Origin of the sequence: Pseudoduganella namucuonensis (genome assembly GCF_900116645.1) — a bacterium.
Classification (GTDB): domain Bacteria; phylum Pseudomonadota; class Gammaproteobacteria; order Burkholderiales; family Burkholderiaceae_D; genus Rugamonas; species Rugamonas namucuonensis.
In genome coordinates this window covers 56965-113541 of record NZ_FPBO01000021.1, presented here as the reverse complement: position 1 = coordinate 113541, position 56577 = coordinate 56965, and the positions used below count along the sequence as shown (strand labels likewise).

Here is a 56577-nt window from a genome sequence, read left to right as displayed (position 1 = left end):
GCTTCAGGTCGTCGGCGTCGATGGCGTTGATCTGCGCCGACGTCAACGCGTTCAGCACCTTGATCGACAGCGCGTTGACCTGCGCCGAATCGAACGCGGTCAACTGGTCGGCGGTGAGGCCGGGGGCCTGGGCGGCGGACAGCGCGGCCACCTGCTGCGTGCGCAGCCCGGCCATCAGCTCGGCCGACAGCCCGTTGACCTGGGCCGAGCTGAACGAGGCGAGCTGCGTCACCGTGTACGGCCGCAGCGAGTTGGCGGCGGCCAGCTGTTCGCTGGTGAGGCCGTCGAGCTGGGTGACGGTCAGGGTCGCCAGCGTGCGGGTCGACAAGGCGCTCAGCTGGCTGGCCGTGAGGCTGGCGACCTGCTGCGATTTCAGCGCCGCCACCTGCGTGGTGGACAGCGCGGTGATGTCTTCCAGGTCCAGCGCGCCCAGCTGCGCCGTGCTCAGCGACGCCAGGGTGGCGGCGTTGATGGCGCGGATCTGCGCGGTGTTCAGCGCGGTGATCTGCTCCGGCGCCAGCGCGCCGATCTGGCGCGACGACAGCGTGGCCACCTGGGCGGTTTTCAGCGTCTCCAGATGGCTGCTGTCCAGGCTGGCGAGCTGCTGCGTGGACAGGAAGGCGATTTGGCGCGTGCCCAGGGTGGCCAGCGTGTCCAGGCTGGCCAGCTGCGCCGTGCTGAGCGCGCCGATCTGGGCCGACGACAGGCCGCTGAGCTGCTGCGAGCCGAATGAGTTGATCTGGCCGCCGCTCAGGCCGGCGATCTGGGTGGTGCCGATCGCGGCCATCTGGGCGGTGGTGAGGGCTTGCAAGTCCTCCACCTCCAGCGCGGCGAACTGGTTGCTGCTCAGTGCGCGCAGCGCGGCCGGGCTCAGCGCGCGTACCTGGGCCGTGGTCAGCGCGGTCACCTGGCTGTCGGTCAGCCACGAGATCTGGCGGCTGCTCAGCGCGGCGATCTGCGAGCTGCGGATGCTGTTCAGGTGCGCCTCGTCCAGCGAGGACAACTGGGCGCTGGTCAGCGCGCCCAGCTGGGCGGCGCCGAAGCCTTGCAGGCTGGACAGGGCGGCCAGCTGGGCCGTGCCAAGCACGCTCATCTGCGCCGTGGTCAGCGCGCTCAGCTCGGCCGAGGTCAGCGCGCCGATCTGGGTGTCGCTCAGCGCGCGCACCTGCTCGGTGGTCAGTTTGGCGAACTGGGCGGTGGTGAGCGCGGCCAGGTCGTCGACATCGATCGCCGCCACCTGGTCCGTGCTCAGCCCGGCCAGGGCCGTCGGGTTCAGCGCGCGGATCTGGGTGGTGGACAGCGCCGCGATCTGCGTCGTGGTCAACCAGGAAAGCTGGCGGCTGCCCAGCGCGGCCAGATGGCTGGTGCGCAGCGTGCCCAGCTGTTCGTCGCCGAGCGAGGCCAGCTGTTCACTGCCCAGCGCGGCGAACTGGGCGCTGCCCAGGCCTTGCAGGCTGGTGAGGGCGGCCAGTTGCGCCGTGCCGAGGGCGCGCAGCTGGCTGCTGCGCAGCGCGCCCAGTTGGGCCGAGCTCAAGGCGCCCAGCTGCTCGGCGGTCAACACCGCGATGTTGCGGGTGGCCAGCACGGCCAGCTGCGCGGTGAGCAGCGCAGCGAAGTCTTCCTGCGTGATGCCGGCCACCTGCGCGGTGCCCAGGCCGGGGATGGCGTCGGCGTCCAGCGCGCGCCACTGGCTGGTGCTCAGGATCGCCAGCTGGGTGGTGCTCAGCGCGCCGACCTGCTTGCTGGTCAGCGCGGCGATCTGCTCGGACTTCAGCAGGGTCAATTGGGCCTCGTCCAGGGCCGCGATGCGCGCGGTCGGCAGCGCGGCGAACTGGGCGGCGGAGAGGAAGGTCAGCGCGCCCAGCAGGTTGAATTGCTGCGAGGTCAGCGCGCCCAGCTGCGCGCTCGTCAGCGCGCCCACGGCGGCCGGCGTCAGCGCCACCATCTGGGCGTCGGTCAGCGCGGCCAGCTGGGCGGAATTGAGCACGCGCACCTGGTCGGTGCGCAGCACGGCGATGTCCTCCACTTCGATGGCGGCGATCTGCGCGGTGGTCAGGCCGGTCAGCGCGCGGGTCGACAACGCCCGCACCTGGCGGGTGCCGAGTGCGGCGATCTGGTCCGTCCGGAGGCCGCGCGCCTGGGCGCTGCCCAGCGCGGCCAGGCCGGCGGTGGCCAGCACGGCCACCTGGTCCACCGTCAGCGCGCGCAACTGGTCGCTGCTCAGCGCGGCCACCTGGCCCGAGCGCAGCGCGGCCACGTCGTCGGCCTCCATGGCGGCGATCTGCGCGGTGCTGAATGCGGCCAGCTGGCGCGTCGCCAGCGTGGAGAACTGGCGCGTGTCCATGCCGACGATCTGGTCGTTGGACAGCGCGCGGATCTGGTTCGAGCCCAGCGCGGCCAGTTGGCTGGAGCTCAGGCCCGTGAGCCTCTCCACCGACATGGCCGCCAGCTGCGCGGTCGACAGCGCGGCGATCTGGGCCGTGCCCAGGCCGCGCAGGCTGGTCAGCGCCTGGAACTGGGCGCTGCTCAGCACGCCGATCTGGGCCGTGCGCAGCGCGCCGATCTCCAGCGTGGTCAGGGCGCCCACCTGGTCCAGCGTCAGCGCCTGCAGCTGGTCGCTGCGCAGCGCCGCCACTTGCGCCGTCTTCAGCGCGGCGATGTCCTCGGGCTCGATGCGGGCGATCTGCGCCGAGCTGAACGCGGCGATGGCCTGCGTCGACAGCGAGCTGATCTGCGCGGTGCTCAGCGCGACGATCTGGGCGCTGCCCAGCACGGCCACCTGGGCCGGCTTGAAGGCGCCGACCTGCGCGGCGCTCAGCTGGGCCAGGTCGTCCGGCGTCAGCGCGGCGATGCGGTCGGTCGACATGGCGGCGATCAGCTGGGTGCTGTATTCGAAGATGTTGCCCATGGCGGCCACCTGCGCCGGGCTCAGCGCGTCGAGCTGGGTGCCGCTCAGCGCGGCGATCTCGGCGCTGGTCATGGCGCGCAACTGGTGCGTGCCGAGCGAAGCCATCTGCGCGGTGGTCAGCGCGCGCACCTGGGTGGTGGTGAGGGCCGCGAAGTCGGTGGTTTCGATGGCGGCCAGCTGGCCCACGCTCAGGGCCGCGATGGCGCGCGCGCTCAGGGCACGGATCTGCTGCGTGTTCAGGGCGACGATCTGGGCGTCGGTCAGGCCCGGCACCTGGGCGCTGGTCAGGGCGGCCAGTTGATTGGTGCGCAGCGCCAGCAGGTCGGCCTCGTCGAGGCCGGCGATCTGTTCGCTGCCCAGGCCGGCGATCTGGGCCGAGGTCAGGCTGCGCAGGCTGGACAGCGCGGCGATCTGGGCCACGCTGAAGGCGCCGATCTGGCTGGTGGCGATGGCGGCGATCTGGCTGGTGGTCAGGGCTTCCAGCTGGCTGTCGGTCAGCGCCGTCAGCTGCGTGCTGCGCAGTCCGGCCACTTGCGTCGTGCTCATGCGCACCAGGTCGTCGATCTCGATCGCGGCCACCTGTTCGTTGCTCAGCGCGCCCAGCTGGCGGGTGGACAGCGCGCGCACTTGCGCGCTGCTCAGGCCGGCGATCTGGTCGGCGCTGAAATAGCCCATCTGGTCGGTGCTGAAGGCGGCGATCTGCGCGGTGCGCAGCGCGGCCAGCTGGTCCACCGTGAACGCCGCGATCTGGTCGGCGCTGAGGCTGGCGATCTGGCGCGTGCTCAGGCCGGCCAGGCTGACCAGCGCGGCCTGCTGCTCGGCGCTCAGCGCCGCCAGCTGCGACGAGCTCAGCGCGGCGAGCTGCTGGGAACCGAAGGCGCCCAGTTGTTCGACGGTCAGCGCCGCCATCTGGTCCGGCGTCAGCGAGGCGATCTGGCGCGTGGCCAGCACGGCCATGTCGGCCACTTCGATGGCGGCCACCTGCTCGGCGCTCAGCGCGGCGATGGTGGCCGTGCCCAGGCTGCGCAGTTGGGCGCTGTCGAGCGCCACGATGTGCTCGGCGGTCAGCGCGCCGATCTGCGCGCTGGTCAGGCCGGCCAGCTGGCTGGTTTTGAGCGTGGTGATCTTTTCCGACGCCAGGCTGCTGATCTGTTCGGTCGTCAGCGCGGCGATCTGGCGGCTGTTGAGCGGCGCCAGCGAGGCGAAGCTGGCCACCTGGTCGGTGCTCAGCGAGGCGATCTGCGCCGTGCCCAGCGCGGCGATCTGCTGCGTGGTCAGGGCCGAGAACTGGTCCGACGTCAGGGCGGCGAGGTGCTCGGTGTCCAGCCCGGCCAGCTGCGCGGTGCGCAGCGCCTGCAGGTCGCCGATCTCGATCGCGGCCACCTGGTCGGCGGTCAGCGCGTTCAGGCCGCGGGTGCTGAGCGCGCGGATCTGGTCGCTGGTCAGGCCGGCGATCTGCGCGTCGCTCAGCGACGACAGCTGGGCGGTGGTCAGCGCGGCGACCTGGTTGCTGCGCAGCGTGGCCAGCGCGGCCACCGACAGCGAGGCGATCTGGTCGGTGGTGAGGCCGGCGATGGACGAGGTCGAGAACGAGGCCAGCGACGACAGCGCGGCCAGCTGGTCGCTGCTGAGCGCGGCCTTCTGCGACGGCGACAGCGCGCCGATCTGGGCGGTGGTGAGCCCGGCGACCTGCGCCGTGCTGAGCGAGGCGATCTGGTCGGTGTTGAGCACGGCCAGCTGCGCGCTGCGCATGTTCTGCAGGTCTTCCACCTCGATGGCGGGCAGCTGGTCGGTGCTGAGGGCTGCGATGACGGAGGTCGACAGCGCGCGCACCTGGTCGGCCGACAGCGCACCCAGCTGGTCGGTGCTCAGCGCCACGGCTTGCTCGCCGTTCAGCGCGGCGATCTGGGTGGTGCTCAGGTCGTCCAGCTTGGACACCGCCAGCGCGGCGATCTGGTCGGTGGTGAGGTTGGCGATCTGGCGCGTGCTGAGCACGGAGAGCGTGCTCAGCGCTGCCATCTGCTCGGTGTTCAGCGCGGCCACCTGGGCCGGGGTGAGGGCGGCGGCGGCCGCGCCGCTCAGCGCGGCGACCTGGGCGGTGGTGAACGCGGCGACCTGGTCGGCGGTCAGCTTGTTGATCTGGTTGGTCAGCAGAGCGCCGATGTCGCGCGCCTCGATCATGCCGATCTGGTCGGTGGACAGCGCGGCCAGGGTGGCGCTGGTCAGCACCCGGAACTGGGCGGTGGACAGGCCGACGATCTGGTCCGAGTTCAGCGCGCGGATCTGGTCGCCCGTCATCGCGGCCAGCTGCTTGCCGGCCAGCGAGGCCAGGCTGGCGGTGCTCAGCGAGGCGATCTGGTCGGTGCTGAAGGCGGCGATCTGGCGGCTGCTCATGCCGGCCAGCGTGCTCAGCCAGCCGAGCTGGTCGGTGGTGAGGGCGGCGATCTGCTCGTTGGTGAGGGCGCCGATGGAGGCGCTGCTGAGCGCGGCCAGCTGGGCGCTGTTGAGCGAGGACAACTGGTCGGCGGCCAGCTTGGCGACCTGGTTGCTGCGCAGCACGGCGATGTCGCGCGTCTCGATGGCGCCGATCTGGTCCGAGTTCAGTTTGTTCAGGAAGGCGGTCGACATGGCGCTGAACTGGCCGGTCGTCATCGCCACGATGTGGTCGGTGTTCAGGGCGGTGGCCTGGTCGCCGGTCAGCGCGCCCAGCTGGGACGAGGTCAGCGTCACCAGGTCCTGGGTTTCCAGCGCGCCGATCTGGTCGGTGGTCAGGGCCCGCACTTGCAGCGTGGTCAGCGGCGCGAGCGAGGTCAGGCCGGCGATCTGGTCGCTGGTCAGGCCGGCGATGGCGCCCGGCTTCAGCGCGCGCAGGCCGTTCGAGCTCAGCACGGAGAACTGGGTGGTGGTCAGCGCGGCCAGCTGGTCCGAGTTCAGCGCCGTCAGCTGGCGCGAGCTCAGCGCGGCGAAGTCGCGCGTCTCGATCGCGGCGATCTGGTCCGTCGTCAACAGCGCGATGGCGGCGGTGGCCATGCTGTTCAGCTGGTCGCTGGTGAGCGCGATGATGTGGTCGGTGCTCAGCGAGGCGACCTGGACGGCGGTGAGGGCGGAGAAATGGCGGCTGGTCAGGGCCGACACGGCGGCCGTCGACAGGGCCGAGAACTGGCTGGTGTCCAGGCTGCCGAGCACGGCCGGCGCCAGCGCGCGCAGCTGGGCGGCGGTGAGCGCGGCCAGCTGGTCGCTGGTCAGGCCGGGCGACTGGCTGGTCTTGAGCACGCTCCACTGGGCGGTGCCGAGCACGCCGATGGCGTCGGTGCTCAGCACGGCCAGCTGGTGCGAACCCAGCGCGGCGAACTGGTTGGTGCGCAGCGCGGCCAGGTCGGCCGTCTCCATCACGGCGAACTGGTCGGAACCGAGGGCGCGGATGGCGCCGGTGCCCAGGGAGGCGAACTGCTGGGTGGTCAGGAAGGGGAGCTGGTCGGTGGTGAGCGCGGCGATCTCGTCCGTGCCCAGCAGGCGCAGTTGCGCGGTGCTCAGCGCCTGCAGGTGATCCGAGGTCATCGCCTGGATCTGCTCCGTGTTCAAGTCCCGGATTTCCTCGGTCGTCAACGCCGCAACCTGCGCCGTCGTCAGCGTTACGATCTGGTCGGTGGTGAGGAATGGAACGATGGAACTCATAGTGTATTCTCCTGGGCAGCTCTCCCATGATACACCAGTAATTTCCCTAGGGAAATCAAATGATTAGGGGAACCACTTAAAACCGTGGCGTCGTCGCAGGGGGCGGCCGCGGCACCGGGGGCGGCAAGCGTGGCTCCCGCGCAACCCAGGTGCGCGGCAGGCTCCGCGCCGTTTCTATGCCTTGCAGGAACAGGTTTTGCAGTGGCGTGCCCAGATACGGCAGGATGGTGGCCACCACGATAAAACCGATTCCCAATGTAATGGGAAAACCGATGCCAAACAGGTTCAGCTGGGGCGCCGCCCGCGTCAAAATGCCCAGCGCGACGTTGGTGATCAACAACGCCGCCACGATGGGCAGCGACAGTTGCAGTCCCGCGCTGAAGATCTTCGCGCCCCAGTCCGCCACCTGCTTGAAGCCGCCCGCGTTCATGGGCTGGGCGGACACCGGCAGCGTGTTGAAACTCTCCGCCAGGGCCGACAGCAACACCAGGTGGCCGTTGACAGATAGAAATGCCATTGTAGCAATTAACGCGAGGAATTGGCTGATCGCCGACGAGCGGCCCTGCGTGGTGGGGTCGAAGAAGGTGGCGAAGCCCAGGCCCATGGTCAGGCTGCTGATCTCGCCGGCCATTTCGATGGCCGCGAACACGATGCGCATGGAAAAGCCCATGGCCACGCCGATCAGCATTTCCTGCGCCAGGATCAGCAGCCCCGCGTAGGACATCGGGTCGGCCGCCGGCATCGCCGGCGCGTTCGGGGCGATGATCATGGCCAGCATCACGCCCAGCCCGATTTTGACCGGGTTCGGCACGCTGCGGTGGCCGAGCACGGGGGCGGCGGTGATCAGGCCGAGTATCCGCGTAAGCGGCCACAGCAAAGAGGCGATCCATGTGTTGATATCGACACTGGACAGCGTAATCATGAGGCCGTCAGGCAACTATTTTTTGGGAAAGACATGCGGAATTCGCTAGCGGATTGCTAGTCGGCGCCTCAGCCGACCAGCCCCGGGATGCTGGTGAACACCTGGCGCATGTAGTCCAGCATGACCGACAGCATCCACGGCCCGGCCACCACCAGCGCCACGAAAATGCCGACCAGCTTGGGGATGAAGGACAGCGTGGCCTCGTTGATCTGGGTGGCGGCCTGGAAGATGGAAACGATCAGGCCGATCACCAGGGCCACCAGCAGCATGGGCGCGGCCACCATCAGGGTGACTTCCATGGCGTTGCGGCCCATGGTCAGGACGCTTTCCGGGGTCATGGCGGTCTCCTCCCTAGTAGAAACTCTGGGCCAGCGAGCCGATCAGCAATTGCCAACCGTCGACCAGCACGAACAGCATCAGCTTGAACGGCAGCGCGATCACGGCCGGCGACATCATCATCATACCCATCGACATCAGCACCGAGGCCACCACCATGTCGATGATGAGGAAGGGGATGAAGATGGCGAAGCCGATCTGGAACGCCGTCTTCAGCTCGCTGGTGACGAAGGCCGGGATCAGCACCCGCATCGGCACGTCCTCCGGGCCCTGCAGCGCCGGCGTGCGCGACAGCCGCACGAACAGCGCCAGGTCGGCCTGGCGGGTCTGTTTCAGCATGAAAGTCTTGAGCGGCGCGGCGCCCTTGTCCAGCGCCTGTTGCATGGTGATCTTGTTTTCCTGCAAAGGCAGGTAGGCCTCGCCGTAGATGCGGTCCAGCACCGGTCCCATGACGAAGAAGGTGAGGAACAGCGCCAGGCCCACCATCACCTGGTTGGGCGGCGCCGACTGCGTGCCCATCGCCTGGCGCAGCAGCGACAGCACGATGATGATGCGGGTGAAGCTGGTCATCATCAGCAGCGCGGCCGGGATGAAGGTCAGTGCCGTCATCAGGATCAGCGTCTGCAGCGACAGGCCGTAGTTGACGGCGCCGCCGCCGGCCGGCGTGCTGGTGAAGGCGGGGATGGTGGGCTCGGCGCCCGCCAGCATCGGCAGCGCCAGCAACGCCATCAATGCCATTCGCGCCGGAAAGGCACGGCCTAGCTTATTTGCCATTGCGTTTTTCTATCGTCTGTTTGAACCACTCGGCGAAGTTGGCGCTGGGCAGCGCGTGGCCGGGCGCCTGCAGCTCCGGCTCGCCTTCCTGGCGCGGCATGGTGGCCAACGCGTTCATGCGGCCGGGCGAGGCGCCCACGACGATCCATTGCTCGCCGACCTCTACCACCAGGATGCGCTCGCGCGTGCCGACGTTGAGCGCGCCCACCAGGCGCACGTTGGCGCCGCCGGTGACGGATTTCGGTCCATAGCGTTTCAATAGCCATGCCAGGCCGGCCAGCAGGGCCAGCACCACCAGCAGGGCCAGCACCGTTTGCAGCAGGCTGCCGGTGGCGGTGGGCGGCGGCACGGTGGCGTCGGCGGCCGGGCGGGCGCCGGCCAGCGCGGCTTGCTGTTCGGGCGTGGCGGCGGTGGAGGGGGCCAGGGCGGGGGCGGCCGGGGCGGCCGTTTCCGCGGTCGCCTCGGCCGGCGCGCCGGTGGCGGCCGCCGGGCTGGCGGGGGCGGGCGCGGCGGCGCTGGCGGTGACGGTGTCCGTGGCGGCCGGTGCGGCCGGTGCGGCGGCCGGGGCCTGGGCCGCCGGCGCCGCCTTGGCCGCGCCGGAAATCGCGCCGGACGCGGTCTGCGCCGCCAGCGCGGGCGCGCCGGCCAGGCAGCACGAGGCCGCCAGCGCGGCGAACAAATACGCGGGCTTCATGGACTTCATTTATTCAGTTTTCGGATGCGCTCGGACGGCGTGATGATGTCGGTCAGGCGGATACCGAACTTGTCGTTCACCACCACCACCTCGCCCTGCGCGATCAGGCAGCCGTTGACCAGCACGTCCATCGGCTCGCCGGCCAGGCCGTCCAGTTCCACCACCGAGCCCTGCGCCAGCTGCAGCAGGTTCTTGATGGCGATCTTGGTGCGCCCCAGTTCCACCGTCAGCTGCACCGGGATATCGAGGATGAAGTCGATATCGTTGTGGGTTTCGGTTTTCGACGGCTGCTTCGAGAAGTCCTTGAACACGGCCGCCTGCGCGGCCTGCTGGTTCTGCAGCGCCTCGGCTTCCGCCTTGGCCTGCTCGGCGATCGCGGCACCCCAATCGTCATCCAGGCTTTGATCGTCTTGATTATCCGACATGTCTTTCTCCGTTTACTTCCGTTACTTCGTATTATCGGCGTTCGCCAGCAGTTTCTCTACCTTTAGCGCGTATTGTCCGTTCAATACCCCGTAAGTGCAATCGAGCACCGGCACGCCGTCCACCGTGGCCTCGATGGTTTCCGGGATGTTGAGCGGAATGATGTCGCCCACCCGCATGTTCAGGATCTCGTCGAACGACACCTTGGCCGTGCCCAGGCTGGCCACCAGCTCCACCTCGGCGATCTGGATCTGCTGCGTCATCAGGCGGATCCAGCGCTTGTCGACCTCCAGCGCCTCGCCTTGCAGCGACGAGGTCAGCGCGTCGCGGATCGGCTCGATCATCGAATACGGCATGCAGAAGTGGATCTGGCCGGACACCGATCCCAGCTCCACCGTGAAGGTCGACGCCACCACCACCTCGTTCGGGGTGGCGATGTTGGCGAACTGCGTGTTCATTTCCGAGCGGATGTATTCGAACTCGACCGGATAAACCGGTTCCCACGACTTGGTGTAGGCCTCGAACACGATGTCCAGGATGCGCAGGATGATGCGCTGCTCCGTCTGCGTGAAGTCGCGGCCCTCGACCCGGGTGTGGAAGCGGCCGTCGCCGCCGAACAGATTGTCCACCAGCAGGAACACCAGGCCCGGGTCGAACACCATCAGCGCGGTGCCGCGCAGCGGCTTCATGTGCACCAGGTTCAGGTTGGTCGGCACCACCAGGTTGCGGATGAACTCGCTGTACTTCGACACCCGCACCGAGCCGACCGACACCTCCGCGCTGCGGCGCAGGAAGTTGAACAGGCCGACCCGCAGCAGGCGGGCGAAACGCTCGTTGATAATTTCCAGCGTCGGCATCCGGCCACGGACGATACGCTCCTGGGTCGCCAGGTTGTAGGTTCTGACTCCCGCGACTTCTTCCGGCGCGGCCGCGTCGTCCTGATCGCCGTTGACACCCTTTAAAAGGGCATCGACTTCTTCCTGGGAGAGAAAATTATCAGCCATGATTCATTACTGGATAATAAAGGACGTGAACAGCACTTCCGTCACTTCCTGTTCCGAGCCCTTGTTTTCGAATGGCTCGTTGATTTGCGCCATGATTTCCTTGGCCAGTTGCTGCTTGCCTTCCGGCGTGTTGATTTCCGACGCGCGCTTGCCCGACAGCAGCAGCAGCACGCGGCTGCGCACCTTGGCCATGTTGTTCTTGATGGACTCGCTGTCCTCCAGCCCCTCCACCTGCAGCGTGAACGCCAGCTGCAGGTACTGGTCCTGCTCGGTTTCCGGCTGCAGGTTGACGGTGAACGGATCGACAGTCACGTAGGTGGGCGGGCCGGATTTCTGGTTTTTCTTGCTCTTGGTCTTGGCGGGCGCTTCCTCGTGGTCGCCGCCGCCCTTCAGCATGAACCACGCGCCGCCGCCGCCGGCCGCCGCCAGCACCGCCACGGCCGCGACGATCACGATCAGCTTCTTCTTCGAATTCGCTGGTGCGGCCGCTTCAGCCTTCGGCTCCGCCTTCAATTTTGGATTGGCTTTCAAAATGATCCCTGCCGTTGTAATGGTTGGCGCTGTGATGCTTGTGTTTCGCTATTATGGCACGCGCCTGTCAGGCGAAGGTGTCCACCGCGCCCAGCGCCGCCCGCTGGCGCGGGGCCGGCGCGGCCGTGCCGCTTTCGCCGTCGCCGGCATCGCCGCCGCGGCCCATGCCGTTGCCGCGCCCGCCCTGGCCCTGCTGAGCGGCGCGCGCCTGGTCGAAGGCCTCCCCCTGGCCCGGATTGCCGGCCGAGACGGACGCGTTGCCCAGTTCGATGCCGGCCTCGCTCATCATTTCACGCAATCGGGGCATGGCAGCCTCCAGCGCCGCCCGGACTTCCGGCTGGGCGGAGGTGAAGCTGGCGCTGGCCTGGTCGTTGGACACGCTCAGCACCACTTGCAGCGGACCCAGGTCCGGCGGGTTCAAGTCCAGCGTGGCGCTCTGCTCGCCGCCGGCCGCCATGAAGATGACTTTCTGGCCCAGCTGCTGGTCCCAGGCGTTGCTGCCCACCCGGGCCTGCAACTGGTTGCCGGCCACCGCGTTGGCGGCCTGCGCGGTCGCCAACTGGGCCTGCGCGGCGGGCGCCAGCACCACCGGCGCGGCCGGCGCCGCCTCGCTGGCGGCTGCCGCCAGGGCCGGCGCTTTGTCGCGCGTGGACAACGTTTGGCTGAACTCGGCCTGGAACTTGCCCGGCGCGGCGGGCATCGCCGCGTTGCCATCCTGGGCGGCTGCGCCGGGCGAGGGGCGCAGGGCGTCCGCGGCGGCGAGGGAGGCCCCGCCCGCGCCGGATTGCGTGGCGGACTGCAACGCCGAGGTGTCGAGCGCGCCCGGCTCCGATGGCGCGGCCGCCTGCGCGTTGCCGCGCGCGGCGGCCTGCATGGCGGCCAGGCTGGCGGCCTGGGCGGCATTGGCGGAGACGGCCGTGCCTGCTGCGGCCAAGGCCGCTTGCTGGGCGGCCTGCTGGGCCGCGGCGCCGGCCGGTGTGGCCGTGGCGGCTGGCGTCGCGGCCACACCGGTATCGCTGCCGGCGGCCAGCGCCGGATCGGAGCTGGCGGCGTCCTGCGCGGCGGCGGCCATGGCGGCGCTGAAGCCGGCCTGGTCCTCCGTGGAGGTCGCTTGCAGCGCGGAAGCGTCGGCGGCGGAGGCCTGGGCCGCGAGCGCGGCGGCGTCGGCCGCCGGTGCGTCGGCGGGGAGGCCGCTGGCGGACGCGGCGAAGTTGTTGGCGGCGGTGGCGGCGGCCAGCGCGGCGGCCGCGGCGGCCGGCGACGTCGCGGACAGGGCGGAGCTCGCCGCCTCCGCCGCGGTTGCCGCCGGCGGTGGCTGGACGGGCTGGTTGAAGCTGGCCATCAGGGCCAGCATGTCGGCCATCGGGTTCGCGGCGGCGGCCGCGGCGGCCTCCGCGCTGGCGTTGGCGTCGGCGGCGGCTTGGGCGGCCGCGTTCGCGCCGGTTGTTTCGCCGCCCGCGCCGTTCTGGGCGCCGGCCGAGTCGCCGCCGGCATGCGCGGCACTGGCGCTGGCGTCCGCGCCGGCATTGGCGGCGGCGTTCGCGGCGTTGTCGTTCGCGGCCTGGTTCGCGCCGTTCGCGCCATTGGCGTTATTGGCGTTGTTCACACCATTGGACCCGTTGGACCCGTTGGTTCCGCCGGCCCCGTTGGCCCCATTGTTCCCATTGGCTGGTTTGGCGCCCGCCTGCTGGTTCTGGGCGGCGGGCCTGGCCTGCGCGTTCTGGTTGGCGGGCGCGGCTTGGCGCGCCGGCTGGCTGGCCGGCTGCGCGGGCTTGCTTTGCTGCTGGCGCGCGGCCGGGGCGGGCGCGGCGGCCGGCACGTTGTCGCGGTAGGTGTTGCGCTGGTCCATCTGGCGCGACAGCGCTTGCTGGAACTGGTTGTCCGGCGCGGCGGACGCCGCCTTGGACGCGGGCGCGCCCTGGCCGGTACTGGTGGTCGTCGTGATGAGCGGTGTCTGCATGATGTGCGCCGGTTGTAATCGTTAGCGTTTGTAATAAGCCTGCCGTGCCGCGTGTTCGTCCATGGCCTTCTGGTCGCGCTTGTTTTCCGCCTTGAGCGCCTGCGCCTGCGCGCGGTCGGCCAAGGTGGAGTAGGACATGCGCTTGCGCTCGGCGGCCTGCCACATGCCGCGCTCCTGGTCGCCCCGGTTGCGCGAATGGCGCACCACTTCCTCCTGGCCCTTGATGGCCTGGTCCAGCTTTTCCATGAAAGCCTGGAAGTTGCGGTAGGCCATGGGCGTGATGCCGGCCTGCTGCGTGGCCTCGAAGCGCTTGCCGTACTCGTCCCGGTAGCCGATCAGCATGTTCAGTTTCTCCTCCGCATCCGCCACCGCCTTCAGGGCCAGGCCCAGGCGCGTGGCGGCGTCGTCGGTTTCCCGCCGCGCCAGTTCGATCAGTGTTTCAAGTTGGGATTGAGAGGCCATGATGGTTCATTATAGGTTGAGGCCCGGTCCGCCAATCAGTCGAACAGAATGGATAATTGCCCTAAACTCTCGCTCATGCTGACCCGCTCGGTGATCTGCTGTTGCAGGAAATGCTCGATGCGGTCGTGCAGCTTGATGGCCTGGTCCAGCACCGGGTCGCTGCCGGGGCTGTAGGCGCCCACCGCGATCAGGTCGCGGCTGCGCTCGTAGCGGGAATACAGCTGTTTCAGGTGGCGCGCGCGCTGCTGGTGGTCGGGCGAGGTGATCGAGTGCATCGCGCGGCTGATCGACTGTTCGATGTCGATGGCCGGATAGTGGCCGGCCTCGGCCAGGCGCCGGTTCAGCACGATGTGGCCGTCCAGGATGGCGCGCGCCGAGTCGGCGATCGGGTCCTGCTGGTCGTCGCCCTCGGTCAGCACGGTGTAGAAGGCGGTGATCGAGCCGCCGCCCGCCTCGCCATTGCCGGCCCGCTCCACCAGGATGGGCAGCTTGGCGAACACGGAGGGCGGATAACCCTTGGTGGCCGGCGGCTCGCCGATGGCCAGCGCGATCTCGCGCTGCGCCATCGCGTAGCGGGTCAGCGAATCCATGATCAACAGCACGTTCTTGCCCTGGTCGCGGAAATACTCGGCGATGGCGGTGGAATAGGCCGCGCCCTGCATGCGCATCAGCGGCGGCGTGTCGGCCGGGGCGGCCACCACCACCGAGCGCGCCAGGCCTTCCTCGCCCAGGATCTGCTCGATGAACTCCTTCACCTCGCGGCCCCGTTCGCCGATCAGGCCGACCACGATGATGTCGGCCTCGGTGTAGCGCGCCATCATGCCCAGCAGCACCGATTTGCCGACGCCGGAGCCGGCGAACAGGCCCATGCGCTGGCCGCGGCCCACGGTCAGCATGGCGTTGATCGAGCGCACGCCCACGTCCAGCGTGTCGACGATGGGCGCGCGGCCCAGCGGGTTGGCGGGGCGCACGTTGATGGGCGCGCTGTCCACCGTGTGCAGCGGGCCCAGGTTGTCCAGCGGGCGGCCGGCGCCGTCCAGCACGCGGCCCAGCAGTTCGTAGCCCACCGGCAAGTGGCGCGCGCGGTCGCTGGGGCGGCGGCGCGGGTGCTGCACGCTGCCGGGCTTGGGGATGGTCTGTTCGACCGGGAACACGCGGGTGCCGGGCACGATGCCCTCGACGTCGCTTTGCGGCATCAGGAACAGCTTGTCGCCCTCGAAGCCCACCACCTCGGCCTCCACCTTGCCGCCGGAGGGCAGGGGCACGCTGCAGGCGGCGCCGACGGCCAGGCGCAGGCCGACCGCCTCCATCACCAGGCCCGCCACGCGCGTGACGCGGCCGGACACCTGCATCGGCTCGACGAAGTCCACCAGCGTGGCGCAATCGTTCAGGTAGCTGCTCCAGCGGGTGATGTGCGCGGTGGGGTTGAATTTGGCGCCCATGCTAGATCGTCACTTTCAGTCCAGCCAGTCCACGGTTTTGCCCAGCGCGGCGGCCAGCCGGTGCCAGCGGGCCGAGGCCTGGGCGTCGATCTGGTTGCTGGCCGTCTCGATGCGGCAGCCGCCGCGCTCGATCTGCGGATCGTCGATCACGCGCCAGCCGCCCTTGTCCAGTTCCTCGCCTATGCCCTCGCGCACCACGGAGGCGTCGTCCGGGTTCAGCATCAGCAGCGCGGGCTGCTGCAGCACCGGCAGGTATTCGATGGCGTCGCGCACGATGGGCAGGATCAGCGACGGCCGTATCTGCAGCGCCTGCTTGAGCATGGCCTTGGACAGCTGCAGCGCCAGTTCCAGCACGTCGGCGGCGATCAGCTGGTCGGCGTCGTGCAGCGCCTGGCCGAAGTTGCCGGCCAGTTCGCGCAGCGGCTCCAGTTCCTTGTCCACCTCCTCCTTGCCCAGCGCGATGGCGTCGGCGTGGCCCTCGGCGTGGCCGGCCGCGTAGCCGGCGCCGTAGCCGGCGATGCGCGCCTCCTCGCGGATGGCGGCCAGCTCCTCCTCGGTGGGGTATTGCGGCGGCAGGTATTCCGGCTCGGCGTATTGCGGCTCGGGCTGCCCGGCGTGGGCGGCTTGCTGCTGTGGCGGCGGCGCGGCGGCGGCTTCCGCCTCGCGCGCGGCGATGGCGCTGGGACGGAAGTCGCCAAAGGACTTCATTTCCCAGCGCTGGAAGGCGGTTTGCTGCTCTTTTGGTAAGGTTGCCATGCGTTTCTATGTTCTTAGACGAAGGAATCTTCGCCTTTGCCGCCCAGCACAATCTGTCCCTCGTCGGCCAGCCGGCGCACGATCTGCAGGATCTGCTTCTGCTGGGTTTCCACCTCGGACAGCCGCACCGGTCCCTTCGATTCGAGGTCCTCGCGCATCATCTCGCTGGCGCGCGCCGACATGTTCTTGAAGATCTTGTCGCGCAGTTCCTGCGAGGCGCCCTTCAGCGCGATGATCAGCATCTCCGACTGCACCTCGCGCAACAGCAGCTGGATGCCGCGGTCGTCGATGTCGATCAGGTTGTCGAACACGAACATCTCGTCCATGATCTTCTGCGCCATGTCGTTGTCGTAGTTCTTGATGTTGTCCATCACGTTGCTTTCCTGCTCGCCGCTCATGAAGTTCAGGATCTCGGCCGCCGCGCGCACGCCGCCCAGCGTCGATTTCTTGATGTTTTCATTGCCCGACAACAGTTTCGTCAGCACGTCGTTCAGCTCGCGCAGCGCGGCCGGCTGCACGCCGTCCAGGGTGGCGATGCGCAGCACCACGTCGTTACGCAAGCGGTCGGTAAAGTGTCCCAGAATTTCGCAAGCCTGGTCGCGCTCCAGGTGGACCAGGATGGTGGCGATGATCTGCGGGTGCTCGTTGCGGATCAGTTCGGCCACGGAATTGGAATCCATCCACTTCAGGCTCTCGATGCCGGACGCGTCCTTGCCGCCCAGGATGCGCGACAGCAGCACCGAGGCCTTGTCGTCGCCCAGCGCCTTGGTCAGCACCTGGCGGATGTACTCGTCCGAATCCAGGCCCACGGTGGAGGCGGCGGCGGTCTGGTCGCGGAAGTCGTCCAGCGTGTCGATCACCTGTTCGTGCGGCACGTTCTTCATGGTCGCCATGGCGGCGCCCAGCTTGAGCACCTCGCGCGGGCCGAGGAACTTCATCACCTCGGCGGCTTCGCTCTCGCCCATCGCCAACATCAGGATGGCGGCTTTTTGCAGTCCGGTATTCTCAGTCATTGGAGCCTATCCATGCTTTGATGACATTGGCCACGATGCGTGGATCTTCCACGGCAAGTTTCTTGGCCAGCGCCAGGTTATCGCGGTATGTCCGCGCGGTACTCTCTTCCATTTTAGCCAGTTCCAGCTCCATGAGCTCTTCTTCGGTCGGCCCTTCGGGCACGACGACCTCGGGCTCCTCCGGTTCGGGCTCGGGCTCGTTGATCTCGTCGATCTTCTTGAACACCGGCCGCATCATCGGCCGCACGATGCGCAGCAGGATGTACAGCAGGATCAGCGCCGTGATCAGGAACTTGGCCAGCTCCTTGGCCAGCGGCAGGTTGGCCGGATCGCGCCACCATTCCAGCACCACCGGCGGCTCGAAGGGTTTGTCGACGCCGTCGAACGGCGTGTTGGCCACGCTCACCGAGTCGCCGCGCTCCTGGTTGTAGCCCATGGCCTCGCGCACCAGGCTGTTGATCTTGGCCATCTCGTCCGGCGTGTAGGGGCGGATGGTGACCTTGCCGGTCTTGGTGTCGACGATGCGGCGGTAGTTGATGACCACGCCCACCGTCATGCGCTTCAGGCCGGCCATGGCCTTCTGCTCGTAGCGCACGGTCTTGTCGACCTCGAAATTGGTGGTCGATTCCTTGTGGTTCGGCAAGCCGCTGGCGGCGGTGGTCTGGGTGCCGGCCGGCGTTCCGGGGGCGGGGGCCGCGCCGGGCGGTGTGGCGGTCAGCGGCGCCGTGGCCGTGCCCGGCGGCTGGTTCGACAGCGCGCCCGGCACGCCGTTGGCGTTGTTGGTGGTGCTGCCGTTGGTTTCGCTGTTCTGCTGGCTGCGGATGGCCGAGGCGGCGGGCGGCGAGTTCGGCTTGTAGGACTCGGCGGCCTGCTCGACGGCGGCGAAGTCCACGTCGGCCACCGCCTCGGCGCGCACATTGCCCTCGCCGACGATGGGCAGCACGATGGATTCGACCTGCTTGATGACCTGTTTTTGCAGTTCCTGCACGTATTTCAGCTGGCTGGCGTCCAGATTCTTGTTGGTGCCGGCGCCGTTGTTGTTCTTGTTGGTGTCCGACACCAGGTTGCCGGCCTGGTCCACGACGGTGACGTTGGACGGCATCAGTTCCGGCACCGACGAGGCCACCAGGTGCACGATGGCCTGCACCTGGGCCGGATCGATCTGGCGGTTGGGGTGCAGGTTCAGGAGCACGGAAGCGGTCGGCTTTTGCTGTTCGCGCACGAACACGGACGGTTTCGGCAGCGCCAGGTGCACCCGCGCCGCGTCCACGGCGGCGATGGACTGGATCGAGCGGGCCAGTTCACCCTCCAGCGCGCGCTGGTAGTTCACCTGTTCCAGGAATTGCGACACGCCCAGCTTCTGGTTCTCCATCAGCTCGAAGCCCACGTTGCCGCCCTTGGGCAGGCCCTGGGCGGCCAGCTTCAGGCGCAAATCGTGCACCTGCTCGGTCGGCACCAGGATCGAGGTGCCGCTCTCGGAGAACTTGTGCTTGACCTGCATCTGGTCCAGCGCCGCCGTGATGGCGCCGCCGTCGCGGTCGGTGTAGTTGGAGAACAGCACGCCGTAGGCGGGCGGCTGGTTCCACAGCCACAGCGCGACGATCAGGGCCAGCAGGGCGGCCGCGCCGGCGCCGCGCACCACCCACTTGCCCATCTGCGTCTGCATGAACGGCGGCTTCGGCTGCGGTTCGGCCGGGTCCGCTGCTTCGTCGATATCGAGTTGTTCGGCTGCTGCTGCCATGGCGGTCAAATAAAAGGTTGGGAGATGGAAAGGATTTGCGGCTGTTGCACATTATGTCGCGCCGCCCACCGTGGCCATCGCCGGAATAGCAGGCGGTTTACCGTCCTGCTCCGCCCAGTCCGCTGGCGCCCCCGCTGCTATTCTGCCAGGACTGACCAGTGCGCCGCCTATTGTAACGCGGCAACCCCGCGTAGTTGTTTCGCGGTAGCAACAGAGGGAAAACTAGAGATGAAAACCACCGGCTTAGGCATAGACAGCAGCAGGATCCAGGCGATGATGGAGCAGTTGAAGGCGCACGCGGCCCGGCCGCAGGCGACGCCGCCGGCCGTCAAGACCGAGGCGCCGTCCGCCAGGGTGGAGTTTTCGGACGCGCTGAAGAATTCGCTGGACGCGGTCGCCGCCAGCCAGAACAAGGCCGAGAACCTGGGTAAGCGTTTCCAGATGGGGGACGACTCGGTCAACCTGTCCGACATGATGATCTCGATGCAGAAGGCCAGCCTCAACTTCCAGGCCACCGTCCAGGTGCGCAACAAGCTCGTGTCCGCCTACCACGAGATCATGAACATGCAAGTCTAACGAGCCGCAAAAACAAAAAAGGGGTCAGGTTCAATATTCCACTAGTGGAATATTGAACCTGACCCCTTTTTTGTTTTGTTCAGCCCAGGCCGGCGATGCGGGCGTTGCGTTCGCGCTCGAGCTTGGTGATGTAGCGCTGCACCGCGTTCAGCGCGCCGCGCGGCATGTCGACGAACTGGCATCCCAGCCGGCGGTTGGATTTGTTGTTGAGCAGGGTCAGGTCGATCATGTTGCGGATCTGTAGCGACGTCACCACCGTGCCCACCTCGGGCAGGTCGATGCGGCAATCCTCGTATTTCTTGCCGATGGAGTCGCCCAGCAGCAGCTTGTTGTCGAGGATGGCGATGCCCCCGCAGCTGATGTCGGCCAGCGGGAAACTGCTGCTGCCGCCGCCCAGCTCGGCCGGCAGGGGTATCACCGCCCGCACCGGATTGCTGACCGGCGTGTTCATCCGGTAGTACTCGCGCCGCTGGAGGCGGATCAGCGAGGCCGGCAGCGGGATCTTGAACGCCGGCGCGCCCTCGAACGTGCATTTCTCCACCCGCTCGCTGGAAAACAGGATGCGGATCTTGTCCAGCGTGGTCTCGTACGACAAGGCCTTGGCGCCGACCACGCGCTGGTTCTGTTCCGGATTGATCGAGCAGTCGAGGATGACGCTGTTGTTGTCGGCGTCCACCTCCAGGATGGAGGTCACGCACACGTCGGCCTCGCCATGCACCAGCATGCGGATCAGCTGGTTTTTCTCGCCGATGCTGCGCAGCAGGCCGATGATTTCCTTGCGCGATTCCACTTCGAAATCGTGCCAGTTTTCCAGTTCCGCGTTGTATTGGTTAGCTTGCATTTTTATTATCGGTAAGTGGAGAGCTGGTGTCCGGCGGCGGGGGAGGCGGCAGCCCGGATTTTTGCGCTGATTCAATATGATATAGCCAGGCCAGTAGTTCCGCAATTGTGCGGTACAGGGCCGGCGGGATTTGCTGGTCCAGGTCGATGTCCATCAGCAGCGACACCAATTCCTTCGATTCGTGGATGTGCACGCCATGTTCGGCGGCCACGTGGATGATCTGCTCGGCCACCAGGCCGCGCCCCTTGGCCACCACCTTGGGGGCGGGGGCGCCGCTGTGGTAGGCCAGCGCGACCGCGCTTTGCAGCGGGCGGCGCGGCGGGTCGTCATTGGCCATCGCCATCCTCCCCGGCGGCGATGGTCAGCGAGGCCAGCGGCGAACCGGCCGCCTCCAGCGCGCGCTGCAGCTCGCCCGACCAGGCCCGCAAGGTGGCGGCGCTGTCGCCGTCCCCCGTCTGCACCTGGATGTGGACCTGCTCGCCCACCAGCGTCACCGACGCGCTCACCTGCCCCAGCAAGGGGAAGCGGAAGCGCACGCCGCTGCGCCAGATCTGTTCCTGCTCCCCGTCGTGGGCGTCCTGCTGGTCCGGGCGGCCGTCGTCGCGCTGTTCGCGCCGCACTTCCCATTGCATGGGCTGGCCCGGCCACACCTCGCCGTTCCATTGCACGCGCTGCTGTTCGTGCGCGTGCAACTGCTGGTTGATCATTTGCGCGGCCGACAGGTCGGGGCCGGCCAGCGCGGCCTTGGCCAGCGTGTCGCCGGTCTGTGGACCCTGCTGCGCCATGCCGCGTTGCATCTGCGGTTCGCGCTGCAGGTCGGACAGGCTGCGCTTGCCCTCGGCCCAGTCGGCCACGTGCGATTCATAAAACAGGCCGCTGCTGCCCAGCGCGTCCCGCAGGTTCTTCGCCAATTGCTGCGGCTCGGGCGCGCCGGCCGTCACCAGCGGCGTCTTACCGGTGATGGTGGCGGGCACGCCGGGCGCGTGGTAGGCGCTGGCCAGCGCGCTGGCGATGGCGCGCGCGCCCTGGCTCAGCGTGGGCGTGGGGGTGTTGTGGTCGAGCTGGGGCAGTTGGTCGGAAGGCGTCAGCGGCGCCCTGCCGAGCAGGGCGGCGGCCAGCGATTGCGGCCGCGCCTGGATAGTGCCGCCGGCGCCGTTCGCCTGTGCCGCGCCGGCTTGCGTTCCTTGGCCGGGGCGGGCCGCGCCATCCGTCCCTGCGTTTTTCGAAGCCGCGTTTGCATTCGCGGCGGTGTTCGCCTCCGCCTTCGCGGCCGTGTTCGCAGCCGCCTTGGCCGCCGCGCCGGCGGCCGCGTTTGCCGCTGCGCTGGCGGCCGCATTGGCCGCGGAAGCCAGCGCCGGGTTCGCGGCGCCGCCCGCGGCACCGTTCGCTCCGTTCGCCGCCCCTTGCGGGCCGGCCTGCTGCGAGCCCGCCTGCGCACCGGCCTTGCCCGCGCCGGCTTGCGCCTCGGCGCCATCGGCGGCGGCGGCGGCGGGCGGCGCCGTGAAGCCCGACGCGCCTGGTCCGGCCTGGCCCGCGCCGGGACGGCCGGGCAGGGCGCCCTGCGAAGGCAATTGCTCGGCGGCGTCGCCCTGGGCCAGCCCGGCCTCGGTGTACATGGGCGCGGTCTGGCCCTGGGCGGCCTGGTTGCCGATCTGGAAGGTGGGACGGGGCGTGACGGCGATCAGCGTCATCGGCACTTCGGCGCCGACCTGGGCGCCGGGCGGCAGCATCATGCGCATCGAGGCGCCGGCCACGCGCACCAGCGAACTGCCGTCCTGGTAGTTGGACAGCACCTGGCCCTGCATGGATAGTCCGACCAGCCCGCCGAGCACGCGCTGCAAGGCGGCCTGCCGCGCGTCGTTGACGGGCAGCGATGAGGCGGGCGGGGTAATCGCCCCCGCCGGCTTGACGCCGGTGGCGTCCAGGCGCGGCGGCAACATGGGATGCTCCTAAGAGGTCTGGGGGGAAGACTTACACGCCGCCATAGGCGCTGGCGAGGCGGCGCTCGGCGCCGGTGCTGTTGATCAGCGCGGACAGCTGGGCCATCCACGGCATCGTCAGGTCGCGGATCTTGCGGTCGGCCGTGAGCATCTGGCGGATCAGCTCCACTTTGCGTTCGCGCTGCTCGCCGGCCATCGGCTGTTGCGGCTCGTCCGCCTGCAGCGCGCGCGCGTGGGCGGCGCAGCGCTGCTCCAGCAGCACCAGGTCGTCCCATTCGCCGGCGGTGGCGGCGGACAGCATCTGTTCGGTCAGCTCCGCCATCGCGGCGTACACGGTCAGTACTTCTTGATTCGTCATCATGGGTCAGGCGCTCGCGTATTTGTTGGCCAGGGAGGAGGGGGCGGCCGCTTGCGGCGCCTTGGGCGTGTCGCCGATCTGGTTCCAGGCGTCGCGCAGCTCGGTGAGCAGGCGCTGCACCTCCTCCAGGATGGCCGGGTCGTTCTTCAGGTTGGCCGTCAGCAGGCGCCCGCTCATGTATTCATACAGGGCGTCCAGGCCCTCGGCGATCTCGCCGCCCACCTTCTTGTCGAGCGCGGCGCGCAGGCCGCTGTCGATGATCATGATGGCCTTGGAGATGGCCTTGCCTTTTTCGCCGATGTTGCCGGAGCGCATATTCATCAGCGCGTTGCTGATCGACACCAGCGCGCCGTCAAACAGCATGACGATCAGTTTATGCGGGCTGGCCGCGACCACGCCGGTCTCCATGCCCACTTTCGCGTAGGCATTGACGCCGGTTTGCCTTGATCCGAACATACTATTTCTCCTCTGCTTGTTGCACTGCTTTGATTTTCTAGGCGTTCATCTTGGCGAACTGCTGCGTCAGGAACGCGGCGGTCGTGCTCATGCTGGACAACGCCGTGTCCAGCGCCGAATACTGCTTGCGGTAGCGCGCCTCGATGTCGACCAGCTTGGCGTTGAACGCGTCCTTCTGTTTCGCCAGATCCTTGACCGTGTCGTTCATGCCCTTGGTGCGCCCGGTGATGATGCCGTTCGCGCCCAGGAAACTCTTGGCCAGCGTGTCCATCTGGTAGGCGTAGCCCTGCGAGAAGCCGATGGTGCCGCGGCTGCCCAGGGTGTCGCCCTTCACTTCGAGTTTCAGGCCCTCGACCGGCGCGCCCGGCCCGCCGGTCAGCGTCTGGCCGTCGCCGGTGGCCGAGAAGCCGCCGATGGTGCCGGCCACGTCCACGCCGTCGGTCGCCGTGGCGCCGCCGAAGATGCTGGCCACGCTGGTGCCGGTGTCGCTGGTGAGCGCGATGTTCGATTTCGAACCGTATTTGGTCGAGTTGACCTTCAGCGTGCCGTCGTCGTTGACCGTCACTTCCACCGTCGAGCCCGCGTCCTTGAAGTTGCTGGCGCCGTTGATCGAGGCCTGCAGCAAGGTGGCCAGGTCCTGCGGCGTGTAGGTGCCGGCGGTCAGCCTGATGGACGCGGTGTTGCTGCTGGTGGTGGGCACCGAGTCGTTCAGCTTGACCGTCCACACGGTGTCGTCGGCGATGGTGGTGCTGCCCGGCAGCGCCGCGGCGCTGGTCAGGGTGCCCTGGCTGGCCAGGCGCGTGACCTGCACCAGGTAGTCGCCGGCCTTGGTGGCCGAGGTCGATCCGGTGAAGCTGACCTCGGCGTCGGTGCTGCGGCCGACCGCCGCGAACAGGCCGGCGATGTCGCCGAAATTGTTGGTGATGGCCTTTTGCAGCTTGGCCGAGTCCAGGGTCAGCGTGCCGTCCTTCTGGAACGCGATGCCGACCTGCGACAGCGTGGTCAGCTTGCTGCCGCTCAGGCCGCTGATGCTGCCGGTCAGCTGGCGGCGCAGCGAGGCTTGCAGGTTCTGCACCGTCGAGTCGCCCAGCAGCTGGCCGGCCTGCTTGGTTTCCGGGTCGTAGCCGCTGACCGACTTGATCTGCGTGCTCAGCTCGTTGTAGGCCTTGACGAAGCCGTTGATGGACGAGGTCAGGGTGGCCGTGTCCTTGGCCACGGTCAGGCTGGCGCTGCCCACCTTCTGGGCGGCGAAGGTCAGGCCCTCGACGGCGCCGCTGATGCTGGTGCTGTGGCTGGTGACGGCGATGCCGTTGACGTTGGCCAGGGTGTCCTGCGCGGCCGTTTTCTGGCTCAGGTTCTGCACGCCGCCCGGGTCGTAGGCCAGCAGCGCCTCGATGGCCGCGTCGGCCGGGTCGCCGCCGCTGCCGCTGACGGTGATGCGCATGTTCGAGTTGGCCCCGGTGGCGCTGGAGGTCAGCACCAGGTGGTTGGGGTTGGTCGCGCTGCCGTCCGAGATGATGCTGGCGGTGACGCCGAAATTGGCCTTGTTGATGGCGTCGCGGATGCCCTGCAGCGTGTTGTTGGTGCTGTCGATGACGATGTTGCCGCTGCTGCGGCTGCCGTCCTGGGTGAAGGCGGCGCCCTGGTAGGTGCCGCCCAGCCCGGCGGTCAGGCCGGCCGCGGCGGGGTTGCTGCCGCCCACCGTGATCTGCGTGCCCGTGCTCGACAGCAGCGACACCGAGCTGGTGGCGGTGCTGCTGTAGCCGGTGTTGGCGGTGCCGCTGTTGCCGATGCCGCCGGTCACGCCGCCGCTCACGGTTTCCACCACGGCGATGTTGGAGCCGTCCGCGTTGGAGAAGCGCAGCGTGCCGTCGGCGGCGCTGCCGCTGAAGGTGATGTTGGCGTTGGCCAGCGCCTGGGTCACGCTGTTCGAGCCGCCCAGCACGCTGTCGATGGCGGCCGCGTCCACGCCGGCGCCGGCGGCCACGCCGGCCGCCTGGCTGGCGATCTCCACGCCCGCGATGGACAGGCTGTAGGTGCCGCCGCCGGAGGTGTCGACCGCGCCGTAGCTGGTGGCGCCGGCCGCGCCGAACAGGGTCTCGGCGGTCCGCGTGGCCTCGGCCTTGGCGCTGACGCCGGTGGTGGCGCTTTTCGCGTTGATCGCGTCGGCCAGCAGTTTCGCGCTGCGCGTGCCGCTGTCGGTGGCGATCGCCGTGTTGTTGATGGACAGCGCGCCGGGCGTGATGCCGCCGGTCAGCACGCCGGTGCCGAGCGCGGCGCCGGTCAGGCCGAAGCTGCCGCCGGCCACGGTGCCGAGCGAGATGTTGATGGTGGTCTTGCCGCCCAGCCCGATGGTGGAGGTGGGCTTGCTGTAGCCGCCGGAGGCCAGCGTCTGCGCCTGGGCCACCTGGCTGATGTCGACCTTGTACGTGCCGGCCTGGGCCTTGCTGGTGGCCGTGCCGCTGAGGATGTCGCTGTTGCTGGAGGTGGCGGTGAAGGCCTGGAAGCTGGACAGCGAGGTCAGGCTGGACAGCGAGCTCTGGAAGGTGGACAGCGCGCCGGACAGCGTGCCGAACGCCGTCACCTTGGCCAGGTAGCTGGCCGATTTCTTGTCGATGGAGGCGACGGGCGCGGCTTCAACGGCCATCAGCTTGCTGATGATGCCATTGACGTCCAGATTGGATCCTATGCCGGGTGAGGAAATGCCCACGTTGTACTCCTACGAAAACGTTAGATTAAGTCATTATCGGCACTTTCAAAGAGGACTTGAGAAGGGGAATTACCAGCCTGTTCACAGTTCGCTAAAAAAAGTGGCAAAAACGCGGCAAAAACGGGAAAGAACGGAACGGCGCGCGGCCGGGGCCGTGGATGGCCGGGGAAGCGGCGGAGGAGAGGAGCGGTTGTGGATGGGGAACACGGCAAGCGCCGCGACGACGCGGCCGGCACGGTCCGCCCGGGCCGGCCTCCGCCAGCGGTGTCCAGGCCATACCCGTAGTGTACGCCACCATGGTGCCATGGCGGAGGGGAAGACGGCGCGCGCGAGGACGCGCCGGTCTCAGGCGGTTTGCCTGATCAGCAAGCCTTTGGCGTTGTCGAGCGACTTCGCGATTTCCAGCGCCTCGGGCGACGGGATCTGGCGCAGCACTTCCTTGGTGGTCTGGTCGACCACCTTGACGATGGTGCGCTTGCTGTCGTTGTCGACGGAAAACTCGAGTCCCTGCGATTTCGCCTGGGACGCCTTGTTCAATTCCGACACCGCCTGGTTCACCTGTTCCAGCGTCGGGGCAGGGGCGGGCGCCTTGACCGCGTTGGCGGTGGCCAGCGCGGTGGCGGGTGCCTGGCCGGTCGCGTGCGTCGCCACCGCATCCACGGCGGCGGCCGCGCGCTCGGCCGGGCGGGACGGCCCGGCGGCGCTGATGGAGTCGATAGTCATGATGCTTCCTTTGCGAAAAATCCCCGGCTGACAAAATCAGCCGGGGAACCGGTTATCAACGATGGCTAACCATCTGTTGCGCGGGATTAGCCACGCAGCAGGGACAGCACGCCGTTCGGCAACGAGTTCGCTTGCGCCAGGATGGCGGTGCCAGCCTGTTGCAGGATCTGGCCGCGGGTCAGCAGGGCCGTTTCCGCCGCGAAGTCGGTGTCTTGAATACGGCTGCGGGACGCCGACAGGTTTTCCGTCGTGGTCTGCAGGTTCGAGATCGTCGAAGCGAAGCGGTTCTGGATCGCACCCAGCGAGGCGCGGTTGCTGTTGATCGAGTTCAGCGCGGCGTCGATGGTCAGCAGCGCGTCGTTCGAGCCTTCCACGGTGCTCACGTCGATGTTGGACACCGAGCTCAGGTTCGAGCCCACGGTGGTCGCGCCGGTCACGGTGGTGGTGGTGGCGGTGATCGAGAAGCCCGAATCCGACGAGAACTCGACGCGGCCGCCGATGGTCGCCTGGCCGGCCATGGCCACGCTCGCGCCGGCGGTGCCGTCGCCCAGGTCGGCGCCGCGCACCTGCGCCGCGGCCATCGCGGTGTTGGCGGTGGCGTCGGTTTCCTCGATCTGGATGTCGTTGCCGGTGTTGTCGGCCAGTTCCAGTTCCTTGGCGCCGGTCGAATCGACCTTGATGGTGGCGGTCACGTTGGTCGTGGCGGACTGGGCGTTGATGGCTTGCGCCAGGGCCGACAGGTCGCCGCCGGACACGTTGGCCGAAATCGTCACGGCCGAGGAGCCGGAGTCGTTGGCCAGCGAGTTGGCGCCGCGCAGTTGGAACTGCACCGAGCCGTCGGCGATGCCGGAAATGGTCGCCGTGGTTTTCGCCTGGGCGCTGACACCGCTGGTGCTGGTGTTGGCGTTGGTGGCGGCCGCGATCGCCTTGGCGCTGTCGCCGGCGTTGACGAACACCTGGGTGCTGATGCCGGCGCCGGAGCTGACGTTCAGCGTGTCGTCGGTGACGTTGTTGGCCAGGCCGGCGACGGCTTGCGATTGCGACGCGGCGATGTCCACCGGCTTGATGGTGTTGTTGCCGATGTCGGTCGCCTTGGCGCTCTGCACACCGATGTTGATGGTCTGGTTCGAGTTCGCGCCCACCTGGAACTGGGTGTTGGTCAGGGTGCCGTCCAGCACGTTCTGGCCGTTGAACTGGGTGCTTTCGGCAACGCGGTTCAGTTCCGAGGACAGTGCGGCCACCTCGTTCTGGATCGATTTGCGGTCGGAAGCGGAGTTCGAGCCGTTGGCGGACTGCACGGCCAGTTCGCGGATACGCTGCAGCAGGTCGCCTGCGGTGCTCAAGCCACCCTCGGCCGTTTGCGCCAGCGAGATGCCGTCGTTGGCGTTGCGGGCCGCCTGGTTATTGCCGCGAACTTGCGAAGTGAAGCGTTCCGAAATTGCCAGACCCGCGGCGTCGTCCTTCGCGCTGTTGATGCGCAGGCCCGACGACAGGCGTTGCAGGGAGGTGGACAACGCGGATTGCGACGAATTCAGGTTGCGTTGCGAGTTCAGGGAGGCAATGTTGGTGTTGATGGTTTGGGCCATGATGTTTCTCCGAAGCTTTACTACTGTTGGGCTGTGTGCTCATTTCACTTTGGCCCGCCTCGCTGTTCCGAGACGATCAAGCCGCTGTTGTAATGGGTAACGGTTGCCCCATGGGAAAATTAAGGGAGAAAATCGGCTTAAATTTTTTGCCTTGGCCCTACAATTCCCTCAAGCATGCACGCTTAAGCGGCGTGTTTTCGGCGAACTTTAGGGTGAAAATAATTATTTTTTAGGGGTGTGGCGGGGCGGAAACGCCACGGCGCCGGCCGGAAACGGCGCCTTAGCGGCGGTATGGCCGGCCCGGCTCCCATGGGCGCAGGCGCCGATAGGGTTGCGGGGCGCCCGCGGCCAGGCTGCGCCGGGGCCGATAGCGGGGCAGGGGAGTGTATGGTCCGGCGAAGTCGTTGAAGCTGCCCTGCCAGGCGACGGTGTGGATGGTCAGCGTGCTCAATTCGTTGGCGTAGCGAAGCTCGGCGTCGAGCGGGAAGTCGCCCGGGAGGCCCGGGCCCGCGACGCCCGCCTTGTCGCCCGCCAGCGGCGTGCGGTAGGACTCGATGGCGGCCGCCCGCGCGGCGGTGTCCACCTGGGCGCCGGTCTTGCCGTGTCCCTCGCCGGACGGGTTGACGCTGGCGATGGCGGGCGGGGGCGAGACGACGGCGACGTCGTTGCGCTCGACGTTCATTTTGGCGTGCAGCATCGTCGCCCCCGCGCCGTGGGGCAGCATGGCGGTGGAAAGCCACAGGATGCTTTTTTTGAGTCTGCTCATAGCCCTCGGCGGAGTTGCAAGGAAATCTATGTTACCACGTGGAATGTATTTCTTGCAAGAAATTCAATTTCCCGTCCGGGCAGAAAAAAGGCCCGCGCTGGGCGGGCCGTCGGGCGTCCTGGGGGCAAGCCGGCTTATTCGGCGATCACCACCCGGTTCTTGCCGGTCTGCTTGGCCTGGTACATGGCCTTGTCGGCGCGCTTGACCAGTTCGGTCTGGTCCTCGTTCGGACGGCGCAGCGCCACCCCGGCCGAGAAGGTGATCAGCACCTTCTCGTTGTCGTGCATGAAGAAGTGGCGGGTCAGCTCGCGCTGCAGCCGCGTCATGGTCTGCGAGGCCGCCTCGATGGTGGTCTCGGGCAGCAGGATCAGGAATTCCTCGCCGCCGAAGCGGGCCACCACGTCCATCGAGCGTATCGTGTCCTTGACGATCTTGACCAGGTGCTTGAGCGCGCCGTCGCCGGCGATGTGGCCGTAGGTGTCGTTGAGGCGCTTGAAATCGTCCAGGTCCAGCACCGCGATGCACAGCGGCGTGCCGCGGCGGTCGGCGCGCGCCATCTCGCGCTCGAACACGTCGTCCAGGCCGCGCCGGTTCAGGCTGCCCGTCAGCTGGTCCTCGCGCACCAGCTCGCTCATATGCTGCAGCTTGGCCTCCAGCTGGTGGATGCGGGCCTCGGCGTCCTGCACCTCCTGGCGCGCCATCACCATGTTGTCGCGCGCCTTGAGGGCCTCGTTCTGGACGATGCGCGTTTCCTTCAGCACGTCGTCGAGGATCTGGTTCAGCTCGTTGATGTCCTCGGCCCGGCTGATCTTCTCGGAATAGCCGCCGATCTTCTCGTGGAAGTCGCCGGTCGAGGCCGCCACCTGGCCCAGGCGGTCGATGAAGGTCATCATCATGTTCTTGACGGTGAGCTTGACGTCCGACAGGCTGTGCTTGAGCTGGCTTTGCTTGTAGATCACGTCCTTCAGGCTGCGCGTGGCCTCCTCCAGCGTGCGCTGGTCCAGCGGGCCGGCGATCAGGTTCTGCACCGCGTCGATCTGGCCGCGCAGCCAGGAGTCGTCGTCCAGCAGGCCGCTGACGTTCTCCAGCAGCAGGCGGAACAGGCGCAGCAGCAATTCCTGCTGCTCGCCCGTGTCGCCGCTCTTCAGTTCGATCTGGTAGCACAGCTGCTTCAGGCGCAGGCCGATCTCGGCCAGCGCCGCCTCGGTGTGCGCCTCCTTGGTGGCGGCGCCCAGCGCCTCGGCCTCGGTCATCAGGGCCGGCGTGCCGCTCAGCAGCGAGGCCACCGCGAAGCTCAGGGTGCGGCTCAGCATGTCGCGCAGCATTTTGGTGTGCTCGCCGTCCGGCAGCTCGGCCAGGTCGATGCCGCGCTTGGCCGGCAGCGGCCGCTCGGCCAGCTGCGCCAGCGCGCGGGCGTAGCCGTCCCAGTCGCGGCCCTTGACGGCCCGGTTCAGGCGGCGGCCGAACTCGGCCATGTCGCCCGGCTGGTCGGACAGGCGGCTGGCGAACTGGTACAGCATCAACTCGGGCCCGGCGTCGGGCCTGGCCTCGGGCGCGGCGGTGCCGGCCAGCGCCGGCGGCGTGGGCACGCCGGCGATCTCGTTGTAGATGTCGCGGTAGGCTTCCGGCGTCGGCGCGATGCGGCGCGTGGCCAGGCGGCGGAATGCTTCGCGTGCGATGTCGGCCGGATTCTGCTCCATCGCGGCAGGAGGGGACGATTTGCTGGACATGTGACGCGCGGGCCTCGGTTTTTATCTAGTTATAAGTGGTGACTGAATTCATGATAGTCCACGGCGCCGGCCCCCGATGCGCGAATTAGCGGGAGGAAATGCTTTTACTTTGCGGCATGAAATAATGCATTTCAGGCAAGTGGCTATTCGATCAGCTGGTTCTTGATGGCATAGTGCGTCAATTCCGCGCTGTTTTTTAAATTCATTTTCACCAGCAGCCGGGCGCGGTACTCGCTGACCGTCTTGACCGACAGCGACAGCTCCCTGGCGATCACGCTCACCGTCTTGCCGGAGGCGATCATCAGCAGGGTCTGGTATTCGCGGTCGGACAGGGTCTCGTGGGCGGGCGCCTCGTGGTCGACCCCGACGTGGTTGGCCAGTTCCTGGGCCAGCGCCGGGCTGACGTATTTTAACCCCCCGGCCACCTGCCGGATCGCCGTCACCAGCTCCCTGGGCGCGCTCTGCTTGGTCAGGTAGCCGGCCGCGCCGGCCTTGAGCGAGCGGATCGCGTACTGGTCCTCGCGGTGCATGGACAGCATCAGCACCGCCAATTCCGGTTTGTCCTTCTTGATCTGCTTGAGCACGTCGATGCCGCTCTTGTCCGGCAGCGAGATGTCGAGCAGCACCACGTGGCAGCCGGACTTGCGGAACAGCTTGATGGCGTCGTTGCCGTTTTCGGCCTCGCCGGCCACCACGATGTCGCGGGTGTCGGCCAGGATTTGTTTCAAGCCTTCGCGCACGATGGCGTGGTCGTCGGCGATGAAGACCTTGATGAGGGCTTTGTCTGTCATGGGGTGGCTGGGTATTTCAGCATGGCAATATTAATCATTCCCTATTGTAGCGCCCCCGGGCGCGCCCGGCGAGGGCGGGCGCCGATCGTCGGGCCCGCCCGCGCGCCGGATCCGGATCGCCACCACGGTGCCGCCGCCGGCGGCGTGCTCCACCGTCAAGGTGCCGCCCAGCGCGGCGGCGCGCTCGGCCATGCCGCGCAGGCCGAAGGACTGCGGCTTGGCGCGGTCGGCCGGGGCGATGCCGCGGCCGTTGTCGGCGATCCGCAGGCTCAGGTGGTGGCGGCTGCGGCCCAGCTTGACGGTGACGCGGCTGGCGCGCGCGTGCTTGGCGATGTTGGTCAGCGCCTCCTGCACGATGCGGAACAGGGCGCTGGCGCGGTCCGGGTCCAGCGCCGGGTCGGAATCAAGCCCCCCGGCGCCGCTGAAGACGCAGGCGATGCCGGTCTGGGTGCCGAATTCCTTGAGTTGCCACTCCAGCGCCGCCACCAGGCCGAAGTCCAGGATCGAGGGGCGCAGGTCGAGCGAGATGCGGTGCACCGCGTCGATGGTGCGGTCGACCAGCGCGTCCAGGTAGGCCGCCTTGTCCTGCAGCGCCTGGTCGCCGGGCGGCAGGCGCTTGCCCAGCATGGCCAGCGCCATCTTGATGGCCGTCAGGTTGCCGCCCAGGTCGTCGTGGATCTCGCGCGCGATGCGGGCCCGCTCCTGCTCCTTGACGGTCTCGATGTGGGCGGTCAGCTCCGCCAGGCGGGCGCGGCTCTGGCGCACCTCCAGCTGCTCCAGCTTGCTCTCCGTGATGTTGGTCATGATGCCCTCCCACTGCACGCCGTCGTTGGCGGGCAGCAGGTGCGGCGTGCTGCGCAGGTTGATCCACTTGACGTCGTTCCAGGCCGCGACCCAGATCCGGCCCTCCCAGTTCCAGCTCCACAAGGTGGAGGCCGAGACCAGCATGGCGTCGACGTAGGACTGGCGGTCCTCCTCCAGGATCAGCTCGAGGAAACGCTGCGGCGCGGCCTGCAGCTCGGCCGGGGTCAGGCCCAGCAGCGCCTGGCAGCCGTCGCTGACGTAGGGGAAGGCCACGCGGCCGTCGCCGTGGCGGGTGAAGCGGTACACCAGGCCGGGCGTGTTGCGCACCAGCGCGTCGAAGCGCGCCTGCGCCTGGCGCAGCGCGCTGGCGATGGCGGGGGCGGCGGTGGGCAGGGGCGCGGCGGGCCGGCGGGCCGGCGCGCCACGCGCCGCGGGGCGTTTGTTCATGACAGGCGTCCGAGTGTGTACAATCGCTTCATGCACGGGATGATACGTGAAAGTGGTTTGGGGTGATATGAACAAGGCATTTGTGAAAGAGGGCGGCCAGGACGACGATGACGACGAGGCGGCCGCGCTGGCGCTGGCGATCCCGCCCGGGTCGAAGAACTACATCACGCCGGCCGGCTACCGGCGCATCAAGGACGAGCTGCTGCAGCTGATCGACGTCGACCGGCCGGAGGTGGTGCGGGTGGTGCACTGGGCCGCCTCCAACGGCGACCGCTCGGAGAACGGCGACTACATCTACGGCAAGAAGCGGCTGCGCGAGATCGACCGCCGCATCCGTTTCCTCACCAAGCGCATGGACCTGGCCGAGGTGGTCGACCCCAGCGTGCACCACGGCGGCGACCAGATCTTCTTCGGCGCCACCGTCACCTATAGCAACGACCGCGGCGAGGAGCGCACCATCACCATCGTCGGCATCGACGAGCTGGACCCGCTGAAGGGCAAGATCAGCTGGATCTCGCCGGTGGCGCGCACCCTGACCAAGGCGCGCGAGGGCGACACCGTGACCCTGCACACGCCGACCGGGGTCGAGGAACTGGACATCCTGGAGGTGAGCTATCCCGCGCCCACGGACCAATAGCTTGCGTCGCGCGCTGGCGGGCGCGCTGGGCATGCTGGCGCTCCAGCTGCCGTTCGCCCCGGCGCGGGCGAGCGACCTGTACACGATAGACAACAATTTCAGCCGCCCGGACACGCGCGACCGCTACACGCGGCAGTTGCTGCAGGCGGCGCTGGACGCGTCCAGCGCGCAGTTCGGCCCCTACCAGCTGCGCACCTCGCCGCTGGCCATGGAGCGCGACCGCCTGATGCAGGAGATGGTCAAGGGCACGCTGGTCAATCTGAGCGCGCAGATCACGTCGGTGGAATGGGAGCAGAAGCTGATCCCGATCCGCATCCCGCTGGACAAGGGCCTGTCCGGCTACCGGGTCTCGTTGATCGACAGGCGCCACCAGGCGCAGTTCGACGCGGTGCGCACGCTGGAGCAGTTGAAGCGGATACCGCTGGGGGCGGGGCGCCAATGGAGTTCGACGGCGGTGTTCCAGCAGGCCGGCTTCCCGGTGGCGCTGGGCAATTCGACGCCCGGCCTGCACAGCATGCTGGCGGCCGACCGCTTCCGGCATTTTCCACGCGGGATGGAGGAGGCGGTGTTCGAGTTGATGGTGCACGGGCCGGCCTTCCCGGAGCTGGCGCTGGAGCGCGGTTTCGCCATCTACATGCCGCTGCCGCGGTATTTCTTCGTGTCCCCGGGCCAGGCCCGGCTGGCCGAGCGGCTCGAATACGGCCTGCGCGCGCTGATCGCCGACGGCCGCTTCGACCAGATGTTCCACGAGTTCTACGACGCCATGATCGAGCGGGTCGGCCTGCGCAAGCGCCGCCTGTTCAAGCTGGACAACCCCCTGCTGACGCCGCAAACCCCGCTGTCCAACAAGGCCTACTGGTACGACCCGTTCGAGCACCGCTGAGGGGGGAGTGACGGGCCGCAAGCCGCGTGGACGCCGCCGCGCTATGGTGGAGCCATGTGCATCGAGGAGCGCCACCATGCCGCGCCGCCCACGTCTGATCCTGCCACGCACGCCGCTGCACCTCATCCAGCGCGGCAACAACCGGCAGCCCTGTTTCCACTCCGACTCGGACTACCTGGTGTATCTGGAATGGCTGAAGGAGCACGCCGACGGGACCGGATGCGCCGTGCACTCCTACGCGCTGATGAGCAATCACGTGCACTTGCTGATTTCATTCGACGACGAGGCGGCCCCGGGGGCGTTGATGAAGGCGCAGGGGCAGCGCTATACGCAGTACTTCAACTGGCGCTATGGCCGCAGCGGAAGCCTATGGGATGGGCGCTATAAGAGCTGCGTGGTGCAGGAGGAGGGGTATTTGCTGGAGTGTCAGCGATACATTGAGAAAAACCCGGTACGCGCCGGGATGGTGGACTTTCCTGCTCAGTATCGTTGGTCAAGCTATCGGTGCAATGCGGAGGGTAAGGCTGATGCGCTTGTTCGGCCTCATGCTGTCTACCAGCGTCTGGGCAAAGATGCGCGGGAGCGCCAACAGGCGTACCGGGACCTGTTCATAAATGTCGATGAGCGGTTGCTCGAGCAAATTCGCGCCGCGCTATACACCGAGCAAATTTTAGGGAACGCGGCATTCATTGCTGATGTCGCGCACCGGCTGCGCTTGAAATGAAAACCAGCGGCAAAAGGCCGGGGTCAGACCCACTGGGTCTGACCCCAGGTTCTGCCGCTGGTTTTAGCTGCGCTCGCGCAGCACGCGGTTGACGCCGGCGACGCGGCGCACGTTGCGCAACAGGCCGGCCAGGTGCACCCGGTCCTTGACCTGGATCGTGAAGCGCAACTGGTGCAGCACGTGCTCCGCGTCCTCGTCCATGCCGACGAACACGATGTTGGCGTCCGATTCGCCGATCTCGGCGGCCACCCGCGCCAGGATGCCCTTCTCGTTGTTGATCAACAGCTTGATGCGGCTGTCGAAGCGGCGGTTGATGTCGCTGCCCCACTTGACCGGGATCCAGCGGTCCGGCTCCTTCTGCTTCTGGCGCTTGGCCACCGTGCAGTCCAGCGTGTGCACCAGCAGGCCCTGGTCGCGCCGCAGCTGGCCGATGATCTGGTCGCCCGGGATCGGCAGGCAGCATTGCGCCAGCTGCACCGACACGCCCTCGCTGCCGCAGATGGTGACCGGGTCCAGCTCGGCCGCGTTGGCGTGGTCGACCGGCATGGCGGCCGACTCGCCGCCCATCAGTCCGTAGATGTGGCGCGCCACCAGCGCCGCCATGCGCTTGCCGATGCCGATGTCGGCGTACAGCTCGTCCAGCGACTTGGCGCTCGATTCGTTCAGCAGGCGCTCGATCAGCGTCTCCGGCAGGTCCGGCTCGAGGTGGGCGGCGGCCAGCGCCTGCGTCAGCAGCTGCCGGCCCAGGACGATCGATTCCGGCAGGTTGATGGTGCGCAGGTGGTGGCGGATGGCCGAGCGCGCCTTGCCGGTGCGCACGAACGACAGCCAGCTCGGGCTCGGCCGCGAGGCCGGGTCGGTGACGATCTCCACGATGTCGCCGTTGCGCAGCTCGGAGCGCAGCTGCGCCGCCTCGCCGTTGATGGTGACCGACACCGTGTGGTCGCCGATGCCGGTGTGGATGGCGTAGGCGAAGTCGATCGGCGTGGCGCCGCGCGGCAGCGAGATGATCTTCGATTTGGGCGTGAACACGTACACCGAGTCCGGGTACAGGTCGACCTTCACGTGCTCCAGGAATTCGGCCGAGTCGCCGGTCTGCTGCTGGATGTCGAGCAGCGACTGCAGCCACGAGTGGGTGCGCTGCTGCAGGTCGCTCATGTTGGTGTCGCCGGTCTTGTACAGCCAGTGCGCGGCCACGCCGGATTCGGCGGTGCGGTGCATCTCCTGGGTGCGGATCTGGAACTCCACCGGCGTGCCGTAGGGGCCGATCAGCGTGGTGTGCAGCGACTGGTAGCCGTTCAGCTTGCGGATCGCGATGTAGTCCTTGAACTTGCCCGGCATCGGCTTGTACAACGAGTGCAGCGTGCCCAGCGCCACGTAGCAGTTGGGGAAGCTGTCGACCACCACGCGGAAGCCGTACACGTCCAGCACCTGCGAGAACGTCAGGTGCTTGCTGCGCATCTTCTTGTAGATGCCGTACAGCGTCTTCTCGCGGCCGTACACCTCGGCGTCGATCTCGGCCATGGCGAGCGTGTTCTTGACCGCCTCCAGGATCTTCTTGACCACCTCGCGCCGGTTGCCGCGGGCCGCCTTCACGGCCTTGGCCAGCACGTGGTAGCGCAGCGGGTACAGGTGGGCGAACGACAGGTCCTGCAGCTCGCGGTAGATGTTGTTCAGGCCCAGGCGGTGCGCGATCGGCACGTACACCTCCATGGTCTCGCTGGCGATGCGGCGCTTCTTGGCCGGCGCCATCACGTCCAGCGTGCGCATGTTGTGCAGCCGGTCGGCCAGCTTGATCAGGATGACGCGCACGTCGGAGGCCATGGCCAGCAGCATCTTGCGGAAGTTCTCGGCCTGCGCCTCGATCTGGCTCTGGAACTCGATCTTCTCCAGCTTGGACAGGCCGTCCACCAGGTGCGCCACCGGCGCGCCGAAGCGTTCGATCAGCTCGTCCTTCTTGACGTCCTGGTCCTCCATCACGTCGTGCAGCAGCGCGGCCATGATGGCCTGCGCGTCCAGCTTCCAGTCCGAGCAGATCTCGGCCACGGCGATCGGATGGGAGATGTAGGGCTCGCCCGACTTGCGCACCTGGCCCAGGTGCATCTCGTCCGAGAAGCGGTAGGCCTCCTTGACCTTCTTCAGGTCGGACGGCGACATGTACTCGGCGAGCTTCTCGGTCAGGTGGGTGACGGACGCGACGCCCGCAGTGAGGGTGGGGGTGGCCAGGGGCGATGAGGTCACGGGTGGCGTGGTGGTCGGTGCGGCGTTGGCCGCGGACGTGGCGGCGCCCGGCGCGGATTTGGCCGGGCGCTTGGCCCGGCTGGCGGGCTTGCCTGTTACTTCGGTGTCAGCAGGAGTCAGGTTCATACGGGTCCACAGAGTGCGTTAGAACCTCGTTCTACTGGGTGGGCTCGCGCCCAACTTACATAGGGACCTTTTTCAGCATCTCCAGGCCGACCTTGCCGGCGGCGATCTCGCGCAGCGCGACCACGGTGGGCTTGTCCTTGGCGTCGACCTTCGGAGTGTGGCCTTGCAGCAGCTGGCGCGCGCGATAGGTCGCGGCCAGGGTCAGCTGGAAGCGGTTGGGGACGTTTTTCAGACAATCTTCAATCGTAATACGGGCCATCTCAACTCCTAAAAATACGGTGCTTGGTTATTTATTCAGCATGCTCGGCGTGTATGCCAAGTTGGGCGAAGAGCGATGTGTTGCGGGCCGCTTGTTGCGAGAATCGGCAACGGGCCGCTCGTACGATCGCGCTCAGCTCAGACAGGGCGACCGGAAACTCCTGGTTGATAATAACATACTCGAACTCCGGGGCGTGGGCGATTTCGCCGCCGGCCGCCAGCAGCCGGCGCGTGATCACGTGCGGCTCGTCCTGGCCGCGCTTGTGCAGCCGCTCCTCCAGCGCCGCGATCGACGGCGGCAGGATGAAGATGCCGGCCGCCATCGGGAACTGCTTCTTGACCTGGCGCGCGCCCTGCCAGTCGATCTCCAGCAGGATGTCGGTGCCGGTCTTCATCTGCTCCTCGACGAAGATGCGCGAGGTGCCGTAGTAGTTGCCGTGCACCTCGGCCCATTCGAGGAACTCGCCGGCCTGGGCGCGCGCCACGAAGTCCTCGGCGGTGGTGAAGAAGTATTCGCGGCCATGCTCCTCGCCCGGACGGGGCGCGCGGGTGGTGGTCGAGATCGACAGCTTGATGCCCGGTTCCTGCGCCAGCAGCGCGTTGACGAGTGTGGATTTGCCGGCGCCGGACGGCGCGGCCACCATGAACAGGCTGCCGGAGAAGGCGGAAGTTTGGCTCATGTTGTTCTTTCGAAAACGATGTGGGCAAGGAAGCGGTCGCCCAAAGGCGTATTTTATCACTTGCCCTGCGGTATTACAGCCCCAGTTTGCCCCTCGAAAGCGCTTGCCACTAGACCGACCGGTCTATAGAATGGCCGCATGACGAATCCGAAAACCCTTCCCGACGAGCCCGGCACCCGAACGCGCCTGATCAACGCCATGGTCCACACGCTGCAATACCGGGGCCTGCACGGCGCCGGCCTGAGCGAGATCCTGGCGCGGGCGCAGGCGCCCAAGGGCGTGCTCTACCATCACTTCCCCGGCGGCAAGACGGCGCTGGCGGTGGCCGCCATCGAGGCCACGGTGTCGTTTTCCTGCGCCATGCTGGACAAGCTGATGCAGGGGCACGCCGACCCTGCCGTCGGGCTGCGGGCCTGGATCGCGCGCGCCATGGGCGGACTGGGCGAGAGCGGCTTCGAGCGCGGCTGCCCGCTGGGCACGGTGGCGCTGGAGTCGACCGCCGCCGACGTCGAGATCCGCCAGGCGCTGTGCGCCGGCTTCGCCGCCATCCGCGGCCGCATCGCCGCCGCGCTGGCGGCGGCCGGCCACGACGCGGCGCGCGCCGAGGGCGTCGCCGCGCTGATGGTGGCCGCCTACGAGGGTGGCCTGCTGCAGGCGCGCGTGGCCAACGACGTCGGCCCGATGCTGCAAGCCACCGAGACACTGCTTTCGCTGTTGGACCAACCCGCCCCCGGCCCGAAGGACCCGCCATGCAAGGAGTCGCCATGAACACCACCGCCAACGCCAATCCCGGCGCCGACCCGGCCGCCGCCGGCCAGCCCGTCTCCTTCACGCTGCGCGCCGTCGACGGCTATCCGCTGGCGGCCATGCGCTACGCCGCGCAGGGCGCCGAGCGCGGCCGGCTGATCGTGGCCGGCGCCACCGGCGTGCCGCAGGGCTTCTACCGCCGCTTCGCGCAGTTCGCGGCGGCGCACGGCTACACCGTGCTGACCCTGGACTACCGCGGCATCGGCGCCTCGCGCAGCGGCAGCCTGCGCGGCTTCCGCGCCAGCTTCCTGGACTGGGGCCGGCTGGACCTGGCCGCCGCCGTCGACCACATGGCCGACGACGGCGCCACGGCCGGCGCGTCCGCCGCCCCCGGCGCGGCCACCGCCCCCCGCGCCGCCACCACGTCCGCCGCCGCATCCGCCGCCAACGCCGGCGCGGCGCCGCGTGCCGGACGCGTGCCCCTGTACATGGTCGGCCATTCCTACGGCGGCCACGCCTTCGGCCTGCTGCCCAACCACGGCAAGGTGGACGGCCTGTACACCTTCGCCACCGGCGCCGGCTGGCATGGCTGGATGCCGCGGCTTGAACGCGTGCGCGTGCTGCTGATGTGGAACGTGGTCGCGCCGCTGCTCACGCGCTGGAAGGGCTGCCTGGCCTGGAGCAAGCTGGGCATGGGCGAGGACCTGCCGCTGGGCGTGTACCGCCAGTGGAAGCACTGGTGCGGCTACCCGCACTACTTCTTCGACGACCCGAAGATGCGCGACGTGACCGACGGCTTCAACGACGTGCGCGCGCCCATCATGGCGGTCAACGCGGCCGACGACCTGTGGGCGCCGCCCGGCTCGCGCGACGCCTTCATGCGCGGCTACCGCAACGCGCCCTGGTTCGGCATCGACATCGACCCGGCCAAGTCGGGCATCGGCAAGATCGGCCACATGGGCTATTTCCGCCCGCAGGCGCAAGCGCTGTGGGTGGCCGCGCTGGACTGGTTCGACGGCATCGGCGCGCGCAGTCCGGCCGCGCACCCTCCCGTCTGAGGGCCGGCATGGGCGACCAATTCAAGGCGGTGCACGCCGCCATGCGCTCCTGGGTGGACGGCGGCATCCTGGCCGGCGCCTCCTGCGCGCTGCTGTCCGGCACCGCGGTGGTGGACCGGCACTGCGTCGGCCACGCGGACCTGGAGGCCGGCGCCGCGCTGCGCGGCGACCACCTGTTCCGGGTCTTTTCCAACACCAAGCTGGTCACCTCCATCGCCGTCCTGATCCTGATGGAGCGGGGCCGGCTGACGCTCGACGACCCGGTCGAGCTGCACCTGCCCGCGCTGGCGGGGCGCCGCGTGCTCAGGCCCGGCGCGGCGAGCCTGGACGACACCGAACCGGCGCGCGCCCCGATCACGCTGCGCCACCTGCTGTGCCACAGCTCGGGCCTGGGCTACGGCTTCCTCGCCCCGGGCAGCCTGATGGACCAGGCCTACGCCGCGCGGCGCATCATGCACGCCGACAGCACGCTGGAACAGATGGTGGACGCGCTCGCGCCGCTGCCGCTGTCCTTCCACCCCGGCACCGGCTGGGAATACTCGATCGCCTCGGACGTGCTGGCGCGCGTGGTGGAGGTGGCGGGCGGCCAGCGCTTCGGCGACTTCCTGGAACAGGCCATCCTCGGGCCGCTGGGCATGGACGACACCTGCCTCGTCGTCCCGCCCGAAAAGCGCGACCGCCTGACCGTCTACTACGCCGGCGCGGACCGGTTCGACCCCGCCGTTCCCGGCCTGCGCCGGCTGGCCGGTTCGCCGTATCCGGGCGCCTACCTGGCGCCGGTGGCGCGCCAGTCCGGCGGAGGCGGCCTGGTGTCCACCCTGGACGACATGGTGGCGCTGCTGCGCAGCCTGATGCCGGGCGGCCCGGCCTTGCTGCGCGCCGACACCATCGCGGCCATGATGACGAACCAGCTGGCCGACGGCGTGAGCATCGGCTTTCCCGGCGTCGGTCCGGTGCCGGGCAAGGGCTACGGCCTGGGCGGCGCCGTCACCCTGCGGCCGGGACCCGGGGATCCGCCGGCCGGCGCCGGCGAATTCGAATGGGGCGGCATCGCCGGCACCCACTGGTGGATCTCGCCGCGGCACAACATCGCCGGCGTGCTGATGGCCCAGCGCCAGATGGGCTTCTGGAATCCCTACGCCTTCGAGTTCAAGCGCCTGGCCTACGAGGCGCTGCTGGACGCTTAGGCCGCGCCCGTCGCCAGCGTGGCGATCAGCTCCATGGCCGCCGCCGGCGCGCGCTCCTTGGCGCCGTTGATGAAATAGACGAACACGTCGCGCGCCTTGGCGCCATCCTTGGGTTCGCCAGCGTAGGGCAGGTCGTCCGGCTGGCCGCCGTCGCGCCACAGCGCCGCGCGCGCCGCCCACTTTTTCAGCGCCGGCTTGCCGTAGCCGGTGGCGATGTCGGCGCGCGCGTCCATCAGGCGGGCGTAGACGAAATCGCCGGTGACGTCGGCGTAGGACGGATAGTCCGGCGAATCGGTGAACACGGTGGCCACCTTGTGGCGGCGCGCCAGCTTCAGGTAGTCCGCGCACATGAAGCTGGGGTGGCGCGTGTCCAGCACGTGGCGCAGCTTGCGCTGGCCCAGCTTGTCCGGCAACAGCTTGAAAAACGCCTCCAGTTCGTCCGGGTCGAAACGCTTGGTGGGCGCCAGCTGCCAGAGCAGGGGGCCGAGCTTGTCGCCCAGCTCCGCCAGTCCGCTGTTGACGAAGCGCTCCACCGCCTCGCCGGCCTCGCCCAGCGCCTTGCGGTTGGTGGCGTAGCGGCTGGCCTTCACGGCGAACATGAAACCGTCCGGCGTCTGCGCGTGCCAGCCGGCGAAGTGCTCCGGCTTGGCGGTGCGGTAGTAGGTGCCGTTGATCTCGATGCTGGTGACCTTGCCGCTGGCGTACTCCAGCGCGCGCCTCTGCGCCAGCCCCTGTGGATAGAAAGTCTCGCGCCAGGGAGCGTAGTCCCAGCCGCCGATGCCCACCCGTATCAAGCTAGTTTTACCCATGCCATCCTCCCGGCGCCCATCATAGCAAGGCCGGGCCGGCCCCCGCGCCACTCTCGCCTATGGGATGGATAGCGGGAATTTATTGTCTTTATCGAATCGGCGCGATTATTATTGCGGCCAGGGAACACTCGACGAACACTAGCCCGGCCTCGCCGCCGCACACCCGCCATGCACATCCAAGCGACAGACACCATACAGACTCCTCCCGCGCGGGAGGCCCGCCATGCACGCTGAACTGGCCATGCCGAACAGCGAAGTGGAGCGGGTCGCCGCGCTGCGCGAACTGGGCATCCTCGACAGCCACACCTCCGAGTATTTCGACACCGCGACGCGGCTGGCCATGTCCGTGTTCGGCACGGCGGGCGCCTACATCTCGCTGATCGACAGCGACCGCCAGTGGATCAAGGCCTCGGTCGGCTTTTGCACGCCGGGCGAGACGCGCGAGGAGTCCTTCTGCGACCACACCATACGGCGCGCCGACGTGATGGTGGTGGACGACGCGCTGCTCGATCCGCGCTTCGTGGACAATCCCGCCGTCGCCGGTCCGCCCCACGTGCGCTTCTACGCCGGCGCGCCGCTGCTCACGCCCGAGGGCTACGCCATCGGCGCGCTGTGCGTGATCGACTCCGCCCCGCGCGCGATGGACCCCGCGCAGCGCGCCAGGCTGCGGGAGATGGCGGCGATGGTGATGTCGCACATCTCGCTGCGGCGCGCGGTCGGCCATGTGGACGCGGTCAGCGGCATGCCGAACAAATACCAGCTCGAGGCGGACCTGAAGCAGCAGGGCCGCGAGGCGGCCGGCGAGGAGCGGGTGCTGGTCTACCTGGACTTGCCGGACGCCGCCACCGCCTTCGAAATCGCCAGCGTGCTGGGGGTGGCGGCGCACGATGAACTGGTGCGCAGCGCCGGGCAAAAACTCAAGCGCCTGTTCCGCGGCAGGGCCACGGTCTACCACGTGACGGACGCGCGCTTCGCCGTGCTGTCCGGCGACGGCGACACCGGCGGCTTCGTCGCCTTCGCGCGCGCGCAGGAACCGGCCCTGCAGGAGCCGCTGATGGACCTGAACGTGCCGCTCAACCTGCCCAGCTTCGGCGGCATCGTGGTGTTCCGGCTATGCCCGGATTCGGCCATGGACGCGCCGCGCAAGGCCTCGTCGGCGGTCAACCAGGCCTTGCTGGCGCAGCGGCGCTGGTCGGCCTACGACGGCGACGCGGACGCCCGCCAGCGGCGCGCCTTCCGCCTGCTGAACGACGTGCGCGAGGGCCTGCGCGCGGACGCCTTCCAGCTGGTCTACCAGCCCAAGCACGACCTGGCCAGCGGCGCCTGCCTGTCGGCCGAGGCGCTGCTGCGCTGGCGGCATCCGGAACTGGGCTTCATCTCGCCGGCCGAATTCATCCCGCTGATCGAGAAGACCGCGCTGATCAAGCCCCTCACGGACTGGGTGCTGCGCACGGCGATCCGCCAGGCGGCGCAGTGGCACGCGGCGGGGCGCCCGGTGAAGATCGCGATCAACCTGTCGGCGCTCAATTTCGAGGAGGGCGACATCTGCCAGCGGCTGGCCGCGGCCTGCGCGGAATCCGGCCTGCCGCCGCGCTACGTGGAGATCGAATGCACCGAGGGCGTGTGGATGGAGAGCCCGGCCATCCTGCAAACCCTGCACGGCATCCGCGCGCTGGGCATGAGCCTGGCGCTGGACGATTTCGGCACCGGCTACAGCAACTTCGCCTACCTGCAGAAGGTGCCGGCCACCGTGGTCAAGGTGGACCAGTCGCTGGTGCGCAACGTGCACACCAACCCGCGCGACCAGCGCATCGTGCGCTCGCTGATCGCGCTGGCGCGGGAACTGGGCTACGAGGTGGTGGCCGAGGGCGTGGAGACTGCCGAATCGCTGGCCCTGATACGCGAATGGGGTTGCCACGTGGCGCAGGGCTACCACTTCGCCAAGCCGCTGCCGGCGGCGGACTTCATCGAGCATATCGCCCGCCACTAGGCCATCGCTTGCGTCTGGCGCCACGCCGGCGGGCGGCGCCGCGAACTAGCGGGGGATGAAGGCGGCGCTGGCGGGGAAGCGCTGCCACTGCTCCTTGAGCGAGTGCCGCGGCAGCGCGTGCAGCAGCTTGATGTCGGAGCTATCGATGGTTCTGCTGTACAGGCTGTCGCCGACGCGGTACAGCGTCGCGCTGCGTTGCGCGCTGCCGTGGCTGGGCACCTTGTCGATCACCGCGCCGCTGAGTTCCAGCGTGACGACGCGCAGGCCGTCCGCGCCGCAGGACCATTTGTCCCTGCCCAGGCGCTTCACGGCGGCCGTTTTTCCATTGATCAGGTACTCCATCACCAGCGTGTCCGCGCCGTCGAAGGCGAGCGTGAACTCGCGCCGTCCGGCGCCGGGGGCGCCTTGCCCGGTGAAGCCCAGCGCGATCCACGCGGCGTCCAGCGTGCCGCCGGCGCCGGGCTCGCCCTTGACCGCCTTGCCGCGGCGCTCCCAGGCCCAGGCGTTGGGATCGACGTACAGGCCCTGGACTTCACGGCAGTCCGAAGACATGCCGGTCAGGGGCGGCCAAATGTCGGGGTAGGGCTGGATGGAGGTGCCGCCGCACGCGGCCAGGCTGAGGGCGGCGCAGGCGATGAGAAAATGGCGTGGCATGATGACCTCTCTGTTTTGGGGAGAGGCGCATCTTGCCACGCCATATTACTTTAGCGATTTTTCATCACAAAGTATTAGAAAGCGATACCAGCCGGATGGCCTAGATGGCCCAGCCGCCGCCGTAGAAGATGGCCAGCGCGGCGGCGATCGCCACGGTGCCGGTGTTCAGCTTGCGGAACTCGCCGGACACCACGCGACCCACCACCAGCGTGCAGAAGCCCAGCATGATGCCGGTCACGATGTTGCAGGTCAGCAGGATGAACACGGCGCAGACCAGGCCGGACAAGGCGTCGACCTTGTCGTCCATGTGCATGCGCGCCACGCTGCCCAGCATCAGCAGGCCGACGTACATCAGCGCGGGCGCGGTGGCGTAGGAAGGCACCAGGCCGGCCAGCGGCGAGAAGAAGATCAGGCCCAGGAAGCCCAGGCCGACCACCACGGCGGCCAGGCCGGTGCGGGCGCCTGCGGCGGTGCCGACCGTCGATTCGATGTAGGCCGCCGCCGGGGCGCCGCCCACCAGGGCCGAGAAGATGGAGCTGATCGAGTCGGTGGTCAGCGCGCGGCCGCCGTTGTGGATGTAGCCCTTCTCGTCGATCTGGCCCGCCTCGCCGGCCACGGCGCGGATGGTGCCGGTGGCGTCGAACACGGCGGTCATCACCAGCGCGAGCACGGACGGCATCACCGCCATCGACAGCGCGCCCTGGATGTCCATGGCGCCGATCAGCGAGGCCTTGCCCTCGGCGGCCAGGCTGGGCAGGGCGAACACGCCGGTGAATTTCACGGACGGGTCGAACGCCAGGCCGGCGGCCGACAGCGCCACCACCACCAGCAGGATGCCGCCGGGGACCTTGCGGGTCTCCAGGCCGAAGATGGCGGCCAGGCCGACCAGGCTCATCAGCACGGGGAAGGACGTGATGGCGCCCAGCGCGACCGGCAGGCCCGGCTCGGGGTTTTTCACCACCAGGCCGACGCCGTTGGCGGCGATCAGCAGCAGGAACAGGCCGATGCCCACGCCGGTGCCGTGCGCCACGCCCTGCGGCAGGTTTTGCAGGATCCACGAGCGCACGCCGGTCACCGAGATCAGCGTGAACACCACGCCCATCAGGAACACGGCGCCCAGCGCCACCTCGGGCGACAGGCCCTTGCCGAGCACCAGGCCGAAGGCCATGAAGGCGGTCAGCGAAATGGCGCAGCCGACGGCGATCGGCAGTCGCGCCCAGAAGCCCATGATCAGCGAGCCGAAGGCGGCGGTCAGGCAGACCGCCACGAAGACGGCGCTGACGTCGAAGCCGGCCTTGCCCAGCATGCCGGGCACCACGAACACGGAATACACCATGGCCAGGAAGGTTGTGACGCCGGCGATGATTTCACGGCGCTGGGTGCTGCCGCGCGCCGAGATCTTGAAGTAGCTGTCGATCTTGCCGGCGTCCGCGGCGGGCGGCGCGTCCTGGCTGGATACGGGCCGAAGTTGGGGTTGGTTCATGGTTGTGCTGCTCCTATATGTCTCCCGCCGATGCGGCCATTTCCCCGGCCGCCCCGAACGTGTCTAAGTTATGTTTTGGGGTACGCTGCGTTCGACACCCTAGCCGGCGTGCCGACTTCGTGGGCGAGTGCCCAGTCGGTATAGGCAGAGTAGGGCTTTGGCCGCGCGCGACCCAGCAGTCGCGGGAAATAGCAACCATATGGGAATTCATATCAGGCCCGCGGGTCCGCATGCCTGCCGCCGGGCGCCAAGCAATTTTACACATGTGTTGACGACGCTTATAATGAGGTAACTTATCACTCAGAGAAAACAGTTATGGAGCAGGCAAGCAATATCGCCCGTCGGCGCAAGTCCGCCCTGGCCGATGGCAGTCCGGACTACACGGCCAAGCGCGACGAGCTGGTGCAGGTCGCGTCGCGGCTTTTCAAGCAAAAGGGATTCAAGGCCACGACCCTGAACGACATCGCCAAGGAAGCGGGGATCGACCGCGCCACCATTTACTACTACGTGGCGAGCAAGGATGAGTTGTTCCAGGAGGCGATCGGCGGCATCCTGAACGCGAACATCGCGGAGGCCGAGCGCATCCTCAAGGAAGAGGGCCCCGATCCCCGCGCGAAGCTGGAGCTGCTGCTCGAGGTGCTGATGCTGTCGTATGAGGCCAACTATCCGCACATGTATGTCTACATCCAGGAACTGATGCACGACGTCGCGCGCGACTCTTCGCCCTGGGCCAAGCTGATGGTGAAGCAGACGCGCCGCTTCGAGAAGATCACGATGCTGCTGATCGCCGAAGGCGTGGCGCAAGGGATGTTCCGGGAGGATATACCGATCCGCCTCGCGGTCAACGGCCTGTTCGGCATGTTCAACTGGACCCACCGCTGGTTCGATCCGCAAGGCAAAAAGAGCGCCCGGGAGATCGCACAGGTCTTTTGCACGATATTCTTCGACGGTATTTCCCAGCCGGCGTGAGCGGCGGCCTGCCGGCCCCTTTCCGATTCGCGTAGCTGGTCAACGAGTGTGTTGACTATCTGCCGCCATGCCGCTACACTGGCCGCAGGCGGCAGCGCGTGCCGAGCCTATCCGCGAAAGGGAATCCATGAGTCAGTCAACGCAAGCGATCGTCCACCGCCGCGCCGGCGCGGTCGCCCATATCCAATTCAACCGCCCGCAAGCGCTCAACGCGATCGACAGCGACATGGCGGCGGCGTTTTTGCGCTGCTGCCGGGATATCGCAGCCGATGACGGTGTGCGCGCGGTGCTGCTGTCCGGCGCCGGCCGGGCCTTCATGGCCGGCGGCGACGTCGCCAGTTTCCGCAGCGACCCCGCCGGCATAGAGCCGTCCATCATCGCCCCCATGCACGAGGCGCTGGCGCTGCTGGCCGGCCAGTCCGCACCGGTGCTCGCTTGTGTGCACGGCGCGGTGGCCGGCGCCGGTCTGAGCATGGCGCTGGCCGCGGACCTGGTGATCGCGGCCGAGGGGACCCGGTTCAGCTTCGCCTACGCCGCGCTGGGCGCCAGCGGCGACCTGGGGGTGTCGTGGTCGCTGCCGCGCGCGGTCGGCCTGCGCGCCGCGCTGGAGATAGCCTTGCTGCCGGAACCGCTGGACGCGGCCCGGGCGCGCGAGCTCGGCATGGTCAACCGGGTGGTGCCGGCCGATACGCTGATGGTGGAGGGCGAGGCGCTGGCCGAGCGCCTGGCGGCGGGGCCGACCTTCGCCTACGGGAAAATCAGGGGCTTGATGCGCGCCTCGTTCGGCCGGGAGTTCGGGCCGCAACTCGACGCCGAGCGCGATGCGTTCGCGGACTGCACCCGGACCGACGACTTCCAGGGGGCGGTGGCGGCGTTCCTGGACAAGCGCAAAGCGGAGTTCGCCGGGCGCTGACCGCGCTCAGCCGGCGACGGCCGTATCGGCCAGGCGCTGCCTCAGCGCGCGCTTGTTGACCTTGGTCGCCGACATGGGCCAATCCTCGCCGCGCATGAAAAAGACCGCGCGCGGCACCTTGTAGCTGGCGATTTTCCCGTGGCAGAACGCGATCAGTTCGTCCTCCTCCGCCCGGGCGCCGGGACGGAGCTCGACGAAGGCCACCGGCACCTCGTCGAGCCGCGCGTCCGGCCTGCCGACCACCTCGGCGAGGCGCACCGCCGGATGGCCGCACAGGTAGGCCTCGATCTCGATCGCCGCGACGTTCTCGCCGCCGACCTTCAGCATGTCCTTGATGCGGCCGTTGAAGCTTAAGCTGCCCGAGGCCGAACGCCGGTACAGGTCGCCCGTGTGCAGCCAGCCGTCGGCGTCGATGGCCTCGGCGGTCTTGGCCGGGTCGTTGTAATAGCCGCTCATGACGCAATAGCCGCGCACCAGGATCTCGCCGACCTCCCCCTCGGCAGCCTCCTCGCCGGTGTCGATGTCGACGATGCGCACGTCGATGCCCGGCACCGCCTTGCCCTGGGTGTGGGCGCGCGCCCGCGGCGATTCGTCCGGATCGCTGAGCGCGAAGACGCCGGCGGTTTCGGTCATGCCGCAGCCTTGCACGATCTCGGCGTCGGGCAGCAGCGCTCCGACCCGCTCGATCAGCTTTGGCGGGCCGATCAGCATCACGGTGCGCAGGCTGCCCAGGGCGGCGGGCGAGCGGCCCGGATGATCGACCAGCGCCTGCATAATGGCGGGGAACCAGGGCCAGGCGGTGCTGGCCCGCTCGCGCTCGATCAGTTCCAGCGCGCGTCCAGGGACGAAGCTGGTGTCGGTCAGGAAGGTGCCCGCCACCCCGATCGTTCCCAGCATGGGCGCCAGCGTCCCGATATGGAAGAGCGGGCCGCCGCCCCAGTGCACGGCGTGGGGATCCGTCTGGAAGCGGTGCCTGGCGCGCTCCACGGGGCCGCGCGAGATCGCCTCGTGCGACAGCATGCAGCCCTTGGGGTCGGCGGTGGTGCCGGAGGTGTACAGGATCAGCGCGGTGGCGCACAGGCGCACGCGCCGTCGCGCCTGGTGCACGGCGTCGGGAGCGATCCGATCGGCCAGGGCGTCGAAGTCCGCGCGGGGCAGCAGCGCCCCGGCGCCGGCACCGCGCAGCATGACGACGTGGCGCAAGGCGGGAGCCTCGGGCAGGTTCAGCCGCCGCGCGCAGGTGGCGGCGCGCAGCGCCGGTATGGCGCCGGAGATGAGCGCGCCGAAGTCGACATGGTCCGCCGGGTCGGATGTGCTGAACAGCAGCGTGAGATTGGCGTTGCGCACGATGTAGCCGATCTCCCTTTCCTTGTGGCGGGCGTTCAGCGGGACCGCGACGCAGCCCAGCATCAGGATGCCGAAGAAGGCGGCGACAAACTCAAGGCTGTTGCTGGCGAGGAGGCCGATATGGTCGCCCGGACGCACGCCCAGCGCGAGCATGCCCCGCGCGCAACGCTCGGCGTCGCTCAGCAGGTCCCCGTAATTCCGTCGCCGGTCGGGGAACACCACCGCGTCGCGGAAAGGATGCTGGCGCGCCGCGCGCACCAGCAAATCGCCGGCCGGCGATACCTCGCATATATCGTCGAAATGTGGCATTGCTCTGTCCCCGTTGACGGCGCCGCGCGGTGGGCGGCGCTCTGTTGGTCTGTGCTGCGTTGTCAACGCATATATTGTTCCACGCCATTCCCGCTGTCAATGAATTACATGACAATCGACGCCGCTGATTAACATAGGTGTTGATATAATCGCGAGTGAACGAAGGCTGTCCGGTACGCGGGAGGAGGGCTTTTCGATGTCCATGCCCGCGGGTGGAAGGAAAGTGGAATGATTACTACGGAACAAGTCAGGGCGCTGGTCGAGCCGCTGATCGCCGCGCAGGCCCCGGGCGCCGCGCTCGACACGTTCAGCGAGGCGCTGATACGGCTGGCGGTGCGCGCCAGCGTCACCACGCTCGACGTGGCGGGTTGCGACACCGCCATCGCCGCTTGCCTGGACGCGGGGGCCTCCGCGCGGCAGGTTCAGGAAGTGCTGGACCTGGTGTCCGGGCTGGGGGTGCACACCTTGATGGAGGCGACGCGCCGGCTGGCGGCGCAGCTGCGCGCGCGCGGCGACACGGCGCTGGACGAGCCGCTGGACCAGCGCCTGCAAGCCTTGTGGGACAAACACGTGGGCGACGATCCCTATTGGGGCGCGATGGAGGCGGAGGCGCCCGGTTTTCTGGACGCGTTGCTGAGGCTTTCGCCGGACGGCTTCGAGGCGTTCTTCAACTACTGCTCGGTGCCGTGGAAATCGGCCACGCTGCGGCCCCTGCTCAAGGAGCTGATCGCGATCGCGGTCGACGCCTCCACCACGCATCGCTACATGCCGGGCCTGCGGTTGCATCTGCGCAACGCGGCCAAGCTGGGCGCGGGACGGATGGAAATCCTGCAAACGCTCGACATCGCCCGCGGCGCGCCGCCGCACGCCGGCGTGGCTTGAGTGGCGGGCGGGAACGCCGCGGCTCGCCCCGTCAGTCAACGTTTAAGTTGACTGGCGGGGGCCGCGGGATGATAATGGGACGGCGGCGCGCGCATCGCCGCCGCGGAGATCATCATGGAGACCGAGCATGTGGGATATCGAGAAACGCATACGCCGCCTGGAAGACCGCGCGGACCTGAATGACATGGTGGTGCGCTATTTCCTGGCCGTCGACGACGACGACTACCTGGCCCTGGCGGGCATTTTCGCCGAGGCCAGTGAATTTTCCGCCAGCGGCTTTCCCGGCGCCAGCGGGCGCGAGGCGATCGTCGAGTCCCTGCGCGCCAGCCGCCGCCACATGGGCGCCACGGTGCACACGCCCGACTACGCGCTGTTCGACTTTCAATCGGACGACAGCGCGACCGGGACGGTCGGCGCGCACCTCGAGCTGGCGATCGCGGGACGCACATTGATGGGCGCGGTGCGCTATCGGGATGCCTATGCGCGCATCGACGGCGGCTGGCGCATCGTGCGCCGGCACATGCGCGTGGTGCACATGGGACCGTGGGAAGAGATCGGCGCTTCGCTGACCACCGAACTGCGGGTGCGCTGGCCGGGCATGGCGCCGCTGCCGTCTGACTTTCCCAAGCGGGTGGATTGAGGGGGAATTCGAACGCCGCCCCCGGGGTACGAGGGCGGCGGCGCTTGCCGCTACAGCACGTGCAGCTTCGGCGTGACTTCCTTCGCCAGGCGCTGCAGCGATTCGAAGTAAGGCTTGGGATTGTCGATATTGTCGTGCGAATTGACGATGATTTCGCCCCAGCCCCCGGTCTTCTCGGCCATCAGCTCAAGCTTGCGCCGCACCGTCTCCGGCGAGCCGCACAGCCACACGTGTTCGGCCAGGAATTCCATGTCGACCTGGCTCGGATCGATGTCGGTGCCGGAATCCTCGATGATGCCCTGGAACAGATTGAACTTCTTGTAGATCGGGCCGAGGTACTCGCGCCATGAATCGGCCAGGCCGCTGTTCATGGCGAGGCGCCTGGCCTCGGCGTCGCTGTCGGCGATGAAGATATCGCGCGTGACGCGGAAGCGCGAGCGATCGGCGGCATGGCCCTTGGATGCCGCCGCCGCCGCCCAAGTGTCCCAGTGCGACTTCATGACCTCGGTGCCGCCGAAGAAGGAGATGGGACTGTAGTTGCGCTCGCCCGCCCATTTCAGGGAGGACGAGTTTTTGGTGAGGCCGGTGACCGCGATCTCCAGCTTGTCGCGCCCGCCCCACGGGCTGTTGTCGGCGTAATCGATCTCGTAGCCCGGGAAATCCGCCGGACCTGGATAGCCCGCCTGGAAATGCGCCGTGCGTTCCTTGAAGGGCTGGCGCTGCCACACCCGTTCCATCAGTTCGAGGGCCTCGAACATCTTGGCCTGCAGTTCGCCGATGTTGTCGTGGCCGTGCAGGATCGCGTCGGTGTGGTGGCCGCCGGGAGCCACGCCCAGAAAATAGCGCCCTTCCAGCACCTGCGACAGCCAGCCCACCTGCGTCGCCAGGGTGGCGGGATTGTGATACGGCAGCAGGTGCGCCATCGGCGCGAAGCGGATCCGCTTGGTCAGCCGCGCGGCCGCGCCGATGATGATCTCGGGGCAGGGAATGTTTTCCCAGGCCAGCGTGTAGTGTTCGCCTATCATGAAGTCGGCATAGCCGGCTTCGTCTGTCAACATGGCCAACTCCATCGACCAGTCAAACACCTGGCGCGCTGTACGTTTGGGCAGAATATAGGGCGTATGGAAAAAACCGGTTTTCATCATGCATCTCCTTATGTCCCGGCGGAGCGGGCTGTTTTGTTGGTTTGCGCGGTCAGACCAGGGTGCCTTCGCTGTCCTTGCTGGAGAAGCGCGGCGCCACCAGGCGGGCGAACTTCTCGAGCTCGTCGCAGTTCTGCTCCGGGTCGAGGTGGCCCTGGCCATACATCAGGAACAGTTCATTGAAGCCGAGGCGGTCGTGGGCCTTGCCGATCTTGTCGGCGATCTCGTCGGCGGAGCCGATCAGCACGTTGGGCATGCGCTGGCCGAACGGGATGAACCATTTGTCCCAGAACCATTTGTGCTCCTCCATCAGCGCCTCCGCCTTGCGCTTGTCGTCGGTCAGGATCAGGAAGCCGCCCCAGGCGGCGCGGTCCTCGCGCGGCACTTCGTGCCCGGCCTTGGCCGCCGATTCGCCATAGCGGTTCCAGACCGCCTCGCAGAAATCCAGGTCCTCGGCCAGGACGATGGGCTTGCCGCCTTCGCGGGCCCAGAAATCGACCGTGCTCATGCTGGCGGCGAAGCCGCCGTAGATTTTCGGGTGCGGATTCTGGAAGCAGCGCGGCGCGATGCCGATCTGGCGCACGATGCCGTCCTCGTCCTGGCCCTTGCCGAATTCGCGGTAGGCGGGGTGGCCGACCGAGCCGCCGTTGGGCGGGAATTGCCAGTGCTTGCCCTGGTGGCTGAACACGTCGCTGGCCCAGGCCTTCTTGACGATTTGCAGCGATTCCTCGAACACCTCGCGGTTCAACGCGTCCTGCGCGTCGCGCGCCTTGGAGTTCTGCGGGCCGGTGGCGCGCACGCCGGACACGGCGGCATAGGAATCGACCCAGCGCGGGTGGTAGCCGCGGGTGAAGCCGACGAACAGGCGGCCGCCCAGCATATGGTCCAGCGTGGCGATCTCCTCGGCGATGCGGACCGGATTGTGGGTCGGCAGCGTGTAGCCCATGATGCCGGCCTTCATCCGCTTCGAGTGCAGGCCGACGAACAGGCTGAACATGCCGGGGTGGTTGTTGATCTCGAAGCCCTCGATCTGCAGGTGGTGCTCGGGCTGGCAATAGCCGGCGTAACCCAGGTCATCGGCCAGCTTCACATACTCACGCACCTCCGCGAGGAAGCGCTGGTACAGCTCCGGGCGTTGACCGGCCATGCCGGCCTCCAGCTCGTGGCGCCGGCCGATCACCCCCGTTTGCATGAGGTTGAATTTCATGATTTCTCCTTTGGGTATTTGTGCGAGGTTTGAGGATGCTGGAAGCGGCGAATTCTGTCAACACATATGTTGACTTATGGGCGACGCGGACTTTTACCCGCGAATATCTGTGCGTATCGCGAGCGAATCGCTGTTGTAAATCAACGACTGTGTTGACATGTGGCCGTGTGTATTGCATGCTGGGCCCAACCGAAAACCAATCGCAAGGAGAGGTACTGCAAATGGAAATTCAACGGATCGGCGTGATCGGCGCGGGCACCATGGGGAGCGGCATTGCGCAAGTGTGCGCCGCCGCGGGGCTGGATGTGGTGATGGTCGACATCTCGGCCGAGGCGGTCGAGCGTGGCCTGGGCGCCATTCGCGGCAGCCTCGAACGGCAGGTCCGCAAGGGCGCGCTCGGCGCGGCGCAGGGCGAGGCGGCCGTCGCGCGCGTGCTGGCGGCGACGGATTACGCGGCGTTCAGCGGCTGCGACGTGCTGATCGAAGCGGCGACGGAGAATCTGGAACTGAAGAAGCGCATCCTGCGGCAGGCCGACGCGGCGGTCGGTGCCGGCACCGTCATCGCCACCAACACGTCGTCGCTGTCGATCAGCGAACTGGCCGCCGTGGTCTCGCATCCCGAGCGCTTCATCGGCATGCATTTCTTCAACCCGGTTCCCGTCATGCGGCTGGTGGAAGTCATCGCGGGCATGCAGACTTCACCCGCCACCCGCGAACTGGCCGAGCGCCTGGTCGCGGCCATCGGCAAGCAGGCGGTCGTCGTGGCCAACCGCCCCGGCTTCGTGGTCAACCGCATCCTGTGCCCGATGATCAACGAGGCGGTGTTCGTGTTGCAGGAAAAGCTGGCGACCGCGGAGGACATCGACGCCGGCATGGTGCTGGGCAGCAACCAGCCCATCGGGCCGCTGGCGCTGGCGGACTTGATCGGCCTCGATACGATGCTGTCGGTCATGGAGTCGTTTTACCGCGAGCTGGGCGATCCCAAATACCGGCCGGCTCCGCTGTTGCGTGAAATGGTGCAGGCGGGCTATCTGGGCAGGAAAAGCGGACGGGGATTCCACTCGTACGGATGAATCCGGCCGACGGCGACCGGGATGGCTGGCATAAAAACACACAGGAGACAGACTCATGAAACGACCCGACTTGAGGATAGGCCAGCGGCTCGGCCTTGGATTCGGCTTGACCGTGGCGCTGATGGTCGCCATCACGGCGATCGGCGCCTACCAGTTGTTCCAATCGAGCCTGCGGATCGGCCAGATCATCAACGAGCAATACCCGCAGACCATACTGATCAACCAGATCAAGACCGACCACATGGATGGACTGGGCAATATGCGCAACATCCTGCTGATCCAGGACGCGAACAGCAGTGAAACCGAGTTGTCGCTCCTGACCCAGGGAAACGAGTTCATTCTGGAGTCGACGCGCAAGCTGCGCAAGATGATGGGCGCCAACGCCAAGGAGCGCGAATTGCTGGCCGAGCTGGACAAGCACCGCGCCTCCTTCCTGGAGGCGCAAGGGCGCTTCATCGAACAGGTCCGGCTGGGCGACATGGACGCGGCGCGCGCCCTGGTGGTGTCGGACGTGCGCGCCTACGCCGACACCTACCTGGCCGCGATCGACATGGTCTCGCAGCACCAGGAGCGCTCGGCCGCCGCGCTGGGCGAGGCCACGCGCGGCGACAGCCGGCGCGCCCTGCTCATGATGGGGGGGCTGGCCGTCACGGCCGCGCTGGTGGCGAGCGCCATCGCCTTGCTGGTCACGCGCGGCATCACGCGGCCCTTGAACGTCGCGGTGGCGGTCGCAGAGCGCGTGTCGAACGGCGATCTGAGCAGCCGTATCGACGCCGGCTCGCGCGATGAGATCGGTACGCTGCTGCGGGCGCTGACCCGCATGAATTCCAGCCTGGGGCGCATCGTGGGCGATGTGCGCGGCGGCGCCCAGAGCGTCGCCAACGCCTCGGCGCTGCTGGCCACCGGCGCCGCCACGCTGGCCGCCAGGACCGAGGAGCAGTCGCGCAGCCTGCGCCAGACCAGCGGTTCGATCGGCGCCCTCAACGCCACGGTCAGGGATAACCTGGAAAGCGCGGCGCGGGCCCGCCAGTTGGGTGAATACGCCACCTCGACCGCCTCGAAGGGCGGCGAGGTGGTGGGGCGGGTGACCGAGACGATGACGAAAATAAAGCATTCCTCTAAACGGATCGGCGACATCATCGGCGTCATCGACGGGATCGCGTTCCAGACCAACATCCTGGCGCTGAACGCCGCCGTCGAGGCGGCGCGTGCCGGCGACCAGGGCCGCGGCTTCGCCGTGGTGGCCTCGGAGGTGCGGGCCCTGGCCCAGCGCTCGGCCGACGCCGCCAAGGAAATCAAGACGCTGATCGTCGAGTCGGTGCGCCAGGTCGACGCGGGCAGTGTGCTGGTGCTGGAGGCCGGACGCACCATGGACGAGATCCTCGACGCCGTGAACGGCTCGGCCGCCATTATCCGCGACATCAGCGCGGCGGCCGAGGAGCAGAGCGCCGGCATCGACGCCGCCACGCTGTCGCTGGCCGGCATGGACCGGATGACGGCCCAGAACAGCGTGCTGGCCGTCGAGACCACCGTCGCCACCGAGGCCATGCGGGAACAGGCGGCGGCGCTGGCCAGCGCCGTGAGCGTGTTCAAGACGGCCTCGCCGGCGCCGGACGAGGACGGCGCGCCGCCGCGGGAAGTCCCGGCGGCCGAGCTGCTCGTTTTGCCGCGAGCGGCCTAGCGCCTCCGGCATATCCAGACAGGGCAAGCGGTATGAAAGACTTTGATTTCCCCGGCGCGGCGCGGATCGCGCAATGGATGCGCCGGTGGCGCCAGCCGCCCGGCGCGGCGGCGCCACTTCGCGCGTCGCCGCGGACCCGGGCCGATGAGGACCCGCCAGCGCCGATGGTGGTGCCGTTCGACCACCGGCTGATGCTTTGGTGAGCGGAACCCGGCGTGTGAAGCGCCGGGTTATGGGAGGCAAGCGGGCCGGGAACAAGCCGGCCGGGGAGGGGGGAAGCGGGGGCGGGGAGACTATTGCGCGGTCATGCCGGCGTCGATCACATGTTCGGCGCCGGTGATGTACGAAGCCTCGTCCGAGGCCAGGAACAGCACCAGGTTGCTCACTTCGGCGGGGTCGGCGATCCGGCCAAGCGGGATCTGGGCCATGGCGTCGCCGCCTTCCTCATTGGTCGCCTCGATCATCATCGGCGTCATGATGAAGCCCGGATGCACCGAATTGACGCGGATATTGCGCGGCCCGAATTCGATGGCGGCCGCCTTGGTCATGCCGCGCACCGCGAACTTGC

At 68.0% G+C, this 56577-nt stretch carries 51 protein-coding genes (2 of these 51 cut by a window edge); 15 read left to right on the top strand and 36 right to left on the bottom strand.

The annotated features are described in order from the left end of the window. The 14 genes from BM436_RS21125 to fliF form a co-directional block, all read right to left on the bottom strand. Positions 1-6583 carry the 5' portion of an SPM autocatalytic domain-containing protein gene (locus tag BM436_RS21125; protein ID WP_093557506.1) on the bottom strand. Its footprint begins 1049 nt before the window's first position, so the window shows 6583 of its 7632 coding nt (coding positions 1-6583); the start codon lies at positions 6581-6583; its stop codon lies beyond the left edge, outside the window. A gap of 76 nt (positions 6584-6659) precedes the next feature. Further along, positions 6660-7505, bottom strand: coding sequence for a flagellar biosynthetic protein FliR (gene fliR, locus BM436_RS21120; RefSeq protein ID WP_093557505.1), 846 nt, complete (start codon positions 7503-7505; stop codon positions 6660-6662). Positions 7506-7573: 68 nt separating this feature from the next. Next, complete coding sequence (gene fliQ, locus BM436_RS21115) at positions 7574-7843, bottom strand: flagellar biosynthesis protein FliQ (protein WP_093557504.1); 270 nt, start codon at positions 7841-7843, stop codon at positions 7574-7576. Positions 7844-7856: 13 nt separating this feature from the next. After that, complete coding sequence (gene fliP / locus BM436_RS21110) at positions 7857-8615, bottom strand: flagellar type III secretion system pore protein FliP (protein ID WP_093557503.1); 759 nt, start codon at positions 8613-8615, stop codon at positions 7857-7859. After that, entirely contained in the window at positions 8605-9318 is a 714-nt protein-coding gene (gene fliO / locus BM436_RS21105) for a flagellar biosynthetic protein FliO (protein ID WP_229490562.1), read from the bottom strand. The genes fliP and fliO overlap by 11 nt, the downstream gene beginning before the upstream one ends. Then, positions 9315-9734, bottom strand: a complete 420-nt coding sequence (fliN, locus tag BM436_RS21100; RefSeq protein WP_093557502.1) for a flagellar motor switch protein FliN — start codon at positions 9732-9734, stop codon at positions 9315-9317. The genes fliO and fliN overlap by 4 nt, the downstream gene beginning before the upstream one ends. Before the next feature lie 21 nt (positions 9735-9755). Then, a complete protein-coding gene (fliM, locus tag BM436_RS21095; protein ID WP_093557501.1) occupies positions 9756-10736 on the bottom strand; it encodes a flagellar motor switch protein FliM in 981 nt (326 codons plus the stop codon). A gap of 6 nt (positions 10737-10742) precedes the next feature. Further along, positions 10743-11267, bottom strand: a complete 525-nt coding sequence (fliL, locus tag BM436_RS21090; RefSeq protein WP_229490560.1) for a flagellar basal body-associated protein FliL — start codon at positions 11265-11267, stop codon at positions 10743-10745. Positions 11268-11334: 67 nt separating this feature from the next. Then, positions 11335-13227, bottom strand: a complete 1893-nt coding sequence (locus BM436_RS21085) for a flagellar hook-length control protein FliK (protein ID WP_093557499.1) — start codon at positions 13225-13227, stop codon at positions 11335-11337. A gap of 21 nt (positions 13228-13248) precedes the next feature. Beyond that, on the bottom strand, positions 13249-13689 hold the full coding sequence (gene fliJ, locus BM436_RS21080; RefSeq protein ID WP_093557498.1) for a flagellar export protein FliJ: 441 nt from the start codon (positions 13687-13689) through the stop codon (positions 13249-13251). A 35-nt stretch (positions 13690-13724) separates the two neighbouring features. Next, complete coding sequence (gene fliI, locus BM436_RS21075) at positions 13725-15131, bottom strand: flagellar protein export ATPase FliI (protein ID WP_093557497.1); 1407 nt, start codon at positions 15129-15131, stop codon at positions 13725-13727. A gap of 15 nt (positions 15132-15146) precedes the next feature. Then, positions 15147-15887, bottom strand: a complete 741-nt coding sequence (locus BM436_RS21070) for a flagellar assembly protein FliH (protein ID WP_093557496.1) — start codon at positions 15885-15887, stop codon at positions 15147-15149. Between the two features lie 14 nt (positions 15888-15901). Then, positions 15902-16900 carry a flagellar motor switch protein FliG gene (fliG, locus tag BM436_RS21065; protein ID WP_093557495.1) on the bottom strand — a complete coding sequence of 333 codons (999 nt, stop codon included), beginning with the start codon at positions 16898-16900 and terminating at the stop codon, positions 15902-15904. Beyond that, positions 16893-18641: a flagellar basal-body MS-ring/collar protein FliF gene (gene fliF / locus BM436_RS21060; RefSeq protein ID WP_371859657.1), complete on the bottom strand. Its 1749-nt coding sequence runs from the start codon at positions 18639-18641 to the stop codon at positions 16893-16895. Before fliF ends, fliG begins: the two co-directional genes overlap by 8 nt. A gap of 228 nt (positions 18642-18869) precedes the next feature. Between fliF and fliE the strand changes: the two genes are divergently transcribed. After that, positions 18870-19217: a flagellar hook-basal body complex protein FliE gene (fliE, locus tag BM436_RS21055; protein ID WP_093557494.1), complete on the top strand. Its 348-nt coding sequence runs from the start codon at positions 18870-18872 to the stop codon at positions 19215-19217. Positions 19218-19296: 79 nt separating this feature from the next. Here fliE and BM436_RS21050 read toward each other — a convergent pair whose 3' ends face one another. The 12 genes from BM436_RS21050 to BM436_RS20995 form a co-directional block, all read right to left on the bottom strand. Continuing rightward, the gene (locus BM436_RS21050) at positions 19297-20058 is read right to left on the bottom strand and encodes a flagellar brake protein (protein WP_093557493.1); all 762 of its coding nucleotides are present in this window, start codon (positions 20056-20058) and stop codon (positions 19297-19299) included. Continuing rightward, a complete protein-coding gene (locus BM436_RS21045) occupies positions 20048-20395 on the bottom strand; it encodes an EscU/YscU/HrcU family type III secretion system export apparatus switch protein (RefSeq protein WP_093557492.1) in 348 nt (115 codons plus the stop codon). The genes BM436_RS21050 and BM436_RS21045 overlap by 11 nt, the downstream gene beginning before the upstream one ends. Beyond that, positions 20385-21998: a flagellar hook-length control protein FliK gene (gene fliK, locus BM436_RS21040; RefSeq protein WP_177307398.1), complete on the bottom strand. Its 1614-nt coding sequence runs from the start codon at positions 21996-21998 to the stop codon at positions 20385-20387. Before fliK ends, BM436_RS21045 begins: the two co-directional genes overlap by 11 nt. Positions 21999-22029: 31 nt before the next feature. Further along, on the bottom strand, positions 22030-22359 hold the full coding sequence (locus tag BM436_RS21035; RefSeq protein ID WP_093557491.1) for a flagellar protein FliT: 330 nt from the start codon (positions 22357-22359) through the stop codon (positions 22030-22032). 3 nt (positions 22360-22362) lie between these two features. Beyond that, positions 22363-22812: a flagellar export chaperone FliS gene (fliS, locus tag BM436_RS21030; protein ID WP_093557490.1), complete on the bottom strand. Its 450-nt coding sequence runs from the start codon at positions 22810-22812 to the stop codon at positions 22363-22365. A 37-nt stretch (positions 22813-22849) separates the two neighbouring features. Beyond that, positions 22850-25522 (bottom strand): flagellar filament capping protein FliD, encoded by a 2673-nt coding sequence (fliD, locus tag BM436_RS21025; protein WP_093557489.1) that lies wholly within the window; start codon positions 25520-25522, stop codon positions 22850-22852. Between the two features lie 345 nt (positions 25523-25867). Beyond that, positions 25868-26245: a flagellar protein FlaG gene (locus BM436_RS21020; RefSeq protein ID WP_093557488.1), complete on the bottom strand. Its 378-nt coding sequence runs from the start codon at positions 26243-26245 to the stop codon at positions 25868-25870. Between the two features lie 86 nt (positions 26246-26331). Next, the gene (locus BM436_RS21015) at positions 26332-27831 is read right to left on the bottom strand and encodes a flagellin N-terminal helical domain-containing protein (RefSeq protein WP_093557487.1); all 1500 of its coding nucleotides are present in this window, start codon (positions 27829-27831) and stop codon (positions 26332-26334) included. Positions 27832-28111: 280 nt separating this feature from the next. Continuing rightward, positions 28112-28597, bottom strand: coding sequence for a hypothetical protein (locus BM436_RS21010; protein WP_093557486.1), 486 nt, complete (start codon positions 28595-28597; stop codon positions 28112-28114). A gap of 134 nt (positions 28598-28731) precedes the next feature. Further along, positions 28732-30327 (bottom strand): GGDEF domain-containing protein, encoded by a 1596-nt coding sequence (locus tag BM436_RS21005; RefSeq protein ID WP_093557485.1) that lies wholly within the window; start codon positions 30325-30327, stop codon positions 28732-28734. A gap of 143 nt (positions 30328-30470) precedes the next feature. After that, a complete protein-coding gene (locus BM436_RS21000) occupies positions 30471-31118 on the bottom strand; it encodes a response regulator (protein WP_093557484.1) in 648 nt (215 codons plus the stop codon). Positions 31119-31148: 30 nt separating this feature from the next. Beyond that, positions 31149-32369, bottom strand: coding sequence for a sensor histidine kinase (locus BM436_RS20995; RefSeq protein ID WP_093557483.1), 1221 nt, complete (start codon positions 32367-32369; stop codon positions 31149-31151). 67 nt (positions 32370-32436) lie between these two features. Here BM436_RS20995 and greB point away from each other — a divergent pair, with 67 nt between their 5' ends. From greB to BM436_RS20980, 3 genes are all read left to right on the top strand, one after another. Continuing rightward, positions 32437-33006 (top strand): transcription elongation factor GreB, encoded by a 570-nt coding sequence (gene greB / locus BM436_RS20990; RefSeq protein WP_093557482.1) that lies wholly within the window; start codon positions 32437-32439, stop codon positions 33004-33006. Between the two features lies 1 nt (position 33007). Further along, positions 33008-33889: a hypothetical protein gene (locus BM436_RS20985; RefSeq protein WP_229490558.1), complete on the top strand. Its 882-nt coding sequence runs from the start codon at positions 33008-33010 to the stop codon at positions 33887-33889. Between the two features lie 76 nt (positions 33890-33965). After that, a complete protein-coding gene (locus BM436_RS20980) occupies positions 33966-34613 on the top strand; it encodes a transposase (protein WP_093557481.1) in 648 nt (215 codons plus the stop codon). Between the two features lie 63 nt (positions 34614-34676). Here the strand turns inward: BM436_RS20980 and BM436_RS20975 are convergent, their stop codons facing one another. The 3 genes from BM436_RS20975 to gmk are packed head-to-tail and all read right to left on the bottom strand — an operon-like array spanning position 34677 to position 37918. Then, positions 34677-36980: a RelA/SpoT family protein gene (locus BM436_RS20975; RefSeq protein ID WP_093557480.1), complete on the bottom strand. Its 2304-nt coding sequence runs from the start codon at positions 36978-36980 to the stop codon at positions 34677-34679. 55 nt (positions 36981-37035) lie between these two features. Continuing rightward, entirely contained in the window at positions 37036-37239 is a 204-nt protein-coding gene (rpoZ, locus tag BM436_RS20970) for a DNA-directed RNA polymerase subunit omega (RefSeq protein WP_093557479.1), read from the bottom strand. 31 nt (positions 37240-37270) lie between these two features. After that, positions 37271-37918: a guanylate kinase gene (gene gmk, locus BM436_RS20965; protein WP_093557478.1), complete on the bottom strand. Its 648-nt coding sequence runs from the start codon at positions 37916-37918 to the stop codon at positions 37271-37273. 138 nt (positions 37919-38056) lie between these two features. On the opposite strand from gmk, the gene BM436_RS20960 reads away from it, so the two are divergent. The 3 genes from BM436_RS20960 to BM436_RS20950 are packed head-to-tail and all read left to right on the top strand — an operon-like array spanning position 38057 to position 40910. Further along, complete coding sequence (locus BM436_RS20960; RefSeq protein ID WP_229490556.1) at positions 38057-38686, top strand: TetR/AcrR family transcriptional regulator; 630 nt, start codon at positions 38057-38059, stop codon at positions 38684-38686. Continuing rightward, complete coding sequence (locus BM436_RS37175) at positions 38683-39723, top strand: alpha/beta hydrolase family protein (protein ID WP_229490554.1); 1041 nt, start codon at positions 38683-38685, stop codon at positions 39721-39723. The genes BM436_RS20960 and BM436_RS37175 overlap by 4 nt, the downstream gene beginning before the upstream one ends. Before the next feature lie 8 nt (positions 39724-39731). Beyond that, complete coding sequence (locus tag BM436_RS20950) at positions 39732-40910, top strand: serine hydrolase domain-containing protein (RefSeq protein ID WP_218164901.1); 1179 nt, start codon at positions 39732-39734, stop codon at positions 40908-40910. On the opposite strand, the gene BM436_RS20945 is transcribed toward BM436_RS20950, so the two are convergent. Beyond that, positions 40907-41719: a DUF72 domain-containing protein gene (locus tag BM436_RS20945; RefSeq protein WP_177307396.1), complete on the bottom strand. Its 813-nt coding sequence runs from the start codon at positions 41717-41719 to the stop codon at positions 40907-40909. The genes BM436_RS20950 and BM436_RS20945 overlap by 4 nt on opposite strands. A 223-nt stretch (positions 41720-41942) precedes the next feature. Here BM436_RS20945 and BM436_RS20940 point away from each other — a divergent pair, with 223 nt between their 5' ends. After that, positions 41943-43709: a sensor domain-containing phosphodiesterase gene (locus tag BM436_RS20940; RefSeq protein ID WP_093557476.1), complete on the top strand. Its 1767-nt coding sequence runs from the start codon at positions 41943-41945 to the stop codon at positions 43707-43709. 45 nt (positions 43710-43754) lie between these two features. On the opposite strand, the gene BM436_RS20935 is transcribed toward BM436_RS20940, so the two are convergent. Together BM436_RS20935 and BM436_RS20930 are read right to left on the bottom strand one after the other, a co-directional pair. Next, positions 43755-44363, bottom strand: coding sequence for a hypothetical protein (locus BM436_RS20935; protein ID WP_093557475.1), 609 nt, complete (start codon positions 44361-44363; stop codon positions 43755-43757). A gap of 100 nt (positions 44364-44463) precedes the next feature. Beyond that, positions 44464-45846: an NCS2 family permease gene (locus BM436_RS20930; protein WP_093557474.1), complete on the bottom strand. Its 1383-nt coding sequence runs from the start codon at positions 45844-45846 to the stop codon at positions 44464-44466. 315 nt (positions 45847-46161) lie between these two features. Between BM436_RS20930 and BM436_RS20925 the strand changes: the two genes are divergently transcribed. Both BM436_RS20925 and BM436_RS20920 read left to right on the top strand, forming a co-directional pair. Further along, on the top strand, positions 46162-46815 hold the full coding sequence (locus BM436_RS20925) for a TetR/AcrR family transcriptional regulator (protein WP_093557473.1): 654 nt from the start codon (positions 46162-46164) through the stop codon (positions 46813-46815). Between the two features lie 127 nt (positions 46816-46942). Beyond that, on the top strand, positions 46943-47728 hold the full coding sequence (locus BM436_RS20920) for an enoyl-CoA hydratase/isomerase family protein (RefSeq protein ID WP_093557472.1): 786 nt from the start codon (positions 46943-46945) through the stop codon (positions 47726-47728). 6 nt (positions 47729-47734) lie between these two features. On the opposite strand, the gene BM436_RS20915 is transcribed toward BM436_RS20920, so the two are convergent. Continuing rightward, the gene (locus BM436_RS20915; RefSeq protein WP_093557471.1) at positions 47735-49384 is read right to left on the bottom strand and encodes a class I adenylate-forming enzyme family protein; all 1650 of its coding nucleotides are present in this window, start codon (positions 49382-49384) and stop codon (positions 47735-47737) included. Positions 49385-49612: 228 nt separating this feature from the next. Here BM436_RS20915 and BM436_RS20910 point away from each other — a divergent pair, with 228 nt between their 5' ends. Together BM436_RS20910 and BM436_RS20905 are read left to right on the top strand one after the other, a co-directional pair. Continuing rightward, complete coding sequence (locus BM436_RS20910) at positions 49613-50266, top strand: carboxymuconolactone decarboxylase family protein (protein ID WP_093557470.1); 654 nt, start codon at positions 49613-49615, stop codon at positions 50264-50266. A gap of 127 nt (positions 50267-50393) precedes the next feature. Next, positions 50394-50906, top strand: a complete 513-nt coding sequence (locus tag BM436_RS20905) for a nuclear transport factor 2 family protein (RefSeq protein WP_093557469.1) — start codon at positions 50394-50396, stop codon at positions 50904-50906. A gap of 50 nt (positions 50907-50956) precedes the next feature. On the opposite strand, the gene BM436_RS20900 is transcribed toward BM436_RS20905, so the two are convergent. Next, on the bottom strand, positions 50957-52048 hold the full coding sequence (locus BM436_RS20900) for an LLM class flavin-dependent oxidoreductase (protein ID WP_093557537.1): 1092 nt from the start codon (positions 52046-52048) through the stop codon (positions 50957-50959). A gap of 52 nt (positions 52049-52100) precedes the next feature. Beyond that, positions 52101-53255, bottom strand: coding sequence for an LLM class flavin-dependent oxidoreductase (locus BM436_RS20895; RefSeq protein ID WP_093557468.1), 1155 nt, complete (start codon positions 53253-53255; stop codon positions 52101-52103). Positions 53256-53476: 221 nt separating this feature from the next. Between BM436_RS20895 and BM436_RS20890 the strand changes: the two genes are divergently transcribed. Genes BM436_RS20890 through BM436_RS37170 form a run of 3 tightly spaced genes read left to right on the top strand, consistent with a single transcriptional unit; the run spans position 53477 to position 56212 of the window. Continuing rightward, entirely contained in the window at positions 53477-54328 is an 852-nt protein-coding gene (locus BM436_RS20890; RefSeq protein WP_093557467.1) for a 3-hydroxybutyryl-CoA dehydrogenase, read from the top strand. Between the two features lie 55 nt (positions 54329-54383). Next, on the top strand, positions 54384-56009 hold the full coding sequence (locus BM436_RS20885; RefSeq protein WP_093557466.1) for a methyl-accepting chemotaxis protein: 1626 nt from the start codon (positions 54384-54386) through the stop codon (positions 56007-56009). A 32-nt stretch (positions 56010-56041) separates the two neighbouring features. Next, entirely contained in the window at positions 56042-56212 is a 171-nt protein-coding gene (locus BM436_RS37170) for a hypothetical protein (protein ID WP_177307394.1), read from the top strand. Positions 56213-56302: 90 nt separating this feature from the next. Here the strand turns inward: BM436_RS37170 and BM436_RS20880 are convergent, their stop codons facing one another. Beyond that, positions 56303-56577 carry the 3' portion of a glucose 1-dehydrogenase gene (locus BM436_RS20880; protein WP_093557465.1) on the bottom strand. The gene runs 472 nt beyond the window's last position, so the window shows 275 of its 747 coding nt (coding positions 473-747); the start codon falls outside the window, past its right edge — the gene reads right to left on this strand; it ends in the stop codon at positions 56303-56305.

Coding starts and splice junctions, on each gene's coding strand:
- fliR (WP_093557505.1), bottom strand. CDS start 7,505: ATGATTACGCTGTCCAGTGTCGATATCAACACATGGATCGCCTCTTTG.
- fliQ (WP_093557504.1), bottom strand. CDS start 7,843: ATGACCCCGGAAAGCGTCCTGACCATGGGCCGCAACGCCATGGAAGTC.
- fliP (WP_093557503.1), bottom strand. CDS start 8,615: ATGGCAAATAAGCTAGGCCGTGCCTTTCCGGCGCGAATGGCATTGATG.
- fliO (WP_229490562.1), bottom strand. CDS start 9,318: ATGAAGTCCATGAAGCCCGCGTATTTGTTCGCCGCGCTGGCGGCCTCG.
- fliN (WP_093557502.1), bottom strand. CDS start 9,734: ATGTCGGATAATCAAGACGATCAAAGCCTGGATGACGATTGGGGTGCC.
- fliM (WP_093557501.1), bottom strand. CDS start 10,736: ATGGCTGATAATTTTCTCTCCCAGGAAGAAGTCGATGCCCTTTTAAAG.
- BM436_RS21085 (WP_093557499.1), bottom strand. CDS start 13,227: ATGCAGACACCGCTCATCACGACGACCACCAGTACCGGCCAGGGCGCG.
- fliJ (WP_093557498.1), bottom strand. CDS start 13,689: ATGGCCTCTCAATCCCAACTTGAAACACTGATCGAACTGGCGCGGCGG.
- fliI (WP_093557497.1), bottom strand. CDS start 15,131: ATGGGCGCCAAATTCAACCCCACCGCGCACATCACCCGCTGGAGCAGC.
- BM436_RS21070 (WP_093557496.1), bottom strand. CDS start 15,887: ATGGCAACCTTACCAAAAGAGCAGCAAACCGCCTTCCAGCGCTGGGAA.
- fliG (WP_093557495.1), bottom strand. CDS start 16,900: ATGACTGAGAATACCGGACTGCAAAAAGCCGCCATCCTGATGTTGGCG.
- fliF (WP_371859657.1), bottom strand. CDS start 18,641: ATGGCAGCAGCAGCCGAACAACTCGATATCGACGAAGCAGCGGACCCG.
- fliE (WP_093557494.1), top strand. CDS start 18,870: ATGAAAACCACCGGCTTAGGCATAGACAGCAGCAGGATCCAGGCGATG.
- BM436_RS21050 (WP_093557493.1), bottom strand. CDS start 20,058: ATGCAAGCTAACCAATACAACGCGGAACTGGAAAACTGGCACGATTTC.
- BM436_RS21045 (WP_093557492.1), bottom strand. CDS start 20,395: ATGGCCAATGACGACCCGCCGCGCCGCCCGCTGCAAAGCGCGGTCGCG.
- fliK (WP_177307398.1), bottom strand. CDS start 21,998: ATGTTGCCGCCGCGCCTGGACGCCACCGGCGTCAAGCCGGCGGGGGCG.
- BM436_RS21035 (WP_093557491.1), bottom strand. CDS start 22,359: ATGATGACGAATCAAGAAGTACTGACCGTGTACGCCGCGATGGCGGAG.
- fliS (WP_093557490.1), bottom strand. CDS start 22,812: ATGTTCGGATCAAGGCAAACCGGCGTCAATGCCTACGCGAAAGTGGGC.
- BM436_RS21020 (WP_093557488.1), bottom strand. CDS start 26,245: ATGACTATCGACTCCATCAGCGCCGCCGGGCCGTCCCGCCCGGCCGAG.
- BM436_RS21015 (WP_093557487.1), bottom strand. CDS start 27,831: ATGGCCCAAACCATCAACACCAACATTGCCTCCCTGAACTCGCAACGC.
- BM436_RS21010 (WP_093557486.1), bottom strand. CDS start 28,597: ATGAGCAGACTCAAAAAAAGCATCCTGTGGCTTTCCACCGCCATGCTG.
- BM436_RS21005 (WP_093557485.1), bottom strand. CDS start 30,327: ATGTCCAGCAAATCGTCCCCTCCTGCCGCGATGGAGCAGAATCCGGCC.
- BM436_RS21000 (WP_093557484.1), bottom strand. CDS start 31,118: ATGACAGACAAAGCCCTCATCAAGGTCTTCATCGCCGACGACCACGCC.
- BM436_RS20995 (WP_093557483.1), bottom strand. CDS start 32,369: ATGAACAAACGCCCCGCGGCGCGTGGCGCGCCGGCCCGCCGGCCCGCC.
- greB (WP_093557482.1), top strand. CDS start 32,437: ATGAACAAGGCATTTGTGAAAGAGGGCGGCCAGGACGACGATGACGAC.
- BM436_RS20980 (WP_093557481.1), top strand. CDS start 33,966: ATGCCGCGCCGCCCACGTCTGATCCTGCCACGCACGCCGCTGCACCTC.
- BM436_RS20975 (WP_093557480.1), bottom strand. CDS start 36,980: ATGAACCTGACTCCTGCTGACACCGAAGTAACAGGCAAGCCCGCCAGC.
- rpoZ (WP_093557479.1), bottom strand. CDS start 37,239: ATGGCCCGTATTACGATTGAAGATTGTCTGAAAAACGTCCCCAACCGC.
- gmk (WP_093557478.1), bottom strand. CDS start 37,918: ATGAGCCAAACTTCCGCCTTCTCCGGCAGCCTGTTCATGGTGGCCGCG.
- BM436_RS20960 (WP_229490556.1), top strand. CDS start 38,057: ATGACGAATCCGAAAACCCTTCCCGACGAGCCCGGCACCCGAACGCGC.
- BM436_RS37175 (WP_229490554.1), top strand. CDS start 38,683: ATGAACACCACCGCCAACGCCAATCCCGGCGCCGACCCGGCCGCCGCC.
- BM436_RS20950 (WP_218164901.1), top strand. CDS start 39,732: ATGGGCGACCAATTCAAGGCGGTGCACGCCGCCATGCGCTCCTGGGTG.
- BM436_RS20945 (WP_177307396.1), bottom strand. CDS start 41,719: ATGGGTAAAACTAGCTTGATACGGGTGGGCATCGGCGGCTGGGACTAC.
- BM436_RS20940 (WP_093557476.1), top strand. CDS start 41,943: ATGCACGCTGAACTGGCCATGCCGAACAGCGAAGTGGAGCGGGTCGCC.
- BM436_RS20935 (WP_093557475.1), bottom strand. CDS start 44,363: ATGCCACGCCATTTTCTCATCGCCTGCGCCGCCCTCAGCCTGGCCGCG.
- BM436_RS20930 (WP_093557474.1), bottom strand. CDS start 45,846: ATGAACCAACCCCAACTTCGGCCCGTATCCAGCCAGGACGCGCCGCCC.
- BM436_RS20925 (WP_093557473.1), top strand. CDS start 46,162: ATGGAGCAGGCAAGCAATATCGCCCGTCGGCGCAAGTCCGCCCTGGCC.
- BM436_RS20920 (WP_093557472.1), top strand. CDS start 46,943: ATGAGTCAGTCAACGCAAGCGATCGTCCACCGCCGCGCCGGCGCGGTC.
- BM436_RS20915 (WP_093557471.1), bottom strand. CDS start 49,384: ATGCCACATTTCGACGATATATGCGAGGTATCGCCGGCCGGCGATTTG.
- BM436_RS20910 (WP_093557470.1), top strand. CDS start 49,613: ATGATTACTACGGAACAAGTCAGGGCGCTGGTCGAGCCGCTGATCGCC.
- BM436_RS20905 (WP_093557469.1), top strand. CDS start 50,394: ATGTGGGATATCGAGAAACGCATACGCCGCCTGGAAGACCGCGCGGAC.
- BM436_RS20900 (WP_093557537.1), bottom strand. CDS start 52,048: ATGAAAACCGGTTTTTTCCATACGCCCTATATTCTGCCCAAACGTACA.
- BM436_RS20895 (WP_093557468.1), bottom strand. CDS start 53,255: ATGAAATTCAACCTCATGCAAACGGGGGTGATCGGCCGGCGCCACGAG.
- BM436_RS20890 (WP_093557467.1), top strand. CDS start 53,477: ATGGAAATTCAACGGATCGGCGTGATCGGCGCGGGCACCATGGGGAGC.
- BM436_RS20885 (WP_093557466.1), top strand. CDS start 54,384: ATGAAACGACCCGACTTGAGGATAGGCCAGCGGCTCGGCCTTGGATTC.
- BM436_RS37170 (WP_177307394.1), top strand. CDS start 56,042: ATGAAAGACTTTGATTTCCCCGGCGCGGCGCGGATCGCGCAATGGATG.